The 57,671-nt window shown below is 53.2% G+C and carries 54 protein-coding genes (1 of these 54 running past the window's edge); 32 read left to right on the forward strand and 22 right to left on the reverse strand.

Annotated features, from left to right (window positions below; genetic code table 11):
- The first annotated feature begins 190 nt into the window (after positions 1-190).
- Positions 191-1,486: an MFS transporter gene (locus tag PLU01S_RS17110; protein ID WP_074827397.1), complete on the forward strand. Its 1,296-nt coding sequence runs from the start codon at positions 191-193 to the stop codon at positions 1,484-1,486.
- A gap of 53 nt (positions 1,487-1,539) precedes the next feature.
- Here the strand turns inward: PLU01S_RS17110 and PLU01S_RS17115 are convergent, their stop codons facing one another.
- From PLU01S_RS17115 to ppsR, 6 genes are all read right to left on the reverse strand, one after another.
- On the reverse strand, positions 1,540-2,160 hold the full coding sequence (locus tag PLU01S_RS17115) for a phosphoadenosine phosphosulfate reductase domain-containing protein (RefSeq protein ID WP_074827395.1): 621 nt from the start codon (positions 2,158-2,160) through the stop codon (positions 1,540-1,542).
- A gap of 23 nt (positions 2,161-2,183) precedes the next feature.
- A complete protein-coding gene (gene pabB / locus PLU01S_RS17120; RefSeq protein WP_074827393.1) occupies positions 2,184-3,587 on the reverse strand; it encodes an aminodeoxychorismate synthase component I in 1,404 nt (467 codons plus the stop codon).
- Between the two features lie 4 nt (positions 3,588-3,591).
- Entirely contained in the window at positions 3,592-4,584 is a 993-nt protein-coding gene (locus PLU01S_RS17125; protein WP_074827390.1) for an alpha-L-glutamate ligase-like protein, read from the reverse strand.
- A 1-nt stretch (position 4,585) separates the two neighbouring features.
- Positions 4,586-6,121: an osmotic stress tolerance membrane protein RloB gene (rloB, locus tag PLU01S_RS17130; protein WP_074827389.1), complete on the reverse strand. Its 1,536-nt coding sequence runs from the start codon at positions 6,119-6,121 to the stop codon at positions 4,586-4,588.
- Positions 6,122-6,137: 16 nt separating this feature from the next.
- Positions 6,138-6,659: an ATP-dependent zinc protease family protein gene (locus tag PLU01S_RS17135; protein WP_051370192.1), complete on the reverse strand. Its 522-nt coding sequence runs from the start codon at positions 6,657-6,659 to the stop codon at positions 6,138-6,140.
- A gap of 119 nt (positions 6,660-6,778) precedes the next feature.
- Complete coding sequence (gene ppsR, locus PLU01S_RS17140; RefSeq protein ID WP_010797790.1) at positions 6,779-7,597, reverse strand: posphoenolpyruvate synthetase regulatory kinase/phosphorylase PpsR; 819 nt, start codon at positions 7,595-7,597, stop codon at positions 6,779-6,781.
- A gap of 206 nt (positions 7,598-7,803) precedes the next feature.
- Here ppsR and ppsA point away from each other — a divergent pair, with 206 nt between their 5' ends.
- From ppsA to PLU01S_RS17185, 9 genes are all read left to right on the forward strand, one after another.
- Positions 7,804-10,173, forward strand: a complete 2,370-nt coding sequence (gene ppsA / locus PLU01S_RS17145) for a phosphoenolpyruvate synthase (protein ID WP_074827387.1) — start codon at positions 7,804-7,806, stop codon at positions 10,171-10,173.
- A gap of 56 nt (positions 10,174-10,229) precedes the next feature.
- Positions 10,230-11,198: an alpha/beta hydrolase gene (locus tag PLU01S_RS17150; protein WP_074827386.1), complete on the forward strand. Its 969-nt coding sequence runs from the start codon at positions 10,230-10,232 to the stop codon at positions 11,196-11,198.
- Positions 11,199-11,256: 58 nt separating this feature from the next.
- Entirely contained in the window at positions 11,257-11,556 is a 300-nt protein-coding gene (locus tag PLU01S_RS17155; RefSeq protein ID WP_010797793.1) for a Rieske (2Fe-2S) protein, read from the forward strand.
- A gap of 20 nt (positions 11,557-11,576) precedes the next feature.
- Positions 11,577-12,068, forward strand: coding sequence for a ribonuclease E activity regulator RraA (rraA, locus tag PLU01S_RS17160; RefSeq protein WP_074827384.1), 492 nt, complete (start codon positions 11,577-11,579; stop codon positions 12,066-12,068).
- A 20-nt stretch (positions 12,069-12,088) separates the two neighbouring features.
- A complete protein-coding gene (locus PLU01S_RS17165; protein ID WP_074827382.1) occupies positions 12,089-13,090 on the forward strand; it encodes a zinc transporter ZntB in 1,002 nt (333 codons plus the stop codon).
- A gap of 55 nt (positions 13,091-13,145) precedes the next feature.
- Positions 13,146-13,394, forward strand: coding sequence for a hypothetical protein (locus PLU01S_RS17170; protein WP_010797796.1), 249 nt, complete (start codon positions 13,146-13,148; stop codon positions 13,392-13,394).
- 2 nt (positions 13,395-13,396) lie between these two features.
- Positions 13,397-14,221 carry a mechanosensitive ion channel family protein gene (locus PLU01S_RS17175; RefSeq protein ID WP_074827380.1) on the forward strand — a complete coding sequence of 275 codons (825 nt, stop codon included), beginning with the start codon at positions 13,397-13,399 and terminating at the stop codon, positions 14,219-14,221.
- A gap of 79 nt (positions 14,222-14,300) precedes the next feature.
- A complete protein-coding gene (sigX, locus tag PLU01S_RS17180) occupies positions 14,301-14,885 on the forward strand; it encodes an RNA polymerase sigma factor SigX (protein ID WP_019365377.1) in 585 nt (194 codons plus the stop codon).
- Between the two features lie 104 nt (positions 14,886-14,989).
- Entirely contained in the window at positions 14,990-16,045 is a 1,056-nt protein-coding gene (locus tag PLU01S_RS17185) for an OmpA family protein (protein ID WP_074827376.1), read from the forward strand.
- Positions 16,046-16,146: 101 nt separating this feature from the next.
- On the opposite strand, the gene gltA is transcribed toward PLU01S_RS17185, so the two are convergent.
- Positions 16,147-17,430: a citrate synthase gene (gltA, locus tag PLU01S_RS17190; RefSeq protein ID WP_010797800.1), complete on the reverse strand. Its 1,284-nt coding sequence runs from the start codon at positions 17,428-17,430 to the stop codon at positions 16,147-16,149.
- 340 nt (positions 17,431-17,770) lie between these two features.
- Here gltA and sdhC point away from each other — a divergent pair, with 340 nt between their 5' ends.
- From sdhC to brnQ, 10 genes are all read left to right on the forward strand, one after another.
- Positions 17,771-18,157 carry a succinate dehydrogenase, cytochrome b556 subunit gene (gene sdhC, locus PLU01S_RS17195; RefSeq protein ID WP_010797801.1) on the forward strand — a complete coding sequence of 129 codons (387 nt, stop codon included), beginning with the start codon at positions 17,771-17,773 and terminating at the stop codon, positions 18,155-18,157.
- Positions 18,151-18,519 (forward strand): succinate dehydrogenase, hydrophobic membrane anchor protein, encoded by a 369-nt coding sequence (gene sdhD, locus PLU01S_RS17200; protein WP_010797802.1) that lies wholly within the window; start codon positions 18,151-18,153, stop codon positions 18,517-18,519. The genes sdhC and sdhD overlap by 7 nt, the downstream gene beginning before the upstream one ends.
- A 3-nt stretch (positions 18,520-18,522) precedes the next feature.
- Complete coding sequence (gene sdhA / locus PLU01S_RS17205; protein WP_074827374.1) at positions 18,523-20,295, forward strand: succinate dehydrogenase flavoprotein subunit; 1,773 nt, start codon at positions 18,523-18,525, stop codon at positions 20,293-20,295.
- 11 nt (positions 20,296-20,306) lie between these two features.
- The gene (locus PLU01S_RS17210; RefSeq protein ID WP_010797804.1) at positions 20,307-21,011 is read left to right on the forward strand and encodes a succinate dehydrogenase iron-sulfur subunit; all 705 of its coding nucleotides are present in this window, start codon (positions 20,307-20,309) and stop codon (positions 21,009-21,011) included.
- Positions 21,012-21,207: 196 nt separating this feature from the next.
- Positions 21,208-24,039: a 2-oxoglutarate dehydrogenase E1 component gene (locus PLU01S_RS17215; protein ID WP_026003888.1), complete on the forward strand. Its 2,832-nt coding sequence runs from the start codon at positions 21,208-21,210 to the stop codon at positions 24,037-24,039.
- Positions 24,040-24,075: 36 nt separating this feature from the next.
- Complete coding sequence (gene odhB / locus PLU01S_RS17220) at positions 24,076-25,299, forward strand: 2-oxoglutarate dehydrogenase complex dihydrolipoyllysine-residue succinyltransferase (protein WP_074827373.1); 1,224 nt, start codon at positions 24,076-24,078, stop codon at positions 25,297-25,299.
- 65 nt (positions 25,300-25,364) lie between these two features.
- Positions 25,365-26,801 carry a dihydrolipoyl dehydrogenase gene (lpdA, locus tag PLU01S_RS17225; protein ID WP_010797807.1) on the forward strand — a complete coding sequence of 479 codons (1,437 nt, stop codon included), beginning with the start codon at positions 25,365-25,367 and terminating at the stop codon, positions 26,799-26,801.
- 151 nt (positions 26,802-26,952) lie between these two features.
- Positions 26,953-28,119: an ADP-forming succinate--CoA ligase subunit beta gene (sucC, locus tag PLU01S_RS17230; protein WP_019365384.1), complete on the forward strand. Its 1,167-nt coding sequence runs from the start codon at positions 26,953-26,955 to the stop codon at positions 28,117-28,119.
- Complete coding sequence (gene sucD, locus PLU01S_RS17235) at positions 28,119-29,006, forward strand: succinate--CoA ligase subunit alpha (RefSeq protein WP_003087428.1); 888 nt, start codon at positions 28,119-28,121, stop codon at positions 29,004-29,006. Before sucC ends, sucD begins: the two co-directional genes overlap by 1 nt.
- Positions 29,007-29,320: 314 nt before the next feature.
- Positions 29,321-30,640, forward strand: coding sequence for a branched-chain amino acid transport system II carrier protein (brnQ, locus tag PLU01S_RS17240; RefSeq protein ID WP_074827371.1), 1,320 nt, complete (start codon positions 29,321-29,323; stop codon positions 30,638-30,640).
- A gap of 55 nt (positions 30,641-30,695) precedes the next feature.
- Here the strand turns inward: brnQ and PLU01S_RS17245 are convergent, their stop codons facing one another.
- The gene (locus PLU01S_RS17245; RefSeq protein WP_074827369.1) at positions 30,696-30,980 is read right to left on the reverse strand and encodes a hypothetical protein; all 285 of its coding nucleotides are present in this window, start codon (positions 30,978-30,980) and stop codon (positions 30,696-30,698) included.
- Between the two features lie 277 nt (positions 30,981-31,257).
- On the opposite strand from PLU01S_RS17245, the gene htpG reads away from it, so the two are divergent.
- Positions 31,258-33,156 carry a molecular chaperone HtpG gene (gene htpG / locus PLU01S_RS17250; RefSeq protein ID WP_074827367.1) on the forward strand — a complete coding sequence of 633 codons (1,899 nt, stop codon included), beginning with the start codon at positions 31,258-31,260 and terminating at the stop codon, positions 33,154-33,156.
- Between the two features lie 63 nt (positions 33,157-33,219).
- Positions 33,220-33,954: a dienelactone hydrolase family protein gene (locus PLU01S_RS17255; protein ID WP_074827365.1), complete on the forward strand. Its 735-nt coding sequence runs from the start codon at positions 33,220-33,222 to the stop codon at positions 33,952-33,954.
- A 74-nt stretch (positions 33,955-34,028) separates the two neighbouring features.
- On the opposite strand, the gene bfr is transcribed toward PLU01S_RS17255, so the two are convergent.
- The 4 genes from bfr to pyrC form a co-directional block, all read right to left on the reverse strand.
- On the reverse strand, positions 34,029-34,505 hold the full coding sequence (bfr, locus tag PLU01S_RS17260; protein ID WP_019365389.1) for a bacterioferritin: 477 nt from the start codon (positions 34,503-34,505) through the stop codon (positions 34,029-34,031).
- A 186-nt stretch (positions 34,506-34,691) separates the two neighbouring features.
- Positions 34,692-34,907, reverse strand: a complete 216-nt coding sequence (locus PLU01S_RS17265; RefSeq protein WP_073450677.1) for a bacterioferritin-associated ferredoxin — start codon at positions 34,905-34,907, stop codon at positions 34,692-34,694.
- A 125-nt stretch (positions 34,908-35,032) separates the two neighbouring features.
- Positions 35,033-35,680 (reverse strand): ribonuclease T, encoded by a 648-nt coding sequence (gene rnt / locus PLU01S_RS17270; RefSeq protein ID WP_376748358.1) that lies wholly within the window; start codon positions 35,678-35,680, stop codon positions 35,033-35,035.
- Between the two features lie 29 nt (positions 35,681-35,709).
- A complete protein-coding gene (gene pyrC / locus PLU01S_RS17275) occupies positions 35,710-36,753 on the reverse strand; it encodes a dihydroorotase (RefSeq protein ID WP_074827361.1) in 1,044 nt (347 codons plus the stop codon).
- 244 nt (positions 36,754-36,997) lie between these two features.
- Here pyrC and PLU01S_RS17280 point away from each other — a divergent pair, with 244 nt between their 5' ends.
- Positions 36,998-37,948 (forward strand): flagellar protein MotY, encoded by a 951-nt coding sequence (locus PLU01S_RS17280; protein ID WP_074827359.1) that lies wholly within the window; start codon positions 36,998-37,000, stop codon positions 37,946-37,948.
- 109 nt (positions 37,949-38,057) lie between these two features.
- Positions 38,058-39,275 (forward strand): argininosuccinate synthase, encoded by a 1,218-nt coding sequence (locus PLU01S_RS17285; RefSeq protein WP_010797818.1) that lies wholly within the window; start codon positions 38,058-38,060, stop codon positions 39,273-39,275.
- Positions 39,276-39,373: 98 nt separating this feature from the next.
- On the opposite strand, the gene PLU01S_RS17290 is transcribed toward PLU01S_RS17285, so the two are convergent.
- The 7 genes from PLU01S_RS17290 to metG all read right to left on the reverse strand — a co-directional run bounded on the left by PLU01S_RS17290 (position 39,374) and on the right by metG (position 47,078).
- Positions 39,374-39,553 carry a PA3496 family putative envelope integrity protein gene (locus PLU01S_RS17290; RefSeq protein ID WP_010797819.1) on the reverse strand — a complete coding sequence of 60 codons (180 nt, stop codon included), beginning with the start codon at positions 39,551-39,553 and terminating at the stop codon, positions 39,374-39,376.
- 144 nt (positions 39,554-39,697) lie between these two features.
- Complete coding sequence (nth, locus tag PLU01S_RS17295; RefSeq protein ID WP_074827356.1) at positions 39,698-40,336, reverse strand: endonuclease III; 639 nt, start codon at positions 40,334-40,336, stop codon at positions 39,698-39,700.
- Positions 40,337-40,379: 43 nt separating this feature from the next.
- On the reverse strand, positions 40,380-41,759 hold the full coding sequence (rsxB, locus tag PLU01S_RS17300; RefSeq protein WP_074827354.1) for an electron transport complex subunit RsxB: 1,380 nt from the start codon (positions 41,757-41,759) through the stop codon (positions 40,380-40,382).
- Positions 41,760-41,899: 140 nt separating this feature from the next.
- Positions 41,900-42,682, reverse strand: coding sequence for an ABC transporter ATP-binding protein (locus PLU01S_RS17305; protein ID WP_010797822.1), 783 nt, complete (start codon positions 42,680-42,682; stop codon positions 41,900-41,902).
- Entirely contained in the window at positions 42,682-43,755 is a 1,074-nt protein-coding gene (locus PLU01S_RS17310) for a FecCD family ABC transporter permease (protein WP_010797823.1), read from the reverse strand. Before PLU01S_RS17310 ends, PLU01S_RS17305 begins: the two co-directional genes overlap by 1 nt.
- The gene (locus tag PLU01S_RS17315) at positions 43,752-44,900 is read right to left on the reverse strand and encodes an ABC transporter substrate-binding protein (protein WP_074827353.1); all 1,149 of its coding nucleotides are present in this window, start codon (positions 44,898-44,900) and stop codon (positions 43,752-43,754) included. Before PLU01S_RS17315 ends, PLU01S_RS17310 begins: the two co-directional genes overlap by 4 nt.
- Positions 44,901-45,032: 132 nt before the next feature.
- Complete coding sequence (gene metG, locus PLU01S_RS17320) at positions 45,033-47,078, reverse strand: methionine--tRNA ligase (protein WP_074827351.1); 2,046 nt, start codon at positions 47,076-47,078, stop codon at positions 45,033-45,035.
- Between the two features lie 162 nt (positions 47,079-47,240).
- Between metG and apbC the strand changes: the two genes are divergently transcribed.
- The 4 genes from apbC to PLU01S_RS17340 all read left to right on the forward strand — a co-directional run bounded on the left by apbC (position 47,241) and on the right by PLU01S_RS17340 (position 51,115).
- On the forward strand, positions 47,241-48,335 hold the full coding sequence (gene apbC, locus PLU01S_RS17325; protein ID WP_074827349.1) for an iron-sulfur cluster carrier protein ApbC: 1,095 nt from the start codon (positions 47,241-47,243) through the stop codon (positions 48,333-48,335).
- A 125-nt stretch (positions 48,336-48,460) separates the two neighbouring features.
- Positions 48,461-49,027: a dCTP deaminase gene (dcd, locus tag PLU01S_RS17330; RefSeq protein ID WP_010797827.1), complete on the forward strand. Its 567-nt coding sequence runs from the start codon at positions 48,461-48,463 to the stop codon at positions 49,025-49,027.
- 255 nt (positions 49,028-49,282) lie between these two features.
- Positions 49,283-50,212: a chemotaxis protein CheV gene (locus tag PLU01S_RS17335; protein ID WP_010797828.1), complete on the forward strand. Its 930-nt coding sequence runs from the start codon at positions 49,283-49,285 to the stop codon at positions 50,210-50,212.
- A gap of 96 nt (positions 50,213-50,308) precedes the next feature.
- Positions 50,309-51,115 carry an MOSC domain-containing protein gene (locus tag PLU01S_RS17340; protein ID WP_074827347.1) on the forward strand — a complete coding sequence of 269 codons (807 nt, stop codon included), beginning with the start codon at positions 50,309-50,311 and terminating at the stop codon, positions 51,113-51,115.
- Positions 51,116-51,157: 42 nt separating this feature from the next.
- Here PLU01S_RS17340 and rapA read toward each other — a convergent pair whose 3' ends face one another.
- On the reverse strand, positions 51,158-53,980 hold the full coding sequence (rapA, locus tag PLU01S_RS17345; RefSeq protein WP_074827346.1) for an RNA polymerase-associated protein RapA: 2,823 nt from the start codon (positions 53,978-53,980) through the stop codon (positions 51,158-51,160).
- Between the two features lie 115 nt (positions 53,981-54,095).
- Between rapA and PLU01S_RS26205 the strand changes: the two genes are divergently transcribed.
- The 4 genes from PLU01S_RS26205 (at position 54,096) to ccoM (ending at position 55,406) form a co-directional block, all read left to right on the forward strand.
- Positions 54,096-54,362: a hypothetical protein gene (locus PLU01S_RS26205; RefSeq protein ID WP_074827344.1), complete on the forward strand. Its 267-nt coding sequence runs from the start codon at positions 54,096-54,098 to the stop codon at positions 54,360-54,362.
- A gap of 99 nt (positions 54,363-54,461) precedes the next feature.
- Entirely contained in the window at positions 54,462-55,043 is a 582-nt protein-coding gene (locus PLU01S_RS17355; RefSeq protein WP_074827342.1) for an alpha-ketoglutarate-dependent dioxygenase AlkB family protein, read from the forward strand.
- Positions 55,040-55,198, forward strand: a complete 159-nt coding sequence (locus tag PLU01S_RS25770) for a hypothetical protein (protein WP_010797833.1) — start codon at positions 55,040-55,042, stop codon at positions 55,196-55,198. Before PLU01S_RS17355 ends, PLU01S_RS25770 begins: the two co-directional genes overlap by 4 nt.
- A gap of 100 nt (positions 55,199-55,298) precedes the next feature.
- Entirely contained in the window at positions 55,299-55,406 is a 108-nt protein-coding gene (ccoM, locus tag PLU01S_RS26335) for a cytochrome c oxidase subunit CcoM (protein ID WP_019365407.1), read from the forward strand.
- A gap of 108 nt (positions 55,407-55,514) precedes the next feature.
- On the opposite strand, the gene PLU01S_RS17360 is transcribed toward ccoM, so the two are convergent.
- Together PLU01S_RS17360 and fabB are read right to left on the reverse strand one after the other, a co-directional pair.
- Complete coding sequence (locus PLU01S_RS17360) at positions 55,515-56,750, reverse strand: sugar MFS transporter (protein WP_010797835.1); 1,236 nt, start codon at positions 56,748-56,750, stop codon at positions 55,515-55,517.
- Positions 56,751-56,975: 225 nt separating this feature from the next.
- Positions 56,976-57,671 carry the 3' portion of a beta-ketoacyl-ACP synthase I gene (gene fabB / locus PLU01S_RS17365; protein WP_074827340.1) on the reverse strand. 522 nt of this gene lie beyond the right edge of the window, so 696 of the gene's 1,218 nt are visible here — the last part of the coding sequence; its start codon lies beyond the right edge, outside the window; its stop codon occupies positions 56,976-56,978.

Below are 57,671 nucleotides of genomic sequence, written 5' to 3' on the forward strand. Positions count from 1 at the left end.
CTGGGTTTTTTTCTCAGACATGTTGTTAACTCTTATTTGTCATACTAAACGGAGGTATTGATCCGAATTTAGACTTAATAAGCTTTCATGTGAAGTGTTGTTGAGTAAAAAGTATTACTTTATAGTCCATATCACCAGTGCGGCTGCTATGCTCAAGCCGTACATAACAAAAACAATCGGAGACTTGGCTATGAGCCCAGAAATGCGGCTGATCCGCCTCATCACACTCAAACTTATTCCCTTCCTTATCCTGCTGTACCTTGTAGCCTACGTGGACCGTTCCGCTGTCGGGTTTGCCAAGTTGCATATGGGGGCAGATATCGGCATCAGCGATGCGGCTTATGGGATGGGGGCAGGACTGTTCTTTATCGGATATTTCCTGTTCGAAGTGCCAAGCAATCTGTTCCTGACTCGCTTTGGAGCGCGCCGCTGGTTTGCACGGATCCTCATTACCTGGGGTGCCATTACGATTGGCATGGCCTTCATCCAGGGGCCAACCAGCTTTTATGTAATGCGGTTTCTGCTTGGTATTGCGGAGGCTGGATTCTTTCCTGGGGTGCTGTACTACATCACGCAGTGGTATCCCATACGTCACCGCGGCAAGATCCTGGGATTTTTCATCCTGTCGCAACCCATTGCCATGATGGTGACTGGTCCGCTCTCGGGCGCCTTGCTAGGCATGGAAGGCATAATGGGTCTGCATGGCTGGCAGTGGCTGTTCATTCTTATCGGTACGCCTGCAGTATTGCTCGCATGGCCAACCTTGCGTTTTCTGCCAGATGGCCCGGCAAAGGTGAAATGGCTATCGGCTGATGAGAAACGCTGGTTGGCAAACGAACTTGAAAAGGATTTGCAGGAATATGGCCAGACACGTCATGGCAATCCACTGCATGCACTCAAGGACAAGCGCGTCCTGCTACTGGCACTTTTCTATCTGCCGGTGACCTTGAGTATTTACGGCTTGGGCTTGTGGCTGCCGACGCTGATTCATCAGTTTGGCGGAAGTGACATCATGACCGGCTTTGTCTCGTCCGTTCCTTATCTCTTTGGCATTATTGGTCTTTTGGTTATTCCTCGCAGTTCAGATCGCCTGAATGATCGTTATGGTCATCTGGCGGTCCTGTATACGCTAGGTGCCATAGGCTTCTTCTTCAGTGCTTACCTAAGTGCACCAGCACTGCAATTGGGGGCTTTGTGTCTGGCTGCCTTCAGCCTGTTTTCCTGCACTGCAATCTTCTGGGCGCTACCAGGTCGCTTTTTCTCGGGTGCCAGTGCCGCCGCTGCCATTGCGCTGATCAATTCGGTGGGGAACCTGGGAGGTTATATCGGGCCATTTGGTATTGGCGCACTTAAAACCTATACCGGGACATTATCGTCCGGTTTGTACTTCCTGGCAGGAGTACTTTGCATAGGTCTTTTGATGACATGGGTCGTGTATAACCAGCTGGAGCGGCGCCTTGCGCTTAAGACTGCCCCGTCTTCCTGAGCAGCAGCAGGCTGCATAAAAAAGCCACTCTTGATGAGTGGCTTTTTGCTTTATCAGTGTTGGATATGCAAGCCGCACTCACGGTTTTCTTCGCCTTTGGTGGGGTCGAAGTAATCGAAGTTGTTTGGCAGATTGTGCTCAACCAGATATTGATACAGGTCTTTAGAGGTCCAGTTCAGCAGGGGGGCAACCTTGATCAGGCCATCCTGGTTGATGCTGACCGGCTGCATTTGGGCACGCACTGCAGTATCGCTTGCACGCAATGCGGTAAACCACACGCTGGGTGCCATTTCCCGCAGTGCGCGGGTAAACGGCTCAAGTTTGACTTCTTCGGTAAAGGCCTCATGGCGTGGATCGTCTAATCCAGGCGCAGGACCTTCAATAGCTTCGCGATGGGCCCGAGAGCGCTTGGGTAGATAAGTAATCAAGTTGAGATTAAGTGCGCGGGCGACCTCATCGGCGAAGCGATAAGTCGCCTCGGTATTATAGCCGTTGTCCATCCACACCACAGGGATGTCAGGCTTTACGCGCGTTACCATGTGAAGAATGACCGCTTCAAACGGACGAAAATTGGTCGTGCAGATAGCCGGCTTGCCAAGACCCAATGCCCAGGCAACAAGCTGCTCAGGCTGATTGGCGAATTCGGCATTGATGCGGTCCAGATCAAGTGACATGGCAAGGCTCCAACGCTAATAAGTCAAGACGAACATGGTAACAAAGCCCCGTCTGGGCTGCACGACGTAGCGGCATCCGTCAGGCTATGCATCTCAAGGGTGTTCAATAACACTCGTACCTTGGCAATAGATTCCTCATACTCGTCTTGCCATTCCGAGTCCCTGACGATTGCACCGCCGCCCCAGCAGCTGGCCATCCCGTCCTTGATCAATACACTGCGAATAGCGATGGAGCTGTCCATCTCGCCCCGCACGTCGATATAGAGCAGGGAGCCACAGTAGATGGAGCGGCGAGTCGGCTCCAGCTCATCAATAATTTCCATTGCCCGAATCTTGGGGGCTCCGGTGATTGAGCCGCCTGGAAAGCTTCCGGCCAGCAGATCGAATACATCGCAACCGGATGCAAGCTCACCCGTCACACTGCTCACCAAGTGATGCACGTTTGGATAGCTCTCCAATGTAAACAGCTCAGGGACTTTGACCGAGCCTATTCGGCAGCTGCGTCCCAGGTCATTACGCAAAAGATCCACGATCATTACATTTTCGGCACGATCTTTTGGACTGGACAGCAGTTCATCCGCCAGGGCGGCGTCTCGTACGGGGTCCAGGCTGCGTGGTCGCGTCCCTTTGATGGGGCGTGTTTCTACCCGACCGTCATGCACCTGAATGAAACGTTCAGGTGAGTGGCTGAGGATGGCACCGCCCTGGATAGGCAGATAACCGGAAAAAGGCGTAGGGCAGGCGGCTCGCAAGGTGCGGTAGGCTTGCCAGTCTGATCCAGAGCAGGGCGCCTGAAAGCGCTGTGTGAAGTTGATCTGATAACAGTCCCCGGCGTTTATATAAGCCTGGGTTCGCTCGATTTGTTCGCGATAGCGCTCTTTAGTCACATTCGCCTGGAATGGGATTTTCAGGCAAAAGGTTTGATCCTGGCTTGGAGTAACCGGGCTCGTGAAGAGATCAATCAAGCGCGAGCGTTCAGCGGCATTCAGGATCGGATGAAATACTAGCTGGCTGGTCTGTCTTTCATGATCGCTAATCAATGCCCAGCCATACAGACCCAGTCTGGCCTCAGGCAACATCAGATCATCTTGGGCCTGAGCCGGTAGACGCTCCAGCTGGCGACCAAAATCATAGCTCAGATAACCCATCACGCCACCTGCAAAGGGCAGATCTACTTCGGTGGGAAGCTTCGCCGCTCCGAGCCTGCCGAGTGCGTGGCGAAGCCGAGCGAAAAACGAATGCCCTGATTCCTCCGCTAAAGGGGTGAGCTGCTCCAGCGGCCAGGCACTAAGCAGGTCATATCGTCCACGTGTGGCCGTTGGTCTGCCGGAGTCCAGCAGAATAGCACCCTCCGCATTACGGATGCGCTCGAAGAAATCACCGGGATCTGCTTGGTAGTCAAGCGGATAAAGTGTGCAGGTGAGCATGTGTTCAGCGAGTTATGGTAGATGAGGAGACATGACCGAATAATCGTTGAGAAAAGGCTACACGCTCTTCCGCTGTTTCAACGATACCCTGGGCCTGCATTTCGGCGAGACGAGCCTCTACTGCCTGAGCTCGCAAGGTAAGTCCGCTGTCATTGGCAATCTGAATATTCAGGCCAGGCCGTGCATTGAGTTCAAGAATCAGAGGTCCTTTATCTTTGTCGAGCACCATGTCAACACCAATGTAACCCAGCCCGGACAATTCATAACAGGAAGCCGCCAGGCGCATGAAGCCGTCCCAGTCCGGCAACTGTACGCCGTCTACGGGGTGGGCGGTATCCGGATGCTTTTCGATCTTGGCGTTAAGCCAGGTGCCACGCAGCGTAAGCCCGGTTGCCAAGTCCACTCCGACACCAATGGCACCCTGGTGCAGGTTGGCCTTGCCGCCGGACTGGCGTGTAGGCAGGCGTAACATGGCCATTACGGGGTAGCCCATCAAGACGATAATTCGAATGTCCGGAACACCTTCATAGCTGATATTGCGAAACAGCTCATCAGGGATGACCCGGTACTCGATGAGTACTCGATCTCTATGGCCACCGAGTGAATAGAGACCCGAGAGGATGCTGGAGATGTGATATTCCATGTCCGAACGGCTAACCATCTTGCCGGAGACTGTTTTCAATCGCCCCTCAAAGCGGTCGGCAATGACCAGAATGCCGTCGCCACCAGCCCCCTGTGCGGGTTTAACGACGAAATCCTGATGGTTCTCAATAATCGTATCGATCTTCCCGATGTCGTGCTCTGTCGAGATGATCCCGTATAAATCCGGCACATGGATGCCTGCCTCGATTGCTCGCTGCTTGGTCAGGATTTTGTCATCCACGACCGGGTACAGGCTGCGCCTGTTGTACTTGAGTACATAATCGGCATTACGCCGGTTGATACCCATGATCCCTCGAGCCGAAAGGGCCTTCCATGTTTTGATCAAACCGAACATGTCAGTCTTCCTTCAGCAGGGCCTTGAAGCGAACCAGTTCCGTCAGGCGATAACCGCGATAACGACCCATTGCCAGCATGAAGCCCACCAGAATCAACAGGACGGCCGGGAACGTAAATACGAAATACACCAGCGGTGGGATTTTCATCAGAAGATAAGCCAGCGAGCCGGCGAACAACGTGCCGATGGCGACCTTGAGAGCATGGTTGGCGCCACGCTCCTCCCAGGTTATCGAGAGTCGCTCAATGGTCATGGTCAGAATAACCATTGGGAAGAGCGCAACCGAAAGGCCGTTTTCAAATCCCAATTTGTGACTGAACAGGCTGATGGCGGCAATCATGAGTACGACGAACGTCAGTACAACCGACAGTCGAGGCAGCATCTGCAAGCGGAGGTGTTCCAGGTAGGAACGCAGGGAAAGGCCCAGTGCAGTGATCACGGTGAACAGACCGATGCCCCACTGCAGGCCGGTTTCCCGGAAAGCCAGTGCAATCAGAACCGGTGTAAAGGTTCCCAATGTCTGCAGGCCTATAAGATTTCGCAGTATGAGAATCACGAGCACGCCAAGCGGGATCATGATCATCGTCTGGTAGGTCTGCTGGGTCTGGAGGGGTAGGCCGTACAGGGAATAATCCATGAAGGCCGTCTCCACACTCGAATTGGTGAGCTGAGCCAGGCGAATGGCATTCATCTGGCTGCTGTCCAGCGTGAACGTCACATTCGCTTTACGACCGCCATCGAGGTTCAGCAGTTGACCGTCACCGCTCCACCAGATCATGCGATCGGACGGTAGACCGCGCTCGCCTGTTTCAGGATTGAAATAGATCCAGTCCTTGCCGTTATAGCTACGCAGCCAGAGTTCCGGATTTTGCTGAATGTGGGCGACAAGGCGCAGGGTGTGAACCTTTTCCAGGGGTACACGTGCCAGCGACACCAGCAGATCGACGGTCTGTGCACGCTTAGTGATACTGGTGTCACCATTGAGTAACAGCTTTACGTTGTCGTCATTGACGTTATTGACGCGCCTGATGGCTTCGCTGATGAATGTTTCCACATCCGCTGAGTGCTGGCGGATAGGCGCGATCAAGGCTTCAGCGGCCAGGCGCTCAGGACCTTCCGGCAGAACAATAGGGTCTCGAGTAACCGGGCCTTTTTCTTCTCGTGGCTTGTCACTTCCAAAACGCTTGGTCATAACCAGACGGTAATACAGGGTCTGGTCGCCTTTGGCGCGTCGTGCAGACCAGGTCAGCTGTCGGTTACCCTCTATACGGCTGACGTTAACGCCGTAGTTATTGGAGACAAAGCTCTCGTTAAGGCTGACGTAGCCTTGCGTCAAGGGGGGAACGAACAGTTGTACTTTGACGGGCACGTGGGGTGTGGCAGTAAACGTAACCTTGGCATCGATGCTCCATAACTCATCCGTTTCATCCTGAGTGATCGGAATGCCCAGCCCAAAGATCTGGTAGGCGGTAATGGATACGCCAAGTAGAACCAGAACGGTGATAAGAATCTTCAGATGCAAATTAATGGAGCGCATGCAGGTTACTCGACTTTCAAATAGGGCATGCCGGAGTACCGGCCAGATAAGAGCGGGAGACGTCAATCAAGGCGTCATAGCGCCTGAGTGCCTTGCTGCCAATCAGCAAGGGAAAGTCAAAGTGGCTACGGTTCGTAAGATTAACCTCAATCGTATGCCTCTCATTTCCCATGCAGATAACCATTGGAATAACGGGACGACTGGTATGCATCTTGGGTTCGACCCCTGGTGTGTGGTCTGCATGCCGCCGCTTGATATGGCTTACACGAAGCAGAGGGCGCTCCAGCGTAATGTCATGGGCCTGATCAATAGCCAGAGAAAAGCGCACCCAGCGCTCCCCGCTACGGGTAAATAGATGGATGCGGTGTGCACTCAAGGAGGCGGTTTCTGCACCCGTATCAAGCTTTGCTTTAAGGTGTAAATTTAGCTCCGGCAGATACACATTTTCATGCAGGCCATACGTTCGCTTCTCGCTTGAAAAGCACAGGGTGCTCCATAGCAGGGGCACGCTAAACAGTAGATAAATTAAAGATTTCATCAAGCTAGTGCAGGCCAGGCATGTGCCAGCGGAGGATGGCTTCCGGCACAGTGCGTCAGTCAAAAGGGCGCATTCTAGCATGGGCCCCTTTCTAAACCAGTGAAGCCTGCCGCGACGTATCACTTTAGGCGGCGCTCAACACCTTTCTCTACCAGAATCTTGGCGGCGATCTCCTCAACAGAGAAATGGGTTGAATTAATAGACGGAAGATTTTCACGTCGGAACAGGCTTTCTACTTCCCGGACCTCAAACTCGCACTGGGCAAAACTGGCATATCGGCTATTGGGCCGGCGCTCGTGCCGAATCGCCGATAGGCGGTCAGGGTCGATTGTCAGACCAAACAGTTTGTTCTTTTGTGCCTTGAGCGAGGCAGGCAGTTGCAAGCGCTCCATGTCCTCCTCGGTTAAAGGATAGTTCGCTGCTCGAATTCCAAACTGGAGCGCCATATAAAGGCAGGTGGGCGTTTTGCCGCACCGGGAGACACCGACCAAAATCAAATCAGCCTTGTCGTAGTGTTGCGTACGCGCGCCGTCGTCGTTTTCCAGAGCAAAATTCACGGCCTCGATACGTTGCATATAATTGGCGTTATGCATCATGGAGTGTGATTTACCGACCGAATATGACGATTCAGCACACAACTCCTGCTCAAGCGGGGATAAAAAAGTGGAAAAGATGTCAATCATGAACCCATTCGACTGGTCGAGAATCGCGCGTATTTCCCGATTAACGATGGTGTCGAAAATAATGGGGCGCGCACCGTCTGACACGGCGGCGTTGTTGATTTGCTGTACCATGGCCCGGGCTTTTTCCACGGTGTCGATATAGGGCCGGGTCAGTTTTGTAAAGCTGATGTTCTCGAATTGAGCGAGTAAGCTTTGGCCGAGGGTTTCGGCAGTAATGCCGGTACCGTCGGAAATAAAGAAGGCGGTTCGTTTCATCAGGGTGAAACTCCCGAGACAGTGGTTTTTGATTTTATCGTAAGGTGCTTCGTAAAGGCTGCTGGAAGACTGGCACTTTTTTAAAAGTACTTGGCGCCTGTAGCCAGTCGATAAAACGAATTCTACTGATTCTGGAATAAAGACCCAGTGTGAACGTGCCAGTTGCGTACGAGCTTTCCCACAAATACAAATATGGAGAGATCACCTTGGACGAGTACGTAGTTTCCCTGGATAAACTCGGGGTGCACGATGTTGAGCAAGTGGGCGGCAAAAACGCATCCCTTGGCGAGATGATCAGCAACCTGGCGGGTGCGGGTGTTTCGGTTCCTGGCGGTTTTGCTACTACTGCACAGGCCTATCGGGACTTCCTTGAGCAAAGCGGGCTTAATGACCGTATCCATGCCGCTCTGGACGCGTTAGATGTCGACGATGTTACCGCGTTGGCTAAAACAGGCGCCGAAATCCGGCAGTGGATCATGGACGCCGAATTTCCGGCTCGTCTGGATACTGAGATCAGAACGGCCTTCGCACAGCTGTCGGCAGGAAATGACAATCTGGCGGTTGCCGTGCGGTCTTCCGCTACGGCAGAAGACCTGCCGGATGCCTCCTTTGCCGGTCAGCAGGAAACGTTCCTGAATATACGCGGTGTAGACAACGTCATCCGAGCGGCCAAAGAGGTCTTTGCATCGCTGTTCAACGACCGGGCCATTGCTTACCGCGTACACCAGGGCTTCGATCACAAGCTCGTCGCGCTATCGGCTGGGGTGCAGCGCATGGTTCGCTCCGAAACAGGGGCGGCAGGCGTGATGTTTACACTGGACACCGAGTCGGGTTTCCGGGATGTGGTCTTTATCACAGGTGCTTATGGCCTGGGTGAGACCGTTGTCCAGGGTGCCGTCAACCCTGATGAATTCTACGTACACAAGTCCACGCTGGAGGCGGGGCGGCCTGCAATCCTTCGCCGTAATCTGGGTAGCAAGGCTATCAAGATGATTTATGGTGAGGAAGCCAAGGCGGGGCGCTCTGTCAAAACCGTCGATGTTGAGGCTGCCGAGCGTGCACGCTTCAGCATTACCGATGATGAGGTCACCGAGCTTGCCAAGCAGGCACTCATCATTGAAAAGCATTATGGTCGCCCGATGGATATCGAGTGGGCCAAGGATGGAGATGATGGCAAGCTCTATATCGTTCAGGCGCGCCCCGAGACCGTCAAGAGCCGTGCCAGTGCAACAGTAATGGAGCGCTACCTGCTCAAGGAAAAGGGGCAGGTCATTGTTGAAGGGCGTGCGATCGGCCAGCGTATCGGTGCAGGCCCGGTCAAGGTCATCCGTGATGTTTCCGAAATGGATCGCGTCATGCCGGGCGATGTCTTGGTTTCCGATATGACCGATCCCGACTGGGAGCCGGTCATGAAGCGCGCCAGCGCTATCGTCACCAACCGCGGCGGCCGGACGTGTCACGCAGCAATCATCGCTCGTGAGCTGGGTATTCCAGCTGTAGTGGGGTGTGGCAATGCAACCGAGCGCCTTAGTGATGGGCAGGTCGTAACCGTCTCATGCGCAGAGGGTGACGCGGGCCTGATCTACGAAGGTGAATTGAGCTTCGATGTCCGTCAAAGCTCGGTAGATGCCATGCCTGATCTGCCATTCAAAATCATGATGAATGTAGGAAATCCAGATCGAGCATTCGACTTCGCCCAATTGCCCAATGCAGGCGTTGGACTGGCGCGCCTTGAGTTCATCATCAATCGCATGATCGGCGTGCATCCCAAGGCGCTACTCAATTACGACAGTCTGCCGCTGGATATCAAGGAAAACGTCGACAAGCGTACGGCTGGCTATAGCGATCCGGTAGGCTTTTACGTCGAAAAGCTGGTCGAGGGTGTTAGCACGCTGGCTGCAGCGTTCTGGCCCAAAAAGGTCATTGTCCGCCTGTCCGACTTCAAATCCAACGAGTACGCCAACCTCATTGGTGGCAAACTGTACGAGCCTGAAGAAGAAAACCCGATGCTCGGGTTCCGTGGTGCTTCTCGCTATATCAGCGAGTCTTTCCGCGACTGCTTCGAGCTTGAATGCCGTGCCATGAAAAAAGTGCGTAATGAAATGGGTCTGACCAATGTCGAGCTTATGGTTCCTTTCGTTCGTACTCTTGAAGAGGCCTCCCAGGTAGTTGATCTGTTGGGGACCTACGGGCTCAAGCGTGGCGAAAATGGCCTGCGCGTGATCATGATGTGCGAGCTGCCTTCCAATGCGCTTCTGGCTGAAGAGTTCCTTGAGTATTTCGATGGTTTCTCCATCGGCTCTAATGACATGACTCAATTGACGCTGGGCCTGGATCGTGATTCTGGCATCATTGCTCATCTTTTCGATGAGCGTAATCCAGCCGTCAAGAAGCTCCTGGCTCAGGCCATCGCGGCTTGTAACAAGGCCGGTAAATACATTGGTATTTGCGGTCAGGGCCCGTCCGATCATCCTGACCTGGCCAAGTGGCTGATGGATCAGGGAATCGAAAGCGTATCGCTCAATCCGGATTCCGTGCTTGATACATGGTTCTTCTTGGCCGAGGGACAGGCTTAAAATAGCGCGTCATTCACAGGCGGGGGTTAACCCCGCCTTTTTATGTAACGGTAATTATGCAAAGCAGTAGCCAGCTTTTCCCTGTTGCGCTCGTGCGCGCCGAGTTATACGGGGATTTAACCGAAGATGTGTACCTTCTCAAGCCCAACAATAGCTCAGACCTTAGTGTTGAACTGTCTCTGACACGCCTTGGGCGGCTGAACCGGCAAGCGCCCTACAGACCTCCCGTTATCCTCATTCATGGTGCCTTTGGTAATCGTTTTACGTGGTATTCCGCGAGCGGTACTGGGCTGGGTGTCGAACTTGTCGATGCCGGATTCGACGTCTGGATTGCCGAGATGCGCGGTCATGGCTGCTCACCACGCAACCTGGAGTATGTGAGCAATCAATTATCTGACTATGCAAGCTATGACCTTCCAGCAATTGCAGCCTTTGTAGAGGAGCAATCGGGGTTGCCGGGTCACTGGATAGGGCACGGGCAGGGCGGGCTTGCGGTTATTTTGGGCGTGCTCAACGAATGGCTGACCGAGCGCTCAGTCAAGTCGCTGGGCTTGTTGGGCGTTGCCACGTCCGACCGTCTGTGGGGGCTGCTATCGTGGCGGGAAAAAATGCGCTCGACTATTTCCGGCCATGGAGTAGGCGTTGGTCCTGAGGATGAGCCAAAGGTGCTGCTAAAGGCACTTCAGGATGAGCGTGCACTGGGCAGTAGTCGCTCCGAGCGGGACCGGCTGCTAACGCGATTGTCTTCGCTCTCAATACCTGTACTGGGACTGGCAGCTGCCAATGACCCACTGGTGAGCGCTGAGGCGTGCCGAATGCTGTTTGACCGTTTCGGAGGGCAGTATAAGGATTTCATCTCTCTAGGTCAGCTTCTTTTCCGCGAAAACGGTATGAGTCATGCCTCGCCTTTCATGGCACGGGAAGCACATCGGCACTTTAGCGGGCTAATTTCAGAATGGCTGACCAGTATCGAAAAAGCTTCACAAAAGCAGGATGTTGCACCTAGTATCGAACTGACTGAATAGTAGCCCTGGATTCACTCAGGAGCCCAATGCGCAGCGGGCGATATCGTTAGGAGAGCCCATGTTCGTGCCGCTTGAAAGGTTATTGAATCTTGAGGAAGGATATCGTCAGCGCTTCCTGATCAAGGGGTTGCCAATCGTACTGATGGTCATCGAGGGCAAACATATCCTTTTTGAAGACAGGTGTCCCCATCAGGGCGCTTCACTGTTTCAGGGCGCCTTAACCTCGGACTCGATACGATGTCCCAGGCATGGCTTTGAGTTCGATGTGCACACAGGCAAGGCAGTCAACGCCAACTGTCCTGAGTTGAAATTGCTCAATCCTGCCTATGAGCGGGATCGTATCGGTATCGACCTTTAACGTCTCGAGAGAGGCCTCATATGCGCTACGTCACACCTGATCTCTGTGATGCCTATCCCGACCTGATACAAGTGGTAGAGCCATTGTTTAGTAATTTTGGTGGCTGCGACTCGTTTGGTGGGCAAATTGTCACCATCAAATGTTTTGAAGATAATTCGTATGTAAAGGAGCGGGTCGAGGAAGACGGTTCGGGAAAGGTCATGGTCGTGGACGGCGGTGGGTCCATGCGCTGTGCGCTTCTGGGCGATATGCTGGCTGAAAAAGCAGCAGCCAATGGATGGGCTGGTATCGTGATTTACGGATGCGTCCGGGATGTGGATGTGCTGGCTGAGACCAACCTAGGTATCCAAGCACTGGCTTCGCATCCCAGAAAATCCGAAAAGCGTGGAGTAGGGCAGCGCGATATACCCCTTGTGTTTGGCGGGGTCACTTTTGAAGTTGGCCATTATCTGTACGCTGATAACAACGGCATTATCGTCTCCTCGCAGCGGCTTGAGATGCCAGGCGAATGAAAGAGTAACGAGAATCTGGAATGCAGGATTACGAAAGCGGTAACGAACGCGGCCTCGTATATGGCTATGTATTGAATGGACGAGGTGGTGCCCGCCGGATTCAGCGCAACGAGCTCGATATTCTTGACCTGCAGCCCGACGAAACCCTGTGGTTGCATTGGGACCGAAGTGTACCTGAGGCCCAGCAGTGGCTTCGTCAGTCCAGCGGACTCAATGAGTTTGCCTGTGATCTTCTTCTGGAAGAGGCCACCCGTCCTCGTATCGTTCCCTTGATCGGCGAGAGCCTTCTCCTGTTTCTACGCGGCGTGAACCTGAACCCCAACGCTGTTCCCGAGGATATGGTATCGCTGCGTGTTTATGTGGATGCCCAGCGCGTTATTTCTCTTCGCTTGCGTCCCCTCAAGGCGGCAGCTGAAATCCAAGAGGATCTCGAGGAGGGAATAGGGGCTGAAAACACGCGGTCGCTTATCCTTCAACTGGCTACTTACATGACAAGCCGGGTCGATACGCTGGTCGTTGAGCTTGCTGAACAGCTCGATGAAATGGAGGAACGGGTAGAAGAAGATGAAACAAACCTGCCCGAGCACAGCCTGATCCTGGGTCTGCGCAAGCGCGTCGCTAGCCTCAAGCGTTATCTGGCTCCTCAGCGCGACATTTACTTCGATCTGTCGCGCCAGAAACCAGCCTGGCTGGTAGCCGGAGGAGAGGCCGAGTACTGGAGTGAGCTTCATAATAGCCTGACGCGGAATCTGGAGGAGCTTGAGCTTATGCGAGAGCGAGTCAGCTTCTTGCAGGAGGTCGAGCAGCGCAGTGTGGCTGAGCGGACCAATCGGACCATGTATCTGCTTGCCATCATTACCGGATTCTTCCTGCCCATGAGCTTTGTAACGGGTCTGCTTGGTATGAATGTGGGCGGCATTCCCGGGTCGACATTCTCGATGGGCTTTGTTGTGGCATGCGGTGCCATCCTGCTTATTGCTATCTTTCAGTGGTGGCTCTTCAGGCGGTTGCGGTGGTTGTAAGTGTGACTTGCTGTTTTGGACGACCGTCTAGCATGAAAGTGGCGAGGGGTGCGCTATGCCAGATCCTTTCGAAGAATCATTAAAAGATATGCTCAAGTCGGGAGCCGAGGCTCCGACGGATTACGACAGACTGGATCGCGTCCTGAAGACTGCCAATCGGCAGGTGGGTGCAGGTGATCTGTTCGGGCTGATGGGGCGTTGGGGATCCGCCGTCCTCATGGCTATCAATAATGGCTCGGGGCACGTCAAGCCTGTACGTGGTTCTTCTCGTAGCTCCCGTTCTTCTAACAAACAAGCCGAGTAATCATGGAATTTGATATCTGGACGCAAAGCCTCCTGTCCGCGATGACAACCCTATGGAGCAAGGTGGCAGGCTTCATTCCCAATCTTCTGGGGGCTTTGCTGGTTGTTATTCTCGGATTCTTTTTTGCGAAGCTGCTTGATCATCTTCTTTCCAGGCTCCTGGCCAAGCTAGGCCTGGACAGATTGATGACCGGGACTGGTCTTACCAAGATGTTGGCCCGGGTTGGGATCAAGATTCCTGTCAGTACATTGATCGGTCGCATCGTCTACTGGTTCATTCTGCTGGTTTTTCTGGTATCGGCTGCAGAGTCGCTTGGCCTGCAGCGCGTTTCGTCTACGCTTGATGTCATGGCCTTGTACTTGCCCAAAGTGTTTGGCGCTGCTCTGGTTCTAGTCATAGGCGTGCTGCTGGCGCAGCTGGTCAATGGAATCGTGCATGGCGCGGCTGAAGGTGTTGGGCTGGATTATTCCGCAGGCCTTGGGCGCGTTGCCCAGGCGCTGGTTATTATCATCAGCATTTCTGTAGCCATCGGCCAGCTTGAAATAAAGACTGAGCTACTCAATACCGTTATTGCAATCGTGTTGGCATCACTTGGTCTGGCAGCCGCACTGGCGTTGGGGTTGGGCAGTCGCGACCTGGTCGCTCAGATCCTGGCTGGAATCTATGTGCGAGAAATTTTCGAGGTCGGGCAATTCGTACAAATTGATGAGGTTGAAGGCGTTATCGAAGAGATCGGTACGGTGAAAACGTTGCTGCTTACCGCGGACGATGAATTGATATCGGTTTCAAACAAGCGCCTTCTTGATCAGCGTGTAAAGGCTCGCTAACAAGTGAAAAAGTTGCCGACAGCGAGCTGTGAGACGGATATCATGCCGCCCACTGAACGGCAGTCCGGCACCGTCCGCTTTGAACGAAACCTTGTCTACAGCCTATGACCCCCGCCAGCTCACTGATGAGGAGCTGGTTCAGCGCGCACATACCGAGTTGTTCCATGTGACGCGTGCCTACGAAGAACTGATGCGGCGGTATCAACGTACGCTGTTCAATGTATGCGCACGCTATCTGGGGAACGACCGAGATGCAGATGATGTCTGTCAGGAGGTCATGCTGAAGGTGCTGTATGGACTTAAGAACTTTGAGGGCAAGTCAAAGTTTAAGACCTGGCTCTATAGCATTACGTACAATGAGTGCATTACCCAATACCGGAAGGAGCGTCGTAAGCGTCGTCTGGTAGATGCTTTGAGTCTGGAGCCGATCGAAGAAGCTTCGGATGAAAAAGCGCCAAAGTTGGAAGAGCGGGGTGGTCTGGATCGCTGGCTAGCCCATGTGAATCAGATTGATCGAGAAATTCTGGTGTTACGCTTTGTGGCGGAGCTTGAGTTCCAGGAAATTGCAGACATCATGCACATGGGGCTCAGTGCGACCAAGATGCGTTATAAGCGGGCACTGGATAAGCTGCGTGACAAGTTCGCAGCAGAAGTTGAGGGCTAGGTAACACCATAGTCCACTGTTTTTTATGAACTTCTGAATAACTTGTTGTCAAAGCATCCGGAGATTGCCGGAACACTAATATCATTAAGATGGGGATACATAGGATGAAATTGAAGAGCACCTTAGGCGTCGTCATTGGCTCCCTGGTCGCCGCTTCTTCTCTGAGCGCCATGGCTCAGGGTCAAGGCGCAGTAGAGGGCGAGCTGTTTGGCAAGCGCTACTTCACCGACAGCCAGCGTGACATGAGCAATGCCAACCTGTATGGCGGTTCGGTGGGTTACTTCCTGACTGACGACGTCGAGCTGGCGCTGTCCTATGGTGAGTACCACGACGTACGTGGCGACCACGATGAAGGTCACAAAAAGATTCACGGTAGCCTGGCTGCCCTTGATGCCTACTACCACTGGGGTACTCCTGGTGTAGGTCTGCGTCCTTACGTTTCTGGCGGTTTCGCTCACCAGTCCCTGACTGATGCGCATGCTGACCATCACGGCCGCAACCACACTACGTTCGCAAACGTAGGTGCGGGCCTGAAGTACTACTTCACCGAGAACCTGTACGCTCGCGGTGGCCTGGAAGGCAACTACAACATCGATGATGACCAGGGTGAATGGTCTGCTGTCGTAGGTGTGGGTGTGAACTTCGGTGGTTCTTCCCGTCGTCAGGAAGCTGCACCAGCACCGGAGCCGGTTGCTGATGTGTGCACCGATTCTGACAACGATGGCGTTTGCGATAACGTCGACCAGTGCCCGAACACTCCGGCTAACGTAACTGTTGATGCCAACGGTTGCCCGGCTGTTGCAGAAGTTGTTCGCGTTGAGCTGGACGTGAAGTTCGACTTTGACAAGGCTGTTGTGAAGCCTGAGAGTTATGGCGATATCAAGAACCTGGCTGACTTCATGCAGCAGTATCCGCAGACTTCTACTACTGTAGAAGGTCACACTGACTCTGTTGGTACTGATGCTTACAACCAGCGTCTGTCTGAGCGTCGCGCAAACGCAGTTCGTAACGTTCTGGTTAACCAGTACGGTGTTTCTGGCAATCGCGTGAATGCTGTAGGTTACGGTGAGAGCCGTCCTGTAGCTGACAACTCCACTGAAGCTGGTCGTGCCGTTAACCGTCGCGTAGAAGCTGAAGTTGAAGCTCAAGCTAAGCAGTAATTAATTAGTTGCTGTCTAATAAAAAGCCCGCATCGTAAGATGCGGGCTTTTTAATTTGTGCTTGCTAAAGCAATAAAAAAGCCCCTTTCGGGGCTTTTTTATTAACGATTATTAATCGGATTAATATCGCGCTTGGTTGGGCCGGTATAAAGTTGGCGAGGACGACCAATCTTATAGGGGCCGGAAAGCATTTCTTGCCAGTGAGAGATCCAGCCTACTGTTCTGGCCAGGGCGAAGATCACAGTAAACATACTGGTGGGTATGCCGATTGCTTTTAGGATAATGCCTGAATAGAAGTCGACGTTGGGGTAAAGATTTCTTTCAATGAAGTAAGGATCTTTGCGCGCAAGTTCCTCCAATTGCATAGCAAGTTCAAGCTGAGGATCATTAATGCCAAGTTCGGCAAGAACTTCATCGCATGTCTGTTTCATAACTTTGGCGCGAGGGTCAAAGTTCTTGTAAACACGATGGCCAAAGCCCATTAGCTTGAATGGATCGTTCTTATCCTTGGCCTTGGCGACGAACTTATCAATATTGCTGACATCGCCAATCTCATCCAGCATTCGCAATACTGCTTCGTTTGCTCCGCCGTGAGCGGGGCCCCAAAGCGCTGCAATGCCGGCTGCAATGCAGGCGAATGGGTTTGCACCCGAGGAGCCTGCCAGCCGAACTGTCGAGGTGGAGGCGTTTTGCTCGTGGTCGGCATGCAGAATAAAGATTTTGTCCATTGCCTTTGCGAGAACCGGGCTGACCGGCTTAATTTCGCAGGGTGTATTGAACATCATATGAAGGAAGTTTTCTGCGTATCCCAGGCGATTATCGGGATACATCATTGGCTGACCCATGGAGTACTTGTAAACCATGGCGGCCAGGGTTGGCATCTTGGCAATCAGGCGCATGGCCGAAATTTCACGATGATGCGGGTCCTGGATATCCAGGGAGTCATGATAGAAAGCGGAAAGTGCGCCCACTACGCCACACATGATGGCCATTGGGTGAGCGTCACGACGAAAGCCATTGAAGAACGTCTTGAGCTGTTCATGAACCATGGTGTGGTTCTTGATGATGCTTACAAAGTTCTGCTTTTGTTCTTCGTTAGGCAATTCACCTTTTAGTAAAAGGTAACAAGTCTCAAGGTAATCGGACTTTTCTGCCAGTTGTTCAATGGGATAGCCGCGGTGCAAGAGGATCCCATTATCACCATCGATGTAGGTGATTTTCGATTCACAGGAGGCCGTCGACATAAAGCCTGGATCGAACGTGAAAACGCCAGCATTCGTAAGATTACGAACATCGACCACATCAGGTCCGAGGGTTCCAGACATTACGGGCAGCTGTACCGGGTCTGCGCCCTCAATGATTAGCTGCGCTTTCTTGTCAGCCATTAAGGCCTCCTTATTTATGCTTGAAATCATTTATACAACCCCCACGCAGGGCCAGGGCCACTATAGAGGCAATCATTTGAAAGTCAATTTACGAACATATTGCGCCAATTATTACTTAGGTTTCAAACGTGCTCATAACTTACACTATTGAGCGCCGTTTAGGGCAGCGACATTAGTCTATTTGTATGGAATTGGTGCGTTGTCATGAGCAGCCTAACTGTCTATACTTCATGGCCGACCGCCTCAGGCTGTGTGCCTCTCCAGCGCGGTTGTCAATCCAGTAATGGATGTCTATTAAAGCAATTCCCAATAACTAGCCCGGCAACTTTGGGCTCTCAGTGTGAAAGAAGCCGTGAATAGTAAACGACCTGTAAATCTAGACCTCAGGACCATAAAACTCCCTATCACAGCTTACACCTCGATCCTTCACCGAATTTCCGGCGTTATCCTCTTCATCGGCCTTGCTGCGCTGCTTTATGGGCTCGACCTGTCGCTGAGTTCTGAGGATGGATTTGCTCGTGTGAAAGCGTTCCTGGCGTATCCGTTGGTCAAGCTCGTGATCTGGGCCGTGTTGTCCGCATTGCTGTACCACCTAGTAGCAGGCGTGCGCCATTTGATTATGGACATGGGTGCCGGTGAAACATTGCAAGGCGGCAAATTGGGCTCTCAGATCGTATTGATTGTATCTGCGGTGCTGATCGTTCTGGTGGGGGTCTGGATATGGTAACTAGCGTCACTAACTTCTCGCGCTCAGGTCTCTATGACTGGATGGCTCAGCGCGTATCCGCAGTAATTCTTGCGATTTATACGCTTTTCTTACTTGGATATGTCGTGCTTCACCCCGATATGTCGTTTGAGCAGTGGCATGGGCTGTATAGCAACGGCTGGATGCGAATCTTCAGCTTGCTCGCCTTGGTTTCGGTTGGGGTTCATGCCTGGGTAGGCATGTGGACCATCTCTACCGATTATCTGACCCCTATGGCCTTGGGTAAGGGCGCCACGACAGTGCGTTTCCTGTTCCAGGCTGTGTGTGGTGTTGCCATGTTCGCCTTCTTTGTGTGGGGCGTACAGATTCTTTGGGGTGTGTGAGTCATGTCCAGTATTCGTACTCTTTCTTTTGACGCCATCATCGTAGGTGGCGGCGGCGCAGGCATGCGTGCAGCGCTGCAGTTGGCCCAGTCAGGTCACAAGACAGCTGTTGTTACTAAGGTTTTCCCTACTCGTTCCCATACCGTATCCGCTCAGGGCGGTATTACCTGTGCCATCGCATCGGCTGACCCGAATGACGATTGGCGCTGGCATATGTACGACACTGTAAAGGGGTCGGACTACATTGGCGACCAAGATGCCATCGAGTACATGTGCTCTGTGGGTCCCGAAGCGGTTTTCGAACTGGAACACATGGGCCTCCCGTTCTCCCGTACTGAAACAGGCCGTATCTATCAGCGCCCATTCGGTGGGCAGTCCAAGGACTATGGTAAGGGCGGCCAGGCGGCGCGTACGTGTGCTGCGGCTGACCGTACCGGTCATGCGCTGTTGCATACCCTTTATCAAAACAATCTGAAGAACAATACCGTCTTCTTGAATGAGTGGTATGCAGTCGATCTGGTAAAAAACCAGGATGGATCCATCGTTGGGATCATTGCAGTTTGCATCGAAACGGGTGAGACCGTTTACATTCGTTCGAAAGCCACTGTTCTGGCCACCGGCGGTGCTGGACGTATTTACGCTTCTACTACCAACGCGCTGATCAATACCGGCGATGGTATCGGTATGGCATTGCGTGCAGGTGTGCCTGTTCAAGACATTGAAATGTGGCAGTTCCACCCAACCGGTATTGCCGGTGCGGGCGTGCTGGTAACCGAAGGTTGCCGTGGTGAGGGTGGTTACCTCATCAACAAGCATGGCGAGCGCTTCATGGAGCGTTATGCGCCTAATGCCAAAGACCTGGCTGGACGAGACGTTGTTGCTCGGTCCATGATCAAAGAGATCATTGCAGGCAACGGCTGTGGCCCAGACGCCGATCATGTATTGTTGAAGCTGGATCACCTGGGTGAAGAAGTACTTCACGGTCGTTTGCCAGGCATTTGCGAGCTGTCCAAAACATTCGCGCATGTTGATCCGGTCAAGGCACCTATTCCTGTTATTCCGACCTGCCATTACATGATGGGTGGTATCGCTACCAATATTCATGGACAAGCAATCACTCAGGATACCGACGGCAATGATAAGATCATTGAAGGGCTTTTCGCCGTGGGCGAGGTAGCCTGTGTGTCGGTTCATGGTGCAAACCGTCTGGGTGGTAACTCTCTGCTTGACCTTGTTGTCTTTGGTCGCGCAGCGGGTCTGCATTTGGAAAAAGCATTGAAGGAAGGTGTTGAGCATCGCGACGCCAGCGCCAGTGATATCGAGCACTCCCTGGCTCGCATTTCTGGTGTCAACGAACGCAGCACTGGAGAAGACGTAGCGCCTCTGCGCAAAGAGCTTCAGAGCTGCATGCAGAACTACTTCGGTGTATTCCGTACGGGCGAATACATGCAGAAGGGTATCGCACAGCTTTCCGAGCTGCGCGAGCGAATCGCCAACGTGAAGATTGCAGACAAGAGCCAGGCATTCAACACGGCCCGTATCGAGGCACTCGAGCTACAGAACCTTTTGGAAGTTGCTGAAGCCACTGCTATTGCAGCGGAAACCCGCAAGGAAAGTCGTGGAGCGCATGCTCGCGAAGATTTTGAAGAGCGGGACGACGAGAACTGGCTCTGCCATACCTTGTACTTCCCAGAAGACAAGCGTGTTACCAAGCGCGCTGTCAATTTCTCTCCGAAGACAGTTCCTACGTTCGAACCTAAAGTTCGTACATACTGAGGTTTGCCGTTATGTTGCAAGTCAGTGTTTACCGCTACAACCCTGAAAAGGATGAACTTCCTTTCATGCAGGAATTTCAGATCGAGACCGGTGGTAAGGATCTGATGGTTCTTGACATCCTGGCCTTGATCAAAGAACAGGATGTTACGTTCTCTTACCGTCGCTCTTGCCGCGAGGGTGTTTGCGGCTCCGATGGTATGAACATCAATGGCCAGAATGGCTTGGCATGTATTACACCGCTTTCAAGCGTTGTAAAAGGTAACAAGCTGGTTGTTCGTCCTTTACCGGGTCTGCCTGTCATCCGTGACCTCGTGGTCGATATGAGCATCTTCTATAAGCAGTACGAGAAGGTGCAGCCCTATCTGCAAAACGAGACGCCTGCGCCAGCTATCGAGCGGCTGCAAACACCTGAAGAGCGCGAAAAGCTTGATGGCTTGTACGAGTGCATCCTGTGCGCCTGCTGCTCTACGTCTTGCCCGTCGTTCTGGTGGAACCCTGACAAGTTCCTGGGCCCTGCTGCGCTGCTGCAAGCCTATCGTTTCCTGGCTGACAGCCGTGATACGCATACTCAGGAGCGTCTTGCTGCCATGGACGATCCCTTCAGTGTCTTCCGTTGCCGTTCGATCATGAACTGCGTGACGGTATGTCCGAAGGGGTTGAACCCAACGAAAGCAATTGGTCATGTGCGTAGCATGCTGCTTCAGAGCGGTACTTAATTAGCGATTTGCACCGACAAAGGAACAGAATCCTTTGTCGGTGCTCTAAAGCGACCTGCAAGGCGTAGGCTCTGCCGGTTGATTGAATACATATTAGGGGCAACCGGGCTGGTGCCCGGACATCAATGAATGCTGTATAGCTTTCTGGCGCGCAGTATGACTCGATGGTGTTGTCCCTGACCGAGGGGTGACTTAAATGCACGAAAGCGTTATGCAGCGGATGTGGGAAAGCGCTCACCTATCAGGTGGGAATGCCTCCTATGTCGAAGAGCTCTATGAGCTCTATCTGCACGATCCCAATGCCGTTCCTGAGGAATGGCGCTCTTATTTCCAGAAGCTTCCTGCAGATGGAAATTTCTCCCCTGACGTATCGCACTCAGCGATCCGTGATCACTTCGTTCTCCTGGCAAAAAATCAACGCCGTGCCCAGCCTGTCTCAGCAGGTACAGTTAGCAGTGAGCATGAGAAGAAGCAGGTCGAAGTTCTGCGCCTTATTCAGGCTTATCGTATGCGCGGCCATCAGGCTGCGAGTCTGGATCCGCTGGGGTTGTGGCAGCGTCAAGCGCCTGCCGACCTGTCACTCAATCACTACGGGTTGACTGACGCAGATCTCGATACGACCTTCCGCACCGGCGAGTTGTACTTCGGCAAAGAAGAGGCAACTCTGCGGGAAATACGGGATGCTCTGCAAGAGACATATTGCCGCACTGTCGGTGCGGAGTTCATGCATATTGTCGATTCCGAGGAGCGCCGCTGGTTCCTGCAGCGTCTGGAAAGTGTCCGTGGGCGTCCTCAGTATTCCGCCGAAGCCAAGACACATCTGCTCGAACGCCTAACGGCCGCAGAGGGTTTGGAAAAGTATCTGGGTACCAAGTATCCAGGCACCAAGCGCTTTGGCTTGGAAGGTGGAGAAAGCCTCATTCCGCTGATCGACGAAATCATTCAGCGCTCCGGCTCCTATGGCGCCCAAGAGATCGTAATCGGTATGGCCCACCGTGGCCGCTTGAACGTACTGGTTAACACGCTAGGCAAGAATCCTCGCGATCTTTTCGATGAGTTCGAAGGCAAGAAAATCGTTGAGCTGGGCTCCGGTGATGTGAAGTACCACCAGGGTTTCTCCTCCAACGTAATGACTGAAGGTGGAGAAGTTCACCTGGCGCTCGCCTTTAACCCGTCACACCTGGAAATCGTTTCTCCAGTGGTGGAAGGATCGGTACGCGCACGTCAGGATCGTCGTAGCGACAAATCCGGCGACAAGGTCGTTCCGATTTCCATTCATGGTGATGCGGCCTTTGCAGGGCAGGGCGTAGTGATGGAAACCCTGCAGATGTCCCAGACCCGGGCTTACAAGACCGGTGGCACGCTGCATATCATCATCAACAACCAAGTCGGCTTTACCACAAACCGCCAGGAAGATGCCCGTTCCACCGAGTATGCAACTGATGTTGCCAAAATGGTGCAGGCGCCTATCTTCCACGTGAATGGTGATGATCCGGAAGCGGTTCTCTTCGTGACACAGCTGGCGGTCGACTACCGCATGCATTTCAAGCGTGACGTAGTCATTGACCTCGTTTGCTATCGTCGTCGTGGCCATAACGAAGCTGACGAACCCAGTGGTACTCAGCCGCTGATGTATCAGCAAATCACCAAGCAGCGCACCACACGTGACCTTTATGCGGATGCGTTGGTACAGGCCGGTGTGATGAGCGCCGAGCAGGTACAGGCTCAGTTCGAAAACTATCGTAGTGCCTTGGACGAAGGGCGCCATGTGGTGGCTAGCCTGGTCAAGGAGCCGAACAAAGGCTTGTTCGTTGACTGGCGCCCTTACCTGGGACATGCCTGGACCGCACGTCACGACACTCGATTTGACCTGAAGACATTGCAGGAGCTATCCAACAAGTTGCTGCAGCTGCCGGAAGGCCTGGTTGTACAGCGTCAGGTTGGCAAAATCCTCGAAGATCGCCAGAAGATGAGTGCTGGTGGGCTCCCGATCAACTGGGGCTACGCGGAAACCATGGCCTATGCCACGTTGCTGCATGAGGGCCATCCGGTTCGTATTACTGGTCAGGATGTTGGCCGTGGTACGTTCTCGCATCGCCATGCTGTGCTTCATAACCAGAAGGATGGCGTGCCTTATGTTCCGCTGCAACATCTGAGCGAAGATCAGCCAAGTTTCGAGATCTACGATTCCTTGCTGTCCGAGGAAGCTGTACTGGCGTTTGAGTACGGCTATGCCACGACGACACCAAATGCTCTGGTGATCTGGGAAGCGCAGTTTGGTGATTTCGCCAACGGCGCGCAGGTTGTCATCGATCAGTTTATTACCAGTGGCGAAATCAAGTGGGGCCGCTTGTGTGGCCTGACTATGCTGCTGCCTCATGGTTATGAAGGACAGGGCCCCGAGCATTCCTCTGCTCGTCTGGAGCGCTACCTGCAACTGTGTGCCGAGCAGAACATCCAGGTATGCGTACCGACCACGCCCGCTCAGATCTACCATCTGTTGCGTCGCCAGGTTATTCGTCCGCTGCGTAAGCCACTTGTGGTTCTAACACCCAAGTCGCTTCTGCGTCACAAGCTTGCTATTTCCACACTGGAAGATTTGGCTGAAGGCTCGTTCCAGACTGTTATACCGGAAATCGATGCGATCGATCCGCAAAAGGTAACCCGTCTGGTCATGTGTAGCGGCAAGGTCTATTACGACCTGCTTGAGAAGCGCCGTACCGAAGGTCGTGAAGATACAGCGATCGTACGCATCGAACAGCTTTATCCGTTCCCTGAGGATGACCTGACAGAAGTCATGTCTGCCTACAGCAATCTGACGGATATTGTTTGGTGTCAGGAAGAGCCTATGAACCAGGGTGCCTGGTATTGCAGTCAGCATCATATGCGTCGCGTCATTTCAGCGCTCAAGCCTGAGATTGGCCTTAAGTACGCAGGACGTGATGCCTCCGCTGCGCCGGCAGTTGGTTACGCTTCGATGCATGCCGAGCAGCAGGAAAAACTGCTGAACGATGCTTTTAATGGTTAACGCGTGCGCATAAAACGAATTAAGGAATCCAATAGAATGGCTATCGAGATCAAAGCCCCAACATTTCCAGAGTCGGTTGCAGATGGCACCGTCGCTACTTGGCACAAGAAGCCTGGTGAAGCCGTAAAGCGGGACGAACTGCTGGTCGATATCGAAACTGACAAGGTTGTCCTGGAAGTTGTGGCTCCCGCTGACGGTGTGTTGGCCGAAGTCTTGAAAAACGAAGGCGACACCGTGCTGAGCGAAGAAGTCATTGCACGCGTGGAGGAGGGTGCTGCAGCTGCTGCGCCAGCCGCTAGTGCTCCGGCCGTAGCGTCATCTGCTGCGCCTGCTGCTGCAGCTCAGGATGAAGAGGATCCGATTCTGGCGCCAGCCGCTCGTAAGCTGGCAGAAGAAAATGGTCTGGATCCAGCCAGCATCAAGGGCACCGGAAAAGGCGGTCGCGTAACCAAGGAAGACGTTGTAGCCGCTATCGAAGCCAAGAAAGCTGCGCCTTCCGCTCCGGCAGCCAAGCCGGCTGCAGCGGCTGCGCCGGCACAGACCTTTGCTGCAGGCGATCGCGTCGAGAAGCGTGTACCGATGACACGTCTGCGTGCCAAGGTCGCCGAGCGTTTGGTCGAGGCTCAGTCAAGCATGGCCATGTTGACTACATTCAATGAAGTCAACATGAAGCCGATCATGGAGCTACGCGCCAAGTACAAGGACATGTTTGAGAAGAAGCACAATGGCGTACGCCTTGGCTTCATGTCTTTCTTTGTTAAGGCGGCGACCGAGGCTCTCAAGCGTCAGCCAGGCGTCAACGCCTCTATCGATGGTAGCGACATCGTTTACCACGGTTATCAGGACATTGGTGTTGCGGTTTCCAGTGATCGTGGCCTGGTTGTTCCGGTGCTGCGCAATGCCGAGCTCATGAGCCTGGCTGAAGTCGAGGGTACCATTGCTGATTTCGGCAAGAAGGCGAAAGCCGGCAAGTTGACCATGGAAGACATGCAGGGCGGTACTTTTACCATCTCCAACGGTGGTGTTTTTGGCTCGTTGCTATCCACTCCGATCGTTAACCCGCCGCAGACTGCCATCCTTGGCATGCACAAGATCCAGGAACGGCCTATGGCAGTGAATGGTCAGGTTGTCATTCTGCCGATGATGTACCTTGCTCTGTCCTATGATCACCGTCTGATCGACGGTAAGGAAGCTGTAACCTTCCTGGTCACCATGAAGGATCTGCTGGAAGACCCGGCCCGTCTGCTGCTGGATATCTAATCTGGTCCATATATAGAGACGGCTTCGTAAGAAGCCGTCCGGTTTATCGAAATAGGATGAAACTTATGAGCGAAAAATTCGACGTAGTCGTGATCGGTGCCGGCCCTGGCGGCTATGTGGCTGCCATCCGTGCTGCGCAGCTCGGCCTGAAAACTGCCTGTATCGAGCGATACAAGGGTAAGGAAGGCAAGGTCTCCCTGGGTGGTACCTGCTTGAACGTAGGTTGCATTCCTTCCAAGGCGCTGCTGGATAGCTCTTACAAGTTTCATGAAGCGCATGAAGGCTTCAAGGTTCACGGCATCGATGCACCCAACGTGACTATCGATGTACCTGCCATGATCGGTCGTAAGGATCAGATCGTTAAGAACCTGACAGGTGGTATCGGCACGCTATTCAAGGCCAACGGTGTAACGCTGTTGGAAGGACATGGCAAGCTGCTAGCCAACAAGCAGGTTGAAGTGACAGGTCTGGACGGTCAGACTCAAGTTGTCGAAGCGACAAATGTCATCCTGGCTTCGGGCTCGCGTCCGATCGAAATTCCGCCGGCTCCGCTTGTTGAAGGCATTGTTGTTGACTCCACGGGTGCTCTTGACTTCACTGAAGTTCCGAAGCGTCTGGGCGTTATTGGTGCAGGCGTTATTGGTCTGGAACTGGGCTCGGTATGGGCTCGTCTGGGGGCCGAAGTAACTGTTCTGGAAGCGCTGGACAAATTCCTGCCGGCTGCCGATGAGCAGATTGCGAAGGAAGGCCTGAAGATTCTAACCAAGCAAGGTCTGAACGTTCGTCTGGGTACACGTGTAACCGGTTCGGAAGTCAACGGAAACGAAGTGACCGTGACCTTTACCGACTCTACCGGTGAGCAGAAGCAGACGTTCGACAAGCTGATCGTAGCCGTAGGCCGTCGTCCCGTGACGACCGATCTGCTGGCTTCTGATTGCGGCGTGGAGAGCGATGAGCGCGGATACATCTATGTTGATGACTATTGCGCTACCAGCGTACCCGGCGTTTACGCAATCGGTGACTGTGTACGCGGCCTGATGCTGGCTCACAAAGCTTCCGAAGAAGGTGTCATGGTGGCCGAGCGTATCGCAGGTCACAAGGCTCAGATGAACTATGATCTGATTCCTTCGGTTATCTATACCCATCCGGAAATGGCATGGGTCGGCAAAACCGAGCAGGCTTTGAAGGCTGAAGGCGTTGAAGTGAATGTCGGCACCTTCCCGTTTGCTGCAAGTGGCCGAGCCATGGCGGCCAACGATACGGCTGGCCTGGTCAAGGTAATTGCCGACGCCAAGACCGATCGCGTTCTAGGTGTTCATATTATTGGCCCAAGTGCAGCGGATCTGGTTCAGCAAGGCGCCATCGCCATGGAATTCGGCACCAGTGCCGAAGACCTGGGCATGATGGTGTTCTCGCACCCAACACTGTCTGAAGCGCTGCATGAAGCGGCCCTGGCAGTGAATGGCCATGCCATTCATATTGCCAACCGCAAGAAGCGTTAAGACGGTAGACCAACGGTGAGCAGCCCGCCGCTACTCCAGGGGAGGGCCGCAGGAACGCTCACCGGACTGCCAGAGGGCAGTTACAGGTGGCGCGGCGCCAGTGAGCGCAGCGCCGAAAATGCGCAATACCTAACGAAGACGGTAGATAAGCATGAATCTCCACGAGTATCAGGGTAAGCAGCTGTTCGCTGAGTACGGCCTGCCTGTATCCAAGGGCTTCGCTGTAGACACCCCGGAAGAAGCGGCGGAAGCCTGCGACAAAATCGGCGGCAGCGAGTGGGTCGTTAAAGCACAAGTTCATGCGGGTGGCCGTGGTAAAGCCGGCGGTGTGAAGCTGGTCAAGAGCCGTGAAGACGCCAAGGCGTTTGCTCAAAACTGGCTAGGCAAAAATCTGGTGACCTACCAGACTGATGCTAATGGTCAGCCGGTTAGCAAGATCCTGGTTGAGTCCTGCACGGACATCGACAAGGAACTGTACCTCGGTGCGGTCGTTGACCGCTCCAGCCGCCGTATCGTTTTCATGGCCTCCACCGAAGGTGGCGTGGACATCGAAAAAGTTGCGCACGACACGCCTGAGAAAATTCTGAAGGCAACCGTTGATCCTCTGGTAGGTGCTCAGCCTTATCAAGGCCGTGAGCTGGCCTTTCAGCTAGGCCTGACTGGTAACCAGATCAAGCAGTTCACCCAAATTTTTGTTGGTCTGGCTAAGTTGTTCCAGGATTATGACCTGGCGCTGCTGGAAGTGAACCCGCTGGTCATCAAGAAAGATGGCGACCTTCACTGCCTGGATGCCAAGATCAATATCGACAGCAACGCCATGTATCGTCAGCCCAAGCTGCGTGCAATGCATGATCCATCCCAGGATGATGCTCGTGAAGCCCATGCGCAGAAGTGGGAACTGAACTACGTTGCACTTGAAGGTAACATTGGCTGCATGGTTAATGGTGCAGGTCTGGCCATGGGTACCATGGACATCGTTAACCTGCATGGCGGCAAGCCGGCCAACTTCCTGGACGTAGGCGGTGGCGCGACCAAAGAGCGCGTAACCGAAGCGTTCAAGATCATTCTGTCCGACAGCAATGTTAAAGCCGTACTGGTTAATATCTTCGGCGGTATTGTTCGTTGCGACATGATTGCTGAAGGCATCATCGGCGCAGTGAAAGAAGTCGGCGTGAAGGTTCCCGTCGTTGTGCGCCTGGAAGGCAACAACGCTGAGTTGGGTGCCAAGGTCCTGGCCGAAAGCGGTCTGAACATCATCGCGGCAACTAGCCTGACCGACGCTGCCCAGCAGGTCGTCAAGGCCGCGGAGGGTAAGTAATGAGCGTCCTGATTAATAAAGACACCAAAGTTATCTGCCAGGGCTTTACCGGTAGCCAAGGTACTTTCCACTCCGAGCAAGCTATCGCCTACGGCACCAAGATGGTTGGCGGTGTAACGCCAGGCAAGGGTGGTACTACTCACCTGGGTCTGCCCGTATTCAATACGGTTAAGGAAGCAGTAGAAGCGACCGGCGCCGAGGCTTCGGTCATCTATGTTCCGGCTCCTTTCTGTAAGGACTCCATTCTTGAAGCCGCGTTTGGTGGTATCAAGCTGATCGTTTGCATCACCGAAGGCATTCCTACGCTGGATATGCTGGATGCCAAGGTCAAGTGCGATGAGTTGGGCGTACGCCTGATTGGTCCAAACTGCCCAGGCGTAATCACACCCGGCGAATGCAAGATCGGCATCATGCCTGGTCACATTCATTTGCCAGGTAAGGTCGGCATTGTTTCCCGTTCCGGTACGCTGACGTACGAAGCGGTCAAGCAAACCACTGACGCAGGTTTCGGCCAATCCACATGTGTGGGTATTGGCGGTGACCCGATTCCGGGTTCCAACTTCATCGATATTCTGAAGCTGTTCCAGGAAGATCCCCAGACCGAAGCGATCGTCATGATCGGTGAGATCGGTGGTTCTGCCGAAGAAGAGGCTGCAGCCTTCATCAAGGCCAATGTGACCAAGCCTGTTGTGTCCTACATTGCCGGTGTTACTGCACCTCCTGGCAAGCGTATGGGTCATGCGGGCGCAATCATCTCTGGCGGCAAAGGTACTGCTGACGAGAAGTTCGCTGCGCTGCAAGACGCAGGCGTCAAGACCGTACGTTCCCTGGCTGATATCGGCAAGGCCCTGGCCGAGCTGACTGGTTGGGAAGTCAAGAAGGCGTAAGCCTTACCTTGATGCAAAGGCCACCTTTAAGGTGGCCTTTGTTTTTATAGGGCTGATAAATTTTTAGTTCTGTAAATCGCTGATCGATCGACAATACTGCTACAGAGGGCCTGATTTCGGCCCGTTTAGTCGGGTTGTAAGACGTTTTTGCTGCCTTTGTCTGCAGATTTCGTTAGGATGTGCACCCTTCACAGCCACCGTCTCCAAAAGAGTAGGGTAGCCATTAGTGGTCCGCTTTAGCCAAGCGGGCGTCGTTCCTAATAAGCAACGGGAACCCTTCGCGATCAATCTGTCTGAATCCGGTATTCCCTTAAATGAAATCTCTGAAAGGCCAGGATATCCTGGCGCTTGGCTTTATGACCTTCGCTCTCTTTGTAGGCGCGGGTAACATCATTTTCCCTCCGATTGTAGGCTTGCAAGCCGGTCCACACGTTTGGGCTGCGGCTATTGGCTTCCTTATTACAGCGGTAGGCTTGCCTGTACTAACAGTGGTTGCCTTAGCTCGTGTAGGCGGCGCCATGAATGCGCTGAGCTCACCAATCGGACGGGTAGCCGGTGGCCTGTTGGCAGCGGTCTGCTATTTATCAGTCGGTCCGCTGTTTGCCACCCCACGTACTGCAACTGTCTCATTCGAGGTTGGGCTTGCGCCCCTTACAGGTGGTGGGGCGCTACCGCTGTTTCTCTACAGCCTTGTCTATTTCTGTGTTGTATTGCTGGTATCGCTTTATCCAGGTCGGTTGTTGGATACGGTGGGCCGTTTCCTGGCGCCGTTGAAAATCCTGGCGCTTGCCATTCTGGGGGCGGCGGCATTCCTATGGCCTGCCGGCGGGACGGGCGAGTCCGTCAAAGCTTATCAGGCACAGGCGTTTTCCCAAGGTTTCATTAATGGTTATCTGACCATGGATACGTTGGGCGCTCTGGTGTTTGGCATCGTCATTGTAAATGCGATCAAGGCGCGTGGCATAGAATCAGCAACACTGATTACGCGCTACGCTGTTATTGCAGGACTGATTGCAGGTGTTGGGTTGGCTCTGGTTTACATCAGCCTGTTCCAGTTGGGCTCTACTAGCCATTCATTGGTGCCAGCGGCCACTAATGGGGCAGAGGTGCTTCATGCCTATGTACAGCATACGTTTGGTGAACCTGGCAGTATTTTCCTTGCCTGTCTGATTTCGCTTGCCTGTCTGGTCACTGCGGTTGGATTGACCTGCGCCTGTGCAGAATACTTTAGTGAAGCCCTGCATCTGCCTTACAAAGTTCTGGTTGTTGCACTGGCACTTTTTTCTCTACTCGTTTCGAATCTGGGTTTGACTCATCTGATTCAAATATCCGTACCCGTGCTGACGGCTATTTATCCACCGTGCATTGTCTTGGTTGTGCTTAGCTTCTGCTCCAGACTGTGGCATTCATCCTCGCGCGTTGTAGCCCCTGTCATGCTGGTTGCGTTTCTGTTCGGCATTGTAGATGGCATAAAGGCGGCAGGTTTTGATGTCAGCTGGATTACATGGCTGGAAGCCAAGCTTCCGCTGGTAGATCAAGGGCTGGCGTGGCTCATTCCATCGGTTGTAGTGGGTGTATTGGCTACGCTCTGGGATAGACAGCAAGGCCAGCCACAGGCCGTGCGAGCTTCATAAGAGCTTTTTCCCGGTAATAAAAAAGCCCGCTATTGCGGGCTTTTTTATTACAAGCTTACTGCTGCTTGGTGTTCGGATCACCGCCTTGCAGAGGCTGATCCGGATTTCCCTGAGGAGAAGTATTGGTGCCGGTATCCTGAGCTTCTTTAGCTTGCTCTTGGGCGGCCTCAGTACGCTCTTGAGCAGCCTGATTGCTTTCCTTGGCTGCTTCATTCATGTGGTCTTGAGCTTTCTGCTCGGATTGCTGTGCGTCTTGTGCCTTTTCTTCGGAAGGCTTGTCACAGGCAGCTAAGCCAAGGGCTGCAGCAAGCAGCAGGGCGTAAGCGAAAGGTTTTTGCATGGTCTTCTCCTTGTTTAATTCACGGCAGCACTTCGAGCATACGTATACAGCGAAGTTCCGCGTAGACCTTCTTAGCGTCTATGGCGGTATGCGAGCCTAACAGGTACGGCTGCCAGACCTATTGGCAGCAATCATGGCCAGGTAGTTCCTAACATTTGATTAAATGGCCCGGATATGAGACCTGCAATCCGTTTTGGGTTGAAAAATAAGGACTTGCCCCCATTTTGCGTCCATCACCGCTATCGCGGCTCAACCGTCATCTGTGGAGTTCGTAACCATGAGTGTGGAGACTCAGAAAGAAACATTAGGTTTTCAGACTGAAGTGAAGCAGCTGCTTCATCTCATGATTCATTCTCTGTATTCCAACAAGGAAATTTTTCTTCGGGAGTTGGTTTCCAACGCATCCGATGCGGCGGACAAGCTCCGCTTTGAGGCCCTGGCCAAGCCGGAGCTGCTTGAGGGCGGCGACGCGCTCAAGATCCGTATCAGCTACGACAAGGATGCACGCACTGTCACGATAGAGGACAACGGCATCGGCATGAGCCGTGAGGATGTCGTTACGCATCTGGGAACTATTGCCAAATCAGGCACCGCTGATTTCCTTAAGAACCTGTCGGGCGACCAGCGCAAGGACTCCCACTTGATCGGCCAGTTTGGGGTCGGTTTTTATAGTGCCTTTATCGTAGCGGACAAAGTGGATGTCTTTACACGCCGTGCTGGACAGCCTGCTGCGGAAGGGGTCCACTGGAGTTCGAAAGGCGAAGGCGAGTTCGATGTTGAAACCATCGAAAAACCTGAGCGTGGTACTCGCATCGTTCTGCATCTGAAAACAGGCGAAGAAGAGTTCGCTGACGGCTGGCGTCTGCGTAATATCATCAAGAAGTATTCTGATCACATTGCACTGCCGATCGAGCTGCCAAAAGAGCATCACGGAGAGGACACACCCTCAGAGCAGGAGTGGGAAACGGTCAATCGGGCCAGCGCGTTGTGGACACGGCCGCGTACTGAAGTCAAGGATGAGGAATACCAGGAGTTTTACAAGCACGTCTCCCATGATTTCGAGAACCCTCTGACCTGGAGTCACAATAAGGTAGAGGGCAAGCTTGAATACACCTCGCTACTTTATGTGCCTGCACGCGCGCCCTTTGATCTGTACCAGCGTGAAGCGCCGCGTGGATTGAAGCTTTATGTGCAGCGTGTATTCATTATGGATCAGGCTGACGAGTTCCTGCCCCTTTACCTGCGCTTCATCAAGGGTGTGGTGGATTCCAACGATCTCTCGCTTAACGTCTCTCGTGAGATTCTTCAGAAGGATCCGGTCATCGACTCCATGAAGTCGGCGTTGACCAAGCGGGTCCTGGATATGTTGGAAAAGCTGGCCAAAAACGAGCCGGAGCAATACAAGCAGTTCTGGAGTGCTTTTGGACAGGTTCTGAAAGAAGGGCCGGCGGAGGACTTTGCCAATCGTGAAAAGATTGCCGGCTTGCTGCGTTTTGCATCGACTCATGGAGATGCGGGTGAACAGGACGTTGCGCTCGCTGACTACATTGGTCGCATGAAGGAAGGGCAAGACAAGATCTACTACCTGACAGGCGAAAGCTACAATCAGGTGAAGAGCAGTCCACACCTGGAAGTTTTCCGTAAGAAGGGTATCGAAGTCCTTCTGCTAACGGATCGCATCGATGAGTGGCTGATGAGCTACCTGACTGAGTTCGATGGTAAGGCATTCATTGATGTTGCTCGTGGCGATCTGGACTTGGGCAAGCTTGATTCCGAAGAGGACAAGAAGGCTCAGGAAGAAATAGCCAAGGCCAAAGAAGATCTTGTTGGTCGCATCAAGAAGGCACTGGATAACGAGGTCAGCGAAGTGCGGGTTTCTCATCGCCTGACAGACTCACCGGCTATTCTGGCAATCGGCGAACAGGACCTGGGTCTGCAGATGCGTCGCATCCTTGAGGCGAGCGGCCAGAAGGCCCCTGAATCCAAGCCGATTTTTGAAATCAATCCACAGCATCCTTTGATTGAAAAGCTGGACATGGAGCAGGATGAAGACCGCTTCGTAGATTTAGCTCATGTCTTGTTCGATCAGGCAGCTCTCGCTGCAGGTGATAGTCTCAAGGATCCGGCTGCGTACGTGCGCCGTCTCAATAAGCTTCTGGTAGAACTTTCTGCCTGATGCGCTGATAAAGCCCGCTTCTGGCGGGCTTTCTTTTAACACCCAACGACGAAGAGGTAACCCATGGCCGAAATGACGGTTAAGGCAATCCAGTATGAGATCGATGGACAGCCGTTCGAAGGGCAGCTGGTCTACGATGCTGATCAGCCCCAGACGCGGCCAGCAGTTCTGCTTTCGCCTAACTGGATGGGCGTATCGCAAGGCGCTATTGATTTAGCCAAGCGCCTTGCCAGCGAAGATGGGCTGGTTTATTTCATCGTGGATTTTTATGGTCAGAAGGTGCGTCCTGCTAATGCAGATGAGGCGCTGGCAGCCATGATGCCGATTCGTAATGATAGGGCTTTACTACGCAAGCGCCTGCAGTCTGCTTATCAGGCGCTTGTTGCTCAAGCGGGCACTGTTGCAATAGACACGAAACACATTGCTGCCATTGGCTTTTGCTTTGGTGGCTGTGCTGCGCTTGAGTTGGCGCGTGAAGGTGCAGAATTGGCTGCTGTTGTCACTTTCCATGCCAATCTGGATACGCCAAATCCTGAAGATGCCCGTAATATCAAAGCACCCGTTCTAGTGCTGCACGGGGCTGCTGATCCGTTAGTGCCTAGCGAACAGATTTCTGCCTTCGAGGCAGAAATGACCGCAGCCAATGTCGATTGGCAAGTTATCAGTTACGGTAATGCTGTCCATTCCTTTACTGATCCGGAAGCCAATAATCCAGGCAAGCAGCAATACAATCCGGTTGTTGCCAAACGCGCCTTCCTGGCTATGCATAATCTGTTTGATGAGGTCATGTCGCGCTAGTATGCGAAGACCCGCAGCAGTGCCTGGTCTAAGAAAAGCCCGCCAATAGGCGGGCTTTTTATGACCTGTAAGATTTAATCGTCGTCATGCATATTGGATTGCAGGTAGTTCTCAATCCCTACCTTGTCGATCAGCCCCAACTGAGTTTCGAGCCAATCGATATGCTCCTCTTCGGACTCCAGGATGTCCTTGAGCATGTCGCGACTTACATAGTCTCGAACACTTTCGCAGTACACAATTGCATCTCGTAGGTCGGCAACCGCTGCGATTTCCAGGCGAAGGTCACACTCAAGCATTTCCTTGGTATTTTCACCAATCATCAACTTGCCAAGATCCTGAAGGTTTGGAAGGCCTTCAAGAAACAGGATTCGCTCAATCAGACGATCCGCATGCTTCATCTCGTCGATTGACTCATGGTATTCATGGTGGCCAAGTTTTTTCAGGCCCCAGTCGTTATACATGCGCGAATGGAGGAAGTACTGATTGATGGCAACAAGCTCGTTTCCAAGTATCTTGTTGAGATGCTGAATGACTTTAATGTCGCCTTTCATGACGGCTCCGCCCAAGGATTATGTAATACAAGTCTGGGCGCGAAGCGAGGGCTTGTCAAACGTAAGTTATTGAATTGATTATGAAAAACATCTGTGAATAACACGCTTTCGCAACTGATTCATAACCTACTGATTTTTAGACATAAAAAAACCGGGCCAACCGCCCGGCTCTTAAAAATCTGTTTATCAGGCTTGGGATAATCCGACCGGGTAGGCCAGACTTTGAGCCGCCTGAAGCTCGCCAAGGGTTTCCCTGACAACCGTTTTAGCCAGGCAGGCACATTTACCGCATTGAGTACCTACTCCTGTGCATTCCCTTACTTCCCGATAGCTGCAGCATCCTTCGTAGATAGCTTCACGGATTTGCTTATCGGTGACACCTCGGCACAAACATACGTACATGGCGATTCGTCTATGGCTGAAAAGAGATATCGGCAGACTAATCGTAGTGAGAATGATTGTCAAAGCGTTATAGGAGGGAATGTTATTAACCTGCCGAGCGGCACGATGGCCGCTCGGCAAAAGGTTTATTCAGGGTCCATCCAGCCGCCCAGCTCACGCCAGCGATTGACGATACCGCAGAACAGATCGGCCGTTTTTTCCGTGTCATAACGGGCAGAGTGCGCTTCCCGATTATCAAACCCGATTCCAGCGCTTTGGCAGGCTTTGGCTAGTACCGTTTGCCCATAAGCCAGTCCGGCTAATGTAGCCGTGTCAAAGCTTGAGAAGGGGTGAAAGGGGTTTCGTTTGATACCACAGCGCAAGACCGCAGCGTTGAGAAACGCAAGATCAAAGCTACTGTTATGACCTACCAAAATGGCTCGCTTGCAACCGTTGGCTTTCAAAGATTTCCGCACCCCACGGAAGATTTCCGTAAGGGCATGTTCTTCCTTGACGGCCATTCTCAGCGGGTGATCAAGCTTGATGCCAGTAAACTCGAGCGCGGCAGGTTCTACATTGGCCCCTTCGAACGGCTCGACCCGAAAGAAATGGGTGTGCTCAGGGAAGAGAAAACCTTTCTCATCCATCCCAATGATAGTAGCGGCTATTTCCAATAGCGCATCGGTGGACGCATTGAAGCCACCGGTTTCCACGTCCACGACTACAGGTAAATAGCCACGAAAGCGTCGGGCCATTGGAATACGCGAGTCGGACATTGGCGCGGTGTTTTCCATTTCTTCCGCGAACAGTTCTTCATCATCACTCATGCAGAGGTCTCCAGACGCCAACGCAACGTTTCTCCGGCACGCAGCGGCACAACTTCAAAATCGCCAAAAGGCAGGGAGCTAGGTGCTTTCCACTCTTCACGCACCAGCGTTACGGTATCGGTATTATGCGGAAGGCCATAAAAGTCGGCGCCAAACAGGCTGGCGAAGCCCTCTAATTTATCCAGCGCGTCGCGGCCTTCGAAGGCTTCGGCATACAGTTCAAGTGCTGCATAGGCGGTATAGCAGCCAGCGCAGCCGCATGCAGACTCCTTGGCGTGTTTGGGGTGTGGTGCTGAGTCCGTACCCAGAAAGAACTTTGGACTTCCGCTGACAGCGGCATCCAGTAGCGCTTCCTGATGCGTGTTGCGTTTGAGGATAGGTAGACAAAAAAAGTGCGGGCGGATGCCGCCAACCAGCATGTGATTACGATTATAGAGCAGATGATGAGCGGTGATGGTGGCGGCTACGTTTGCCGACGCATCACGTACAAATTGTGCTGCATCGCCTGTCGTGATGTGTTCAAGCACGACCCGAAGCGCGGGGAAGCGTCTAACGATGACGCTAAGCTGCTCGTCGATAAAGCGCTTTTCACGGTCGAAAATGTCGACTTCTGAGCGTGTAACTTCGCCATGTACCAGCAGCGGCAGTCCTACCTCGGCCATCGTTTCCAATACCGGAAAGATATTGTCCAGCGAGGTGACCCCTGAGTCGGAATTTGTTGTGGCGCCAGCAGGGTAGAGCTTGACGGCATGTACGAAGCCGCTCGCCTTGGCAGCACGGATTTCGTCTGGTGTGGTGCGGTCAGTCAGGTACAGTACCATCAGCGGTTCGAAGCGGTTGGCGGCGGGGCGGGCAGCCAGAATACGCTCGCGATAAGCCGCGGCTTGTTCCGCATTGCGTACAGGTGGTACCAGGTTGGGCATGATGATGGCACGGGCAAAGGTGCGAGCAACATCGGCTACGGTTTGGCTCAAGGCCGCACCATCACGGAGGTGTATATGCCAGTCATCGGGACGGCGAAGCGTTATCCGGTCGGACATGCTGATTTCCAGGCGAACAAATGTGGAGAGAATGCTACCGGAAAAGGCGGACTCGGGCACGCCGCCCAGCCTAGAAGTATTTCAGAATAGCTGATCCATTGGGTGAAACAGGCAGAGTTGTTCTAAAGCAATGCCGCCTGCGTAGCGTTGGCGTACTATCCAGGTGCTGATTGTATTCAAGTTTTCTGGGTAATGAACCGATATCACAAGGGTAAGATTCTTCTATTGGATTCGGAGCCTCCCCGTGCGCCTTCGTTACTTGACCCTTCTACCGCTCCTGGCCAGCCTGCCGGCAATGGGCATCACATTCCAGGACCGCATTGAAAAAGCGGGATGGAAAGTGGAGGGCGATCAGTTTGAATGCCGGCTTTCTCAGGATGTTCCCCGCTTTGGTACGGGTGAGTTTGTTCGTCGTGCCGGAGAGCAACCTACTTTCAGGCTCAAAACATCTGAAAACTGGCTTTCCCAAGGCTCTGCGACGCTGCTGGCTGCCGCTACGCCATGGCAGCCGGGACGAGGTGATGAGTCGCTGGGTTCAATCAGAATTCAAGGTGGCAATACTCCGCTCAATACGAGCGAGAGTCAGGGGCGGCGCCTGCTGACCGGATTGATGGAAGGTCGCAGTCCATTGATCAAATCGCGTAGCCGTAATGGCGACCCGCTTGAGGTTCGTATTCTACCCGCGAGGTTTGAGTCGGCGTATCAGGATTTCCAGCTGTGTGCTGCCAAGCTTCTGCCAGTCAACTTTGATCAAATTCGTCACTCCCTGGTTGGCTTTCCCAAGGGGGGAAGTGATCTGGATGAAGTGGCACGTAACAAGCTGGACATCATTCTTCAGTATCTCAAAGCCGATCCCACTGTAAACCATGTAGTGATTTCTGGCTTTACCGATAATTCCGGTAATCGACTCGATAACCGCCAGGAATCGCGGCTGCGTGCAATGGCTGTCATGCAGTATCTGAAAGCCAGCGGCGTTCCTGAGGAGCAAATGGAAATTCGCTTTTTTGGAGAGCAGTATCCTTTGGTCGCCAATAACAGCAAGGCAAATCGAGCCAAGAACAGAAGGGTGTCGATGGTGTTTACCCGTGAGCCTGTAGCCTCTGACTCCAAGCCAGAGTCTTCTACGGCAGCGCCAGCCGACGCGCCGGCGGCCGTTCCAGCTACAGCTTCGCAAGGTGGTAAGCCAAGCAGTTAATAGCGTACCGGGTGTCGCCTAGGCAACTTCTTGTGTCGCGCCTCTATAAATAGCTCCGCTTGGCAAGTAGAATCATTTTCTTTCTAAGCAATGCGTGGGAGCGAGTGGCATGACGGACGTCAAGAAGGTAGTCCTGGCGTATTCGGGCGGCCTGGATACTTCGGTGATCCTCAAGTGGCTGCAGGATACCTATAACTGTGAAGTCGTAACATTTACAGCGGACCTTGGCCAAGGGGAAGAAGTGGAGCCCGCTCGCGCTAAAGCCAAGGCTTTAGGCGTCAAGGAAATCTTCATCGAAGACCTGCGTGAAGAATTCGTTCGTGATTTCGTTTATCCGATGTTCCGGGCGAATACGGTATACGAAGGCGAATACCTGCTAGGTACTTCCATTGCTCGTCCGCTTATCGCCAAGCGATTGATCGAAATTGCCAACGAAACGGGCGCTGATGCCATCTCCCACGGTGCAACCGGCAAGGGCAATGATCAGGTACGCTTCGAACTGGGAGCCTATGCGCTCAAGCCTGGCGTAAAAGTTATTGCACCCTGGCGTGAGTGGGATTTGTTGTCCCGCGAAAAGCTCATGGATTATGCAGAAAAGCACAATATCCCGATCGAGCGTCACGGCAAGAAAAAATCGCCTTATTCCATGGATGCTAACCTCCTACACATCTCTTATGAAGGTGGTGTGCTGGAAGACACATGGACTGAGCATGAGGAGGACATGTGGCGCTGGACCAAGTCGCCAGAGGCTGCTCCGGATCAGCCGACGTATATCGAATTGACTTACCGTGCTGGTGATATCGTGGCTATCGATGGCAAGGACATGACGCCTGCCCATGTGCTGGCTGAGCTCAATCGCATCGGTGGCGAAAACGGTATTGGCCGTCTGGATATCGTTGAGAACCGTTACGTGGGAATGAAGTCGCGTGGCTGCTATGAAACGCCTGGCGGCACCATTATGCTCAAGGCCCACCGAGCTATCGAGTCCATTACCCTGGATCGTGAAGTCGCCCACCTCAAGGATGAGCTCATGCCTCGCTATGCGAGCCTGATCTATACCGGCTATTGGTGGAGTCCCGAACGCCTGATGCTCCAGCAGATGATCGATGCTTCCCAGTCCAACGTAAACGGGGTCGTACGTCTGAAGTTGTATAAAGGCAACGTAATTGTCGTTGGTCGTAAATCTGACGACTCCCTGTTTGATGCGAATATCGCTACGTTTGAAGAAGACGGTGGTGCTTACGACCAGGCTGATGCAGCAGGTTTCATCAAGCTCAATGCATTGCGTATGCGTATCGCCGCTAATAGCGGACGCAAATTGTTTTGAGTGATCTTGCCCCGGATCAATACCTGGGCAGCCCTTCCGTCTGGAGGGGCTCTCGCTCTTAAACGCTAATAAAAAAAGCCCAACCGGGCTTTTTTTATTTACAGATCGAAATCGTATTCCGAGATCTGACGCTTCAAGCGACGCTCTTCAAGCATATTGTCTATCAAGCGGCGCTTGGTAAGGTTGGTTTTGCTGACAGGCACATCAGCAGCCTCAACGTCACCCTCGGTTTCTACGAAGTCATCATCAAGTTCGATATCGCTTTTCTCGCTCGCCATGAGAAAACTCCTAGCATGAGGTGGTCAAGGAGCGGGTGCAGTTTGAGAGGACTACACAGCCCTTTTGGCGCACCTTATAGCGACAAAGTGATGAGTCGTAAAAAAGATTTTTTTAATCGATCAGCTTGAAAGTTACGGTACTTATCAATTATCCGATGTCTTGGCTTTGTATTCGCACAGGTCTTCAATGCGACAGCTCCCACAGCGGGGTTTTCGCGCCTGACACACGTAGCGCCCATGCAGAATCAACCAGTGGTGTGCATCCAGCAGATATTCCTTCGGAACCACCTTGAGAAGCTTTTGCTCCACCTCAACTACATTTTTTCCTGGAGCAAGATTGGTCCGGTTGCTGACACGGAAAATATGCGTATCAACGGCCATCGCAAACTGCCGAAACGCTGTATTTAAAATGACATTTGCAGTTTTACGACCTACGCCAGGAAGGGCTTCCAGTGCCTCACGTGTCTGTGGAACTTCACCGTTGTGCTGCTCGATCAAAATACGGCAGGTTTCGATAACGTTCTTGGCTTTTGTGTTATAGAAATTGATCGTATTGATGTATGCAGAAAGCCCATCCACACCAAGGGCATACAGGGTTTCCGGAGTGTTGGCCACTGGGAACAACTTTGCGGTTGCCTTGTTGACCCCTTTATCGGTGGCTTGTGCCGATAGCATTACGGCAATCAGTAATTCGAAAGGCGTCGTGTAGGACAGCTCGGTCTTGGGATCAGGGTTGTCCTCGTGGAGACGACGAAAGATTTCCAGGCGCTTGGCGGCATTCATGGGAATAGTGGCTCGGCTTTCACGGTAAAGGGCTAACGCATCATTACGACGCCAAATGCTCTGACAGTTTATTTTCAAGCTCGGTCAATCGGCCACGCACTTCCAACAAGACATTCTCGGAAGTGTTCCTGTCGCGTTCAAGGCGTTTTACTTCTGCCTTGGCATAAGCAATCTGCGTCTTAAGGGTCCGCGTTAGAGGGTCGACAGGGCTTTTCTGTATCAGAGTATGCTCCGGCAGAGGTCTGTCTGAAGCCTTTTCAGCCATGTCCAAAGTGTTCTCAGCCTGATGAATCATTTGGCGCAGTTGCGAAAGCTCCTCTTGAGGTGCACCGTTACGCTCTGCCGAGAGAAACGCGGCACGGGCACTTACTAGACCCAACTTTGCCTGTTTCAATGCATCCGGCGTCTTGGGCGGCGTCTGATCTTCAAGATTTGCCAGGGCTTGTGCAGCAGCGGCAGCTGAGCCGTGAAGCATGCTCAGCTGCTCTTGCTGTTCCGGGGTTGGCTGTTGCCCGAATGCTTTCTCAGCTTTACTGAGTTGCGCTCGTGCCATGGCAGCATTGATTTTGGCTCGCTTTATTTCAGCAGAAACATCAATCGGTTGGGCTTGGCTTGAAGGGCGGCTACCACTCAGCGCTTCATCCAGCGCTTGCTGGGCGGCTTCAGCGGCCTGTTTGAGCCATTTAACCTGATCTTCCAATTGTTGTGTGGCACGCTGAGCCAGCTGCTTTTCAGCTTTCTTGAGCGCCATTTGGGCTGTAGAGGCGTTGAGCTTGAGTTTTTTAAGTATTACGTCCGCATCAGTGGATGGATCTTTCTGAGCTTTGATGCGCGATATTGCTGCCTGGACAGGATCGACTGACGTGGCAGTTTGAACCGCCTCTGTCGACAATTGAGAGCGTGCCAGACGTGCATCTCGATCGGCCTGTTTACGCTGCTCTTCACGCGCCAGACGTGCGTTGTGTGCGTCATAGCGTAAGCGGTAATGAGCCGCTTGCTGCCGTTGCTGTTCGTGAGAAGGTTGTACAGGTAGCGGGTTCAGATCGATACAGTCGACAGGGCAAGGCGCAATGCACAGTTCACATCCGGTACATTCAGCCGCTATGACCGTGTGCATCAGCTTTGCTGCGCCTACGATGGCATCCACCGGGCAAGCCTTTAAGCATTTGGTACAGCCAATGCATTCTGCCTCACGAATGAACGCTACCTGAGCAGGTGTGGGCGGGTAGGGTGAGTCCAGAGGCGTGGCCTCGACGCCCAGCAGCACGGCCAGATCATGAATGGTTTCATCCCCACCGGGAGGACATTTGTTAATGGCTTCGCCCGCCGCAATGGAAGTGGCATAAGGGAGACAGCCAGGATGGCCACATTTACCGCACTGGGTTTGCGGTAAAAGCGCGTCGATTGCATGTATCAGGCTCATGCACATACATCCAGTGACGTGCGCATGGCGCCAAAAACAAATTCAAGCATGGTCAGCAGATAAAGCGGATAGCCAGACAGGGGCGTATTATCCGGGATATGGCCGCGAATGAACACCTGCCGCTGGCCAGCGGCAGGCTGCTAGATCAACGAGGCGCTATGGAGGCCATCGATCAGGACTTGCGGTCGCCCTTTGGAGCAAGACTCAATCCGTGCGCGAACTCCATAAACTTCTGCCAGACTATCCGCATCGATCACGCTCTGCGGAGTGCCATGAGCCGCCAGGCGTCCATTCTTGAGCATGACAATATGGTCGGTTTGTCTCAAGGCGATGTTGATATCGTGCAACACGATAAGGGTAACCATATCGCGCTGACGTGTTTCCTGGGCTATCACGTCCATCACATGAAACTGGAAGTTCAGATCGAGTGCGCTCAGGGGCTCATCAAGTAAAAGCAGTGTCGGTCTGCGGATCAGGGCCTGTGCCAGACCTACCAGCTGTTTTTGTCCACCAGAGAGCTGGTCAAGGTAGTGCATGCCCAGGTGTTCGATCTCAAGGCGCCTAAGCAGGGTAAGCGCGTCCTCAGTGTCTTTGGCATGCGGCTGCCCAGAGGCACGGCGTGCAACCAGAAGCGACTCGAAAACACGCAGATGGACGCTGGCAGGCAATGTCTGGGGAAGATAGACCACTTTCTCCGCGCGTTTGGCAAAGCTCAGACTGGTAAGCGCCTCTTCGTCCAGTGTGATGGTGCCTTTGGCCGGCGTCAGGCCAGCGATGGCCTTGAGTAAAGTTGACTTACCGCTTCCGTTGGGACCGAGCAAGGCGGTTACCTTGCCATGCGTAATGCCTTCAAGGGTAAGGTCCTGAATGATCGTTTTTTTGCCATAGCCAACATTCAGCCCCTGCATAGATAACGCGTGCATTACAGGCCTCCCTTGTTACGCAGGACAACCGTGAGGAAAAAGGGTATACCCACAAGAGCCGTTACGATTCCAACCGGTATCAGCACGCCGGGGAGCAGGTTCTTGGATGCAACAGATGCAAGTGAAAGAATCAACGCACCGGCCAAGGCGCTGGCAGGTAGATAGAACCGGTGATCTTCGCCAAAGATCAGGCGAGAAATGTGCGGGCCTACCAAGCCAATGAAGCCGATGGTGCCTACAAACGCCACAGCCAGGGCGGTGAGAATACTAACTCTCAGCAGGGTGCCTAGCCTTAAGCGCTTGACATTGATTCCAAAGCTGGCTGCACGATCCTCACCGAGTCGTAACGCTGTCAGCTGCCATGCCCGACGAAGCGACAAGGGAAGTGCGATGGCAAGTGCCAGCGCCAGAATGCCGAGCTTGAGCCAGGTGGCTCGGGCAAGGCTTCCCATGGTCCAGAAGACCAGTCCTGAAAGCGTATCCTCACTGGCAACAAATTGAACCAACGATACTAGTGCCTGAAAGGTAAAGCCCAAGGCAATACCGAACAGCACAATGGCGCTGGTTGTGGCTTGACGAAGCCGTGCGACAACGTCGAGTAGAAGGGTGGCTGCCAGAACAAACACAAAGGCGTTGATCGAGATAAGCCACTCGCTGGGTACACCCGGAATGCCCAGATTCAACACAATGGCCAGGGCCGCTCCGAACGCGGCGGCGTGTGAAAGCCCTAGCGTGAAAGGGCTGGCCAGAGGGTTATTCAGTATTGTCTGCATTTCGGCGCCGGCAAGGCCTAACGCTGCGCCGACACAAACGGCCATGAGCGCTTGCGGGAGACGAATATTCCAGACAATAACCGCCTGACTAGGACTGACCGATTCGCGATGCACCAGGGTTTGCCAGAGATCACTAACGCTCAGGCCGGCCGGCCCGAGCGTGAAGTCCAGTAATAACGAACAACCAATCGCGATTACGAAGATCGCCAGAATAAGGAGTCGCTTACTCAGGAGCGAGCGGTAATCGTTAGAGAGAGAGGCATCCAGGGCAGGATGCTCAATCGATTGCTTGGCGTTCATGGATTACTCTTGGCTTGCGTCCAGTAGGCGCCACGGATATCGACAGGAAGGAACTGGTTATTCAGCTCATCCAGCGTTTGCTTGGGGTCGACGTCCTTGAACGCGTCCGGGTAGAACCATTTGGCAAATGCCTCGATGGCCAAAATGTTGTAGGGCGAGTTATAGAAATTATGCCAGATGCCGTACGTACGACCTTCATGAACAGCTCTGAGCGGCGCGATTTCCTGACGCTTGAGCAGGCCTTGCAGGCTGGCGGCCGCGGCATCATCTGTAACGCCTGTGCCTGACTTCAGGCCATTGTCAGTGGAGCTCATGTCCCGAGTGCCACTTGCAATGTAGATATCAGGGTTAACACTCAGAAGGGTCTCGGCATTGATGTCGCCGATTACGCCAGGCAGCAGGGGAGCGGCCAAGTTGTTGCCTCCAGCCGCTTCGATAAATTCGCCAAAATTGCCTTTACCGGCCGTATGGCAGCACGCTGCGCCAGGCCAGATACCTGCCAGCATTTCGATGAAGACATTGGGACGTTTGTCGCTAGGGATAGTTGAGACGGTTTTCTGAATTCGATCCAGATGACGTTGATAGAACGCAATGTAATCTTCAGCCTGCTTTTCTCGATGCACAGCCTTGCCAAGTACACGCATACTGGGAATGGTGTTTTGCATGGGGTGCTGACGGAAATCAATGAAAACAACCGGCACACCTGCAGCCTTTAGCTGCTCTACCAGCTCATTCTTGACGCCCGGGCCGTGACCAGCAATGCCGAAAATTGCAATATCAGGCTTCAGGGAGATCGCTTTTTCATCGTTGACACTGGCTTCAGACGTTTTGCCAATAGTCGGGATCTTGTCGATTTGAGGATACTTGGCCTGATAGGCCGCGTAGCCCTGCTTGTCTACGGTACTGAGTTCACCTTGCCAGCCAACAATACGGTCGAGTGGCTTGTCGCCTTCCAGTAGAGCCAGTGCATAAAGCATCCGTCCTTCGCCCAGAAGGATACGGTCAACCTTGGCAGGAATTTCTACCTGGCGGCCAGCGATATCAGTAATAGTCTCAGCATGAAGACCACTCGACATGATGGCAGCCAGAGAAAAGCCTGATAGAAGGCCAAGCCAGCGCTTGCCAGACAATATGGAATTAAACATTACTCTTCCCTGCAAATGAGATGCTTTATTATTAGGCGACTAACAGCTTATGTTTTCAAGTCTCTTTGCAATATTTAGCCGTTATTGTTCAACCACTTGTAAGAAAACGGCCGCTTATAGCGGCCGTTTTGATTACTTCACTCGCTGCCCTGGCAAGGCACCCGCGTCTGGACTTAACAAGAAAATATCTTTCCCACCAGGACCGGCTGCCAGCACCATGCCTTCGGAAACACCAAAGCGCATCTTACGGGGAGCCAGATTGGCAACGTACAGAGTAAGGCGACCTTCCAGCGTAGCGGGGTCATAGGCGCTCTTGATTCCAGAGAACACATTGCGCAATTCGTCGCCAATATCGAGCGTGAGTTGCAGAAGCTTGTCAGCCCCTGCCACCGCTTCAGCCTTGACGATACGTGCCACTCGCAGATCTACAGCGGAAAAGGCATCGAAGTCGATGGTTCCTGCAATAGGCTCCTTGGCCAGCTCACCATTATTGGAGGCCTGAGGCGCTGTAGTGCTGGCAGTCAGGTCTTCTTTTGATGCTTCGATCATCTCGGTCACTTTTGCAGATTCGATTCGTGTCATGAGGGGTGCAAATGGGTTTAGCTGATGATTCGCCAATGCCGTTGAAAGATCTTCCCAGTGCAGCGGAGCTATATTCAGGAACGTTTCGGCGGCCTCTACGAGCTTGGGGAGTACGGGCTTGAGGAAGATGACCAGTTGACGGAAGAGATTGATGCCCAATGCGCAGATTGCCTGGACTTCATCCTGTTTACCTTCCTGCTTGGCCAGTGCCCAAGGCGCTTTTTCAGCAATCCAGGCGTTAGCTTGGTCGGCCAGCGCCATGATTTCACGCATGGCGCGCCCAAATTCGCGACCTTCATAGGCTTCGGCGATGCTGGGCGCCGCGGCCTGAAATGCCTGCCAGAGTTCAGGTGCCGGGTTGGCCTCGATCAAGAGCCCGTTATTACCCTTGTGAATGAAGCCAGCACAGCGGCTGGCGATATTGACAACCTTGCCCACCAGATCGGAATTGACTTTCTGGACAAAATCTTCAAGGTTCAGGTCCAGGTCATCTACACCGCGACCCAGCTTGGCGGCATAGTAGTAACGCAGGTATTCAGGCGAGAGATGCTCAAGGTAAGTACGTGCCTTGACGAATGTACCGCGTGACTTCGACATTTTCTGCCCATTTACCGTAACGTAACCATGAACGTTGACGGCGGTAGGCTTGCGGTAGCCTGCACCCTCCAGCATAGCTGGCCAGAATAAGGCATGGAAGTTGACAATATCTTTGCCGATAAAGTGATAGAGCTCTGCGGTGGAGTCCTTGCCCCAGAATGCATCGAACTCAAGACCTAGTTCCGGACGATGAGTGATCAGGTTCTGGAAGCTGGCCATGTAGCCAATTGGAGCGTCCAGCCAGACATAAAAATACTTGCCAGGCGCATCAGGGATTTCGAAGCCGAAGTAAGGCGCGTCACGGCTGATGTCCCACTCCTGCAGACCGGCATCGAGCCATTCGGCAATCTTGTTGGCTACTGACTCCTGTAAGGCGCCGCCGCGCGTCCAGCTTTTGAGCATGGTGTCGAAGTCAGGTAGCTTGAAGAAAAAGTGTTGCGATTCCTTGAGAACAGGTGTCGCGCCGGAGATGGCTGACTTTGGATTGATCAGATCCGTTGGCTCATAGGTAGCGCCACACTTTTCGCAGTTATCACCATATTGATCCTCGGTGCCGCATTTAGGGCAGGTGCCCTTGATGAAGCGGTCAGCCAGGAACATGTTCTTGTCCGGGTCGAAGTACTGGGTCACTGCACGTGTAGCAATGTGGCCAGCATCCCGTAGCTTCAGATAGATCTGGCTTGCCAGTGCACGGTTCTCTTCCGAGTGCGTCGAATAGTAATTGTCGAAATCAATAAGAAAATCGGTGAAATCCGCCATGTGCTCGGTACGAACACCATCAATAAGCTGTTGCGGCGTAACGCCTTCACGTTCGGCGCGCAGCATGATGGCGGAGCCATGGGCATCATCGGCACAGACATATATGCACTGGTTGCCGCGCAGTTTTTGATAGCGCACCCAGATGTCAGTCTGGATGTACTCCAGCATATGGCCAAGGTGAATCGAACCGTTGGCATAGGGGAGGGCGCTAGTGACAAGAATCTTCCGGGGTTCGGACATAGGGCTCGACTGTCAATTAAGGCTAAAAATAATTGAACACTATAAAGGCCGAACCGTTTTTTTTCACGCCTGGTCCAATAGCTGAGTATTCGGGTAGGTTTTATCCTGTCTGACCGGTAGCATAGTGACTACGATTACACCGTACCCTTGTTTGGAGCTGTTATGAGCGCACTTACCCGCGAAGTGGTAGAAGCCACTCTGCGCCAGTACACCGATCCCTACCTCAACCAGGACCTGGTCACCGCAGGTTGCCTGCGCGATGTCACCCTTAACGGCGGACACATCGTCGTTAGCATCGAACTGGGTTATGCGGCGGGACTGTTCAAGAATGGCATGGCACAGGTGCTCAAGAATTCGCTGGAAAACCTGCCAGGTGTTACCCAGGCGGATGTCCAGATCCAGTGTGTCATCAAGCCCCATGCGGCTCAGCCTCAGGTTGAGGCGATGTCGAACGTAAAGAATATTATTGCGGTCGCATCTGGTAAGGGTGGGGTCGGCAAGTCCACGACTTCTGCCAACCTCGCGCTGGCCCTGGCACGTGAAGGGGCTCGAGTAGGTATCCTGGATGCCGACATCTACGGCCCCAGCCAGGGCATCATGTTTGGTTTGCCTGAAGGTACACGTCCCAAGATCCAGGATGAGAAGTGGTTCATTCCGCTGGTGGCACATGGGGTCGAAGTCATGTCCATGGCTTTCCTGACCGATGAGCGCACACCTGTGGTGTGGCGTGGTCCGATGGTGTCGGGCGCGCTGCTGCAGCTGATTACTCAGACCGCCTGGAATAATCTGGATTACCTCGTCATCGATATGCCGCCAGGCACGGGTGACATCCAGCTTACGCTGGCCCAGAAGGTTCCTGTAGCTGGTTCTGTCATCGTAACGACTCCGCAGGATCTGGCCCTTCTTGATGCCAAGAAGGGCGTTGAGATGTTCCGTAAGGTCAATATTCCAGTGTTGGGCGTAGTCGAGAATATGGCTGTGCACATCTGCTCGAATTGTGGTCATGCCGAGCATTTGTTTGGCGAGGGCGGCGGCAACAAGCTTGCCAGTCAGTATGGGGTTGATCTTCTAGCCTCTCTGCCGCTATCCATGGCTATTCGCGAGCAGGCGGACCAAGGACGTCCTACGGCCATCGCTGATCCAGACAGCCAGATCGCCATGATTTATCAGGATATGGCGCGTCATGTTGGCGCACGCATTTCTCAGAGTGGAAAAAAGGCTGCCATCATGCCCACCATCACGGTTTCGGACGACTGATACCATTGACGAGCGAGGGACTGAATAGCGTTGGTCCTTCGCTTTCTCATGGTTTAGGTCTTTGATGAGTGCCGCCGTACCGGTAAGATGTGCGGTTATGTTTTTACCCCTGACAGGACAGTGCCATGAGCATCAAAGCAGATAAGTGGATTCGCCGCATGGCCCAGGAACACGGCATGATCGAGCCGTTCGTTGAGCGGCAGATGCGTGGGGAGGGAGCCGACCGGCTGATCTCTTTTGGCGTGTCCAGCTACGGTTACGATGTGCGCTGCGCTGATGAGTTCAAAGTATTCACCAACATCCATTCAGCTACCGTCGACCCGAAGAATTTCGATGAAAAAAGCTTCGTCGATATCAAGGGAGATGTTTGCGTTATTCCGCCAAACTCCTTTGCGCTGGCGCGTACCGTCGAGTACTTCCGTATTCCTCGTAACGTATTGACCATCTGCCTTGGCAAAAGCACTTATGCCCGCTGTGGCATTATTGTGAATGTCACGCCGCTTGAGCCGGAGTGGGAAGGGCACGTAACATTGGAGTTCTCCAATACTACCAACCTGCCAGCTAAGATCTATGCTAACGAAGGCGTGGCTCAAATGCTGTTCCTGGAATCTGACGAGCCTTGCGAGGTGTCTTATAAGGATCGTGGTGGAAAGTATCAGGGGCAACGCGGTGTAACACTGCCGAAAGCCTGATTGACAATAGTGGCTGAAGCCGGGCGTGTCCCGGCTTTTTCATGCCTGCTGATCTAACCAGTCTGCTCAACCGTATTAAGAGGCCGGTTAGACGGAGGCGTAAAAACGCTTTAAGTAGACCCTACCGCATGCCGATACAGTAAGAGCCATACAGCCATCTGTCGTGGCTGAGCGGACGGGCTTTTGCAGAGTTTCGCTTCAAGGTCCTTGCAAGATGGCCGATACCTAGGAAACGCTATTCTTAGGAGATTTGGCATGGCTAGCATTCTTGATTCTGTCGACCAGCGCACGCAGCTGGTAGGCGAGAACCGTCTGGAAATTCTGATGTTTCGTCTGTCCAGTCGGCAGATGTTTGCCATCAACGTGTTTAAGGTGCAGGAAGTATTGCACCTGCCCAAACTGACTTTAATGCCCAAGCGTAATCCGATGGTCTGCGGTGTCATTCATCTGCGCGGACAAACACTGCCGGTTATTGACTTGGCATGTGCCATTGGGATGAGGCCGATTGTGCCTGATCAAAACAGCACGATTATCGTCACTGAGTACAACCGCACCGTCCAGGCGTTCCTGGTAGGAAGCGTGGATCGCATCATCAACCTTAACTGGGACAGCATCCAACCCCCTCCGGGTGGAGCCGGTCGTCAACATTATCTGACGGCTATTACCAAGTTTGAGGACAAGCTGATCGAAGTCATCGATGTAGAAAAAGTACTGGCTGAAATCGTGCCTTATAACGTCAAGGTTTCCCGCGAGCGCTTGGACGACTCGTTGCTAACCAAAGCGAAGTCACGTGAAATTATGTTGGTGGATGACTCCAGCACCGCGCTCAATCAGATGCGCGATACACTGACGCAGCTCGGTTTGACCTTCCACATCGCTACAGATGGTCTCAAGGCGTTGCAGAAACTCAAACAATGGGCCAAGGACGGGGTCAATGTCTCTGAAAAGCTGCTAATGCTTATTACAGACGCTGAAATGCCGGAGATGGATGGCTATCGCCTAACGACGGAGATCCGTCAGGATCCTCAGCTCAGTAGCCTCTACGTCGTACTCCATACCTCGCTATCCGGTAGTTTCAACGAGGCGATGGTCAAGAAAGTAGGCTGCAACGCATTCCTGTCCAAGTTCCAGCCTGATTTATTGGTTGAGGCGGTACGAACCCGATTGAGCCTGCTAGACCAATAAGTGTAGGTCCTGACGATAATTTTGTCCGTCAAGCCTGCACACAGGCGCTGATCTTTTCTAGACTCACGGCTTCTTTGGTCGACAGGAAGCCGTGCCATGTTTCATCTCAGCGGACTTTATCGTTATCCCGTCAAATCTACTGCGCCTGAGCCTCTTGAGCGTGCCGATATTGATTGCCTAGGCGTGGCGGGTGATCGGCGATGGATGGTGGTAGAGGCTTCGACAGGACGTTTCCTGACCCAGCGATTGTTACCCAGCATGGGGCAGATTGTAGCCCGTTGGATCAGTAACGGTTGTCTCTCGCTTAATGCCCCCGGAATGTCAACGCTTGAAATTTCTGTTCCTCTGCCAGATGAGGCCCTGCAGGGCGTCACACTCTGGCGAGACACGTTCCAGGTTCCAGAGGCAGGAGAAGAAGCCAATGCCTGGTTAAGCACCTTCTTGGACAGACCTTGTCGCTTGGTGTACATGCCCGAAAGTCGGGCGCGTCAGGTTGATACTGCTTATGCCAGTCCTGGTGATCACGTTAATTTCGCAGACGGTTTTCCATTGCTACTGATTGGCCAGGCCTCTCTGGATGATCTGGCTCAGCGTGTGGGCCGGCCTTTGGATATGAGGCGGTTCAGACCTAATCTGGTCGTTGAAGGTAGCAAGGCTTACGCGGAGGATAAATGGACGCATATACGAATAGGGGAGGTTGAATTTCGTATTGTGAAGCCTTGCTCTCGGTGTGTACTGATTACTGTTGATCCGGTTACCAGCGTGCGCAGTCATGACCGGGAGCCTTTAGCAACACTGAAGACTTATAGAGAACATGAGGGCGCCGTTTACTTTGGGCAGAATCTGATCCAGCTTAATCCAGGCGCAGTGAATATCGGTATGCCTGTTGAGGTGCTGGCATAGCGCAGTGGAAATGAAAGGCCCTTCTGAGAAGGGCCTTTGTCATCAACCAGCTACTAGAACCCGTATAGATTCAAGGCGTAGCGATGCTTTGTCCAAGTGGGCAATACCTTCTTCACGCTGCTGACGCAGGGTGTCGATTTCAGTATCACGAACACTTGGGTTGACGGCTTGCAATGCCGTCAAGCGAGCCAGCTCCTCGTCCATGTTGGCAACGAAACGCTGACGTGCCAGTTCGACGCGCTCGTTATGACGAGGCAATACCTTGCCTTCGCCAGCCGCCACGAGTTTGCTCAAGGCGTCACGCTGGGCTTGAACAAACTTGTTGGCGCTTCCGCGTGGTACGCTTTCCAGCTGATCATTAAGCGTCTCGAACGAAACGCGTGCAGCCAGATCATTGCCGTTTGCATCCAGCAGGCAGCGAAGGGCAATAGGGGGCAGGAAGCGAGTCAACTGAAGTGAACGTGGGGCTACCGCCTCGCTGACGTAAAGCAGTTCAAGCAGTACTGTGCCAGGCTTGAGTGCCTTGTTCTTGATCAGCGCTACTGCCGTGTTGCCCATCGAGCCTGATAGCACAAGGTCCATGCCGCCCTGGACCATGGGGTGCTCCCAGGTAAGAAACTGCATGTCTTCACGTGCCAGGGCCAGATCCCGGTCATAGGTAATCGTCACGCCTTCATCGTTACCCAGGGGGAAGCCTGCATCGAGCATTTTTTCGCTGGGCTTGAGGATGAGCGCATTATCGGAGTGGTCTTCGCTGTCGACGCCAAAGGCATCCAATAGCTTCTCCATATAGATCGGCAGTGCAAACTCGTCATCCTGTTCCAGGATCGCCTCCTGAAGCTCTTCACCTTCGCCGGAGCCACTGGAGTTAAGCTCAAGCAACCGATCGCGGCCTGTATGCAGCTCAGCTTCAAGTGCTTCACGTGTGCGGCGACCCTCTTCAAGCAGAGCTTGCCAGCTGTCCTCATCTCCACCAGGGAGCAGCGTGTTGAGCTGTTCACCGAAGCGCTGCTCTAGCGTATTGCCGGTAGGGCAGGTTGACAGAAACGCATTCAGTGCATGGTGGTACCACTGGAACTTGCGCTCCTGTGCGCTACCTTCGAGGTAAGGAACATGCAGCTGAATAGTGTGGCGCTGACCGATCCGGTCCAAACGGCCGATTCGCTGCTCCAGCAAGTCAGGGTGCGCGGGTAGATCGAACAACACGAGATGATGGGCAAACTGGAAGTTGCGTCCTTCACTACCAATTTCAGAGCAGATCAGTACCTGCGCCCCAAATTCTTCGTCAGCGAAGTAGGCGGCAGCCCGGTCACGTTCAAGAATACTCATCCGCTCATGGAAAACCGTGGCCGGAATGCCCGAGCGCAGTCGCAAGGCGTCTTCCAAATCCAGTGCAGTCTCTGCATGTGCGCAGATGACTAGAACCTTGAATTTTTTCAAGCCTTTGAGGGTTTCAATCAGCCACTCTACACGTGGGTCATGGCGCCACCAGCGATCGTTTTCATCCTCTGGAACATACAGTGTTTCAGGATACAGCGAGGCGCTGGCATCCATGTACTGATCTGGGAAGGGCAAGGCTGATGCATCCAGGTTTCGCTCTGGAAAGCCCAGCACTGCGGCGCGAGTATTACGGAAAAGAACCCGACCTGTCCCGTGACGGTCCAGTAGTTCACGAATAAGGCGCGAACGAGCCTCTTCGTCACCAGCCGCAGCGGATGTAAGCAGCGCGTCGCCTTCCTCGCCCAGGAAGCCATGAATGGCGGCACGTGAAGCATCGCTCATCGTACCGTGGTCCAGCAGCTCTTGAACAGCTTCGGCAACCGGGCGGTAATTGGCACTTTCATTACGGAATGCTTCAAGATCGTGGAAGCGATTAGGATCCAGCAGGCGCAGGCGGGCAAAGTGGCTGTCTTGACCAAGCTGTTCGGGCGTAGCGGTCAGAAGCAGGACGCCAGGGATGACTTCAGCCAGCTGCTCGACCAGAGCATATTCGGGACTTACCTGTTCCGGGTGCCATACAAGGTGATGGGCTTCATCCACAACCATAAGGTCCCAGCCGGCTGCAAACGCGGCGTCCTGGGCGCGCTCATCACGCTTTAGCCAGTCCAAAGAGACCAAAGCAATCTGATTATCTTCAAAAGGATTGGTCGCGTCACTGGCGCGGAAGCGCTCTGAATCGAACAGGGCGACTTCCAGATTGAAGCGCCGGCGCATCTCTACCAGCCACTGATGCTGGAGGTTTTCAGGCACAAGAATCAGAATGCGACGCGCACGACCACTGAGCAGCTGACGATGGATAACAAGACCTGCTTCGATCGTCTTGCCAAGGCCCACTTCGTCGGCCAAAAGGACACGTGGAGCAATACGGTCAGCTACACTACGGGCAATATGCAGCTGGTGTGGGATAGGTTGGGCTCGAGCGCCTGCCAGCCCCCAGAGTGGCGATTGTAAGAGACGACTGCTGTGTTCAAGTGTGTGGTAACGCAGGCTGAACCAGGAAAGCGGGTCGATTTGACCTGCGAAAAGACGATCACTTGCCAGACGGAACTGAATAAAGTTGGATAGTTCAGCCTCGGTCATCGTGCGAGGTTCGTTTTTGGCATTCAAACCGTGATAGGTGAGCAGGCCTTCGTTTTCTTCCACCTCACGAACGGTGAGTTTCCAGCCTTCAAAGTGGGTGATTTCATCACCTGGTGCGAAGCGTACGCGGGTCAAGGGTGCGTTGCGTTGAGCATACTGGCGTGTTTCTCCGGTAGCCGGATACAGTACGGTCAGAAGGCGTCCATCCTGTGCCAGGATGGTACCGAGCCCCAGCTCGGCTTCACTGTCACTGATCCAACGTTGCCCAGGTTGATACTGCGCCATGTAGTAGCTTCTCCCGCCCATTCAAAAAGCCGGTTATGTTAACGAATGCGCCCGCCGAGGCCAAAGCCTGATGGCATAAAATCTTTAAATAGGTATATCGCGAGAGGACAAGTTGATGTTACCGCCCATACCGCAAGCCTTGATTCCGATCACTACGCAGCACGATTCCGTAAAGCCTCGACCGGACATCGCTCCAGTAACAGCTGTCGCCCATGCAAAGGAAGCAGGCTTTCAATCCGTTCTGGATGAGCAAAAGCTGGAGCAGGAAAGCGAAAAACGTCGCAAGCGTAAGCGGGGACTGCAGGTTTTACTGCCGGATGAGCGTGCCGAAGCATTGATGGAACCTTCCGAAAAAGGGCAGTGTGTTGATATCAAAGTTTAGGCGGCGGCTGGGTTCTATCAAGCCATATATAGCGCTCTGTATAAGTCAATGCCAAGAGAGGGTCGGCCGCAAGCCCTCTCGGGAAGGAGAAGGGAGGCCATGACTCAGACAGGTTTGGCGAATGCCGATGTGACGCTCTATGAGTCTTGGGTTGTTTCTCAGGAAGCTGACGACTGGATGGCGGAGCTGATTAAACAAACGCCATGGGAGCAGCCGCAGGTGCAGGTTTACGGCAGGAGCTATCCAACCCCCAGGCTCGTTGCTTGGTATGGTGATCCTGGAATCAGTTATGGATATTCCAGTCTTGCGCATCCTTCTTTGCCTTGGACGGAGCTTCTTGGCGATATTCGTGGTCTAGTGAGTCGGTTTTGTGAACACCCATTCAATGGGGTGTTGATCAACTATTATCGTAACGGCCAAGATGCCATGGGTTGGCATAGTGATAACGAGGCTGTGCTAGGCCGAAACCCTACAATTGCTTCGTTAAGCCTGGGGGAGGCGCGACGTTTCGATCTGCGTCGTCGCGGTGTGCAACGTATCGAGCATTCCATCGAGCTAACGCACGGCTCGCTTCTGGTTATGCGAGGTGCTACCCAGCATTATTGGCAGCATCAAGTTGCCCGTACAAAACGGTCTATGTCTTCTCGACTCAATCTTACTTTTCGTTGGATACGAACGTGAGCGATAACAACCTGATTGATTTTACTTCCGAGCGAAGCAAGCGCATCCATGATTTGAATGAAAAACGGCTGAACGAGATGCGTCAGGCGTTCGAACAGGCTCTGCCATTGGCGAAGCCCAAAAAGAAAGGCAAGTCAAAGCCCAAGAAACGTTGAGTGTCAGTTACCTACCTACCCAACCATTGACTGAGGTCAATAATCCGAAGCTGTCTCTCGTTTAACGTATACCCATTGCTTGGCCGCAGAGATCATCACCATGTTTATCGATGATGTCATCACAATGGGTATCGGCGCGTTGGCTTCGATTTCGCTGTTTGTTGCGGTTGTAGGTTTCATCGTCTGGAAGGATATGCATAAACGCTGACCTTCTGGACAAAGGGCACGCAAGGCACTTGGGCGACTTCGGTCGCCTTTTTTTTGCTCTATTTTCAGGGATTAGAAAAAGGCTGGCTAAAAAGCCAGCCTTTTGTGTTTAGTGAGCAACTACAGGTTTGGTGCGATAGCCTTTCAAACCGTAGAAGAGAATGTAGACATAGCCCAGCATCGGAACAAAGAACGACATCAGCAGGCCGATAGAGTCAGCAAACATAGCCTGGATAAACGGAACCAGTGCGCCGCCAACGATGCCCATGCACAGCAGACCAGAGCCCTTACTGGTGAACTTGCCTAGGCCGTCTAGAGCCAGGGAGAAGATGGTGGGGAACATAATGGAGTTGAACAGACCAATGCAAAGCAGAGCCCACATTGCTGCCTTACCACTGACTGCCATGGCAATCGCAAGCAATACGACGTTTGCAACGCTGTTGAAGGCCAGCACATAGTTAGGTCTGACGCGTGCCATGATCACACCACCGACAAAGCGGCCTACCATCGCGCCGCCCCAGTACAGAGCGAGGTAGCGTCCAGCTACATCACTCGAGAGGCCTGCCACGTCAGGGCTTTCCATCAGGCTGATCAGGTAGGTGCCGATCGATACCTCGGAGCCTACATACATGAAAATACCGATAACACCGAGAAGAAGGTGCTTGTACTGCCAGATGCTTTTGGCTTCGTGCTGAGGAGCGCTGTTCTGCTGGGTCTGAACTTCGTCATTACCACCTTTGATTTGCGGCAATTTGATAAAGCCAATGATCACGGCAATTGCCAGAAGCATACCGGCCAGAATCAGGTAGGGCATCTGTACCGAAGAGGCATCTGTGCTGTGCTCGACCAGTGCCAGAATGGTTACGGCGCCAATCAGCGGGCCTACGGTTGTGCCCAGAGAGTTGAAGGCCTGAGTCAGCGTCAGACGGCTTGCAGCGGTTTCCGGCTTACCAAGAACAGTAACGTAAGGGTTGGCTGCCACCTGTAGGACAGTGATACCGCCCGCTAGTACGAATAAGGCCAGTAGGAAGAAGGCGTAGGAGTGCGCTCCGGCAGCTGGATAAAACAGCAAACAGCCAACAGCAGCTGTACATAAACCGAAGATAATTCCCTTCTTGTAGCCAAGCCCCTCAACCAGGCGACCTGCCGGGAACGAGACGATGAAGTAGGCGGTAAAGAAACAGAACTGAATCAGCGAGGCTTGAACGTAGCTCAGCGTGAAGACAGCCTTGAGGTGAGGAACCAGAATATCATTCAGCGAGGTAATCAATCCCCACATGAAGAACAGTACGGTCAGTACCGACAGGGGGCCTCTGTAATTTGGAACTTCGTTGGAATTATTCATCTTCTCTCCAAAGGGGTAGGCGACTCAAATGAACGCCCGTTTAAAGCTCGCATATGATTGATCCAATCCGTTTCGGTTCAATCCGCGCGGAATAATAGTTATGAACCGTGCAGAAATCGATTCAGCGAGAGGTTAAATTTTTAAAAAGTTCGTCTAAAGTCATGTTTTGGTTGTAAAAAAACCCGCACGGTGTGCGGGTTTTAGGGTGTTGCACGCGGCGCTGGATCAGCTATTCCAGCGCTTGAGAATCAGCGTGGCGTTGGTTCCACCAAAGCCAAAGCTGTTGCTCATGACAACGTCGAGCTTGGCATTCTCCTGAGTCTCACGAAGAATGGGCAAGTCTGCTACCTGAGAGTCGAGCTCATCGATATTGGCTGAGCCAGCGATGAAGTTGCCTTCCATCATCAACATGCAGTAGATCGCTTCATGAACACCAGCGGCGCCCAAAGAGTGACCTGACAGGCTCTTTGTAGAGCTGATGGCCGGGGCCTTGTCACCAAAGACTTCCCGTACCGCCTTGATCTCTGCAACATCACCCACCGGAGTGGAGGTGCCGTGGGTGTTCAGGTAGTCAATCGGGGCGTCCACTGTAGACATCGCCTGGCGCATGCAGCGTGCAGCGCCTTCACCGCTCGGCGCAACCATGTCATAGCCATCGGATGTTGCACCGTAGCCTACGATTTCTGCATAAATCTTGGCACCACGAGCAAGGGCATGCTCGAGTTCCTCGACTACAACCATACCGCCGCCGCCAGCGATGACAAAGCCATCACGATTGGCATCGTACGCGCGGGAAGCTTTTTCAGGGGTTTCGTTGTACTGGCTAGACAGGGCGCCCATGGCGTCGAACAGGAAGGACTGGGACCAATGTTCCTCTTCACCGCCACCGGCAAACACGACGTCCTGCTTGCCCAGTTGAAT

The organism is Pseudomonas luteola NBRC 103146, assembly GCF_002091675.1.
GTDB lineage: Bacteria > Pseudomonadota > Gammaproteobacteria > Pseudomonadales > Pseudomonadaceae > Chryseomonas > Chryseomonas luteola.

Bases quoted from the DNA above. Each gene is read 5' to 3' on its own strand.
- PLU01S_RS17110 (WP_074827397.1), top strand. From the start codon at position 191: ATGAGCCCAGAAATGCGGCTGATCCGCCTCATCACACTCAAACTTATT.
- PLU01S_RS17115 (WP_074827395.1), bottom strand. From the start codon at position 2,160: ATGTCACTTGATCTGGACCGCATCAATGCCGAATTCGCCAATCAGCCT.
- pabB (WP_074827393.1), bottom strand. From the start codon at position 3,587: ATGCTCACCTGCACACTTTATCCGCTTGACTACCAAGCAGATCCCGGT.
- PLU01S_RS17125 (WP_074827390.1), bottom strand. From the start codon at position 4,584: ATGTTCGGTTTGATCAAAACATGGAAGGCCCTTTCGGCTCGAGGGATC.
- rloB (WP_074827389.1), bottom strand. From the start codon at position 6,121: ATGCGCTCCATTAATTTGCATCTGAAGATTCTTATCACCGTTCTGGTT.
- PLU01S_RS17135 (WP_051370192.1), bottom strand. From the start codon at position 6,659: ATGAAATCTTTAATTTATCTACTGTTTAGCGTGCCCCTGCTATGGAGC.
- ppsR (WP_010797790.1), bottom strand. From the start codon at position 7,597: ATGAAACGAACCGCCTTCTTTATTTCCGACGGTACCGGCATTACTGCC.
- PLU01S_RS17150 (WP_074827386.1), top strand. From the start codon at position 10,230: ATGCAAAGCAGTAGCCAGCTTTTCCCTGTTGCGCTCGTGCGCGCCGAG.
- PLU01S_RS17155 (WP_010797793.1), top strand. From the start codon at position 11,257: ATGTTCGTGCCGCTTGAAAGGTTATTGAATCTTGAGGAAGGATATCGT.
- rraA (WP_074827384.1), top strand. From the start codon at position 11,577: ATGCGCTACGTCACACCTGATCTCTGTGATGCCTATCCCGACCTGATA.
- PLU01S_RS17165 (WP_074827382.1), top strand. From the start codon at position 12,089: ATGCAGGATTACGAAAGCGGTAACGAACGCGGCCTCGTATATGGCTAT.
- PLU01S_RS17170 (WP_010797796.1), top strand. From the start codon at position 13,146: ATGCCAGATCCTTTCGAAGAATCATTAAAAGATATGCTCAAGTCGGGA.
- PLU01S_RS17175 (WP_074827380.1), top strand. From the start codon at position 13,397: ATGGAATTTGATATCTGGACGCAAAGCCTCCTGTCCGCGATGACAACC.
- PLU01S_RS17185 (WP_074827376.1), top strand. From the start codon at position 14,990: ATGAAATTGAAGAGCACCTTAGGCGTCGTCATTGGCTCCCTGGTCGCC.
- gltA (WP_010797800.1), bottom strand. From the start codon at position 17,430: ATGGCTGACAAGAAAGCGCAGCTAATCATTGAGGGCGCAGACCCGGTA.
- sdhD (WP_010797802.1), top strand. From the start codon at position 18,151: ATGGTAACTAGCGTCACTAACTTCTCGCGCTCAGGTCTCTATGACTGG.
- sdhA (WP_074827374.1), top strand. From the start codon at position 18,523: ATGTCCAGTATTCGTACTCTTTCTTTTGACGCCATCATCGTAGGTGGC.
- PLU01S_RS17210 (WP_010797804.1), top strand. From the start codon at position 20,307: ATGTTGCAAGTCAGTGTTTACCGCTACAACCCTGAAAAGGATGAACTT.
- PLU01S_RS17215 (WP_026003888.1), top strand. From the start codon at position 21,208: ATGCACGAAAGCGTTATGCAGCGGATGTGGGAAAGCGCTCACCTATCA.
- odhB (WP_074827373.1), top strand. From the start codon at position 24,076: ATGGCTATCGAGATCAAAGCCCCAACATTTCCAGAGTCGGTTGCAGAT.
- lpdA (WP_010797807.1), top strand. From the start codon at position 25,365: ATGAGCGAAAAATTCGACGTAGTCGTGATCGGTGCCGGCCCTGGCGGC.
- sucC (WP_019365384.1), top strand. From the start codon at position 26,953: ATGAATCTCCACGAGTATCAGGGTAAGCAGCTGTTCGCTGAGTACGGC.
- sucD (WP_003087428.1), top strand. From the start codon at position 28,119: ATGAGCGTCCTGATTAATAAAGACACCAAAGTTATCTGCCAGGGCTTT.
- brnQ (WP_074827371.1), top strand. From the start codon at position 29,321: ATGAAATCTCTGAAAGGCCAGGATATCCTGGCGCTTGGCTTTATGACC.
- PLU01S_RS17245 (WP_074827369.1), bottom strand. From the start codon at position 30,980: ATGCAAAAACCTTTCGCTTACGCCCTGCTGCTTGCTGCAGCCCTTGGC.
- htpG (WP_074827367.1), top strand. From the start codon at position 31,258: ATGAGTGTGGAGACTCAGAAAGAAACATTAGGTTTTCAGACTGAAGTG.
- PLU01S_RS17255 (WP_074827365.1), top strand. From the start codon at position 33,220: ATGGCCGAAATGACGGTTAAGGCAATCCAGTATGAGATCGATGGACAG.
- bfr (WP_019365389.1), bottom strand. From the start codon at position 34,505: ATGAAAGGCGACATTAAAGTCATTCAGCATCTCAACAAGATACTTGGA.
- PLU01S_RS17265 (WP_073450677.1), bottom strand. From the start codon at position 34,907: ATGTACGTATGTTTGTGCCGAGGTGTCACCGATAAGCAAATCCGTGAA.
- rnt (WP_376748358.1), bottom strand. From the start codon at position 35,680: ATGGAAAACACCGCGCCAATGTCCGACTCGCGTATTCCAATGGCCCGA.
- pyrC (WP_074827361.1), bottom strand. From the start codon at position 36,753: ATGTCCGACCGGATAACGCTTCGCCGTCCCGATGACTGGCATATACAC.
- PLU01S_RS17285 (WP_010797818.1), top strand. From the start codon at position 38,058: ATGACGGACGTCAAGAAGGTAGTCCTGGCGTATTCGGGCGGCCTGGAT.
- PLU01S_RS17290 (WP_010797819.1), bottom strand. From the start codon at position 39,553: ATGGCGAGCGAGAAAAGCGATATCGAACTTGATGATGACTTCGTAGAA.
- nth (WP_074827356.1), bottom strand. From the start codon at position 40,336: ATGAATGCCGCCAAGCGCCTGGAAATCTTTCGTCGTCTCCACGAGGAC.
- rsxB (WP_074827354.1), bottom strand. From the start codon at position 41,759: ATGAGCCTGATACATGCAATCGACGCGCTTTTACCGCAAACCCAGTGC.
- PLU01S_RS17305 (WP_010797822.1), bottom strand. From the start codon at position 42,682: ATGCACGCGTTATCTATGCAGGGGCTGAATGTTGGCTATGGCAAAAAA.
- PLU01S_RS17310 (WP_010797823.1), bottom strand. From the start codon at position 43,755: ATGAACGCCAAGCAATCGATTGAGCATCCTGCCCTGGATGCCTCTCTC.
- PLU01S_RS17315 (WP_074827353.1), bottom strand. From the start codon at position 44,900: ATGTTTAATTCCATATTGTCTGGCAAGCGCTGGCTTGGCCTTCTATCA.
- metG (WP_074827351.1), bottom strand. From the start codon at position 47,078: ATGTCCGAACCCCGGAAGATTCTTGTCACTAGCGCCCTCCCCTATGCC.
- apbC (WP_074827349.1), top strand. From the start codon at position 47,241: ATGAGCGCACTTACCCGCGAAGTGGTAGAAGCCACTCTGCGCCAGTAC.
- dcd (WP_010797827.1), top strand. From the start codon at position 48,461: ATGAGCATCAAAGCAGATAAGTGGATTCGCCGCATGGCCCAGGAACAC.
- PLU01S_RS17335 (WP_010797828.1), top strand. From the start codon at position 49,283: ATGGCTAGCATTCTTGATTCTGTCGACCAGCGCACGCAGCTGGTAGGC.
- PLU01S_RS17340 (WP_074827347.1), top strand. From the start codon at position 50,309: ATGTTTCATCTCAGCGGACTTTATCGTTATCCCGTCAAATCTACTGCG.
- rapA (WP_074827346.1), bottom strand. From the start codon at position 53,980: ATGGCGCAGTATCAACCTGGGCAACGTTGGATCAGTGACAGTGAAGCC.
- PLU01S_RS26205 (WP_074827344.1), top strand. From the start codon at position 54,096: ATGTTACCGCCCATACCGCAAGCCTTGATTCCGATCACTACGCAGCAC.
- PLU01S_RS17355 (WP_074827342.1), top strand. From the start codon at position 54,462: ATGACTCAGACAGGTTTGGCGAATGCCGATGTGACGCTCTATGAGTCT.
- ccoM (WP_019365407.1), top strand. From the start codon at position 55,299: ATGTTTATCGATGATGTCATCACAATGGGTATCGGCGCGTTGGCTTCG.
- PLU01S_RS17360 (WP_010797835.1), bottom strand. From the start codon at position 56,750: ATGAATAATTCCAACGAAGTTCCAAATTACAGAGGCCCCCTGTCGGTA.